The 57671-nt window shown below is 60.6% G+C and carries 44 protein-coding genes (2 of these 44 cut by a window edge); 13 read left to right on the forward strand and 31 right to left on the reverse strand.

What is annotated here, in order from left to right:
• Together BM031_RS01045 and BM031_RS01050 are read right to left on the reverse strand one after the other, a co-directional pair.
• A protein-coding gene (locus tag BM031_RS01045; protein WP_091869914.1) for a PglD-related sugar-binding protein crosses the window boundary here: on the reverse strand, positions 1 to 85 show its 5' end (the start). Its footprint begins 482 nt before the window's first position; only the first 85 of its 567 coding nucleotides appear in the window; its start codon is at positions 83 to 85; the stop codon falls past the left edge of the window.
• Between the two features lie 49 nt (positions 86 to 134).
• A complete protein-coding gene (locus BM031_RS01050) occupies positions 135 to 1040 on the reverse strand; it encodes a glycosyltransferase family 2 protein (RefSeq protein WP_218147546.1) in 906 nt (301 codons plus the stop codon).
• Between the two features lie 317 nt (positions 1041 to 1357).
• Here BM031_RS01050 and BM031_RS01055 point away from each other — a divergent pair, with 317 nt between their 5' ends.
• Positions 1358 to 3454 carry a hypothetical protein gene (locus BM031_RS01055; protein WP_143084486.1) on the forward strand — a complete coding sequence of 699 codons (2097 nt, stop codon included), beginning with the start codon at positions 1358 to 1360 and terminating at the stop codon, positions 3452 to 3454.
• 931 nt (positions 3455 to 4385) lie between these two features.
• Here BM031_RS01055 and BM031_RS01060 read toward each other — a convergent pair.
• From BM031_RS01060 to BM031_RS01080, 5 genes are all read right to left on the reverse strand, one after another.
• Positions 4386 to 6098 carry an ArnT family glycosyltransferase gene (locus BM031_RS01060; RefSeq protein ID WP_091869920.1) on the reverse strand — a complete coding sequence of 571 codons (1713 nt, stop codon included), beginning with the start codon at positions 6096 to 6098 and terminating at the stop codon, positions 4386 to 4388.
• Positions 6099 to 6410: 312 nt separating this feature from the next.
• The gene (locus tag BM031_RS01065; protein WP_091869922.1) at positions 6411 to 6815 is read right to left on the reverse strand and encodes a GtrA family protein; all 405 of its coding nucleotides are present in this window, start codon (positions 6813 to 6815) and stop codon (positions 6411 to 6413) included.
• Between the two features lie 27 nt (positions 6816 to 6842).
• Positions 6843 to 7694, reverse strand: a complete 852-nt coding sequence (locus tag BM031_RS01070; protein ID WP_091869925.1) for a glycosyltransferase family 2 protein — start codon at positions 7692 to 7694, stop codon at positions 6843 to 6845.
• Positions 7691 to 8641, reverse strand: a complete 951-nt coding sequence (locus BM031_RS01075; RefSeq protein ID WP_091869928.1) for an NAD-dependent epimerase/dehydratase family protein — start codon at positions 8639 to 8641, stop codon at positions 7691 to 7693. Before BM031_RS01075 ends, BM031_RS01070 begins: the two co-directional genes overlap by 4 nt.
• On the reverse strand, positions 8638 to 9642 hold the full coding sequence (locus BM031_RS01080) for a glycosyltransferase (protein WP_218147547.1): 1005 nt from the start codon (positions 9640 to 9642) through the stop codon (positions 8638 to 8640). The genes BM031_RS01075 and BM031_RS01080 overlap by 4 nt, the downstream gene beginning before the upstream one ends.
• 664 nt (positions 9643 to 10306) lie before the next feature.
• Between BM031_RS01080 and BM031_RS01085 the strand changes: the two genes are divergently transcribed.
• The 6 genes from BM031_RS01085 to BM031_RS01110 all read left to right on the forward strand — a co-directional run bounded on the left by BM031_RS01085 (position 10307) and on the right by BM031_RS01110 (position 18863).
• A complete protein-coding gene (locus BM031_RS01085; protein WP_091869931.1) occupies positions 10307 to 11596 on the forward strand; it encodes a nucleotide sugar dehydrogenase in 1290 nt (429 codons plus the stop codon).
• Positions 11597 to 11672: 76 nt separating this feature from the next.
• The gene (locus BM031_RS01090; protein ID WP_091869934.1) at positions 11673 to 12701 is read left to right on the forward strand and encodes an SDR family oxidoreductase; all 1029 of its coding nucleotides are present in this window, start codon (positions 11673 to 11675) and stop codon (positions 12699 to 12701) included.
• A 51-nt stretch (positions 12702 to 12752) separates the two neighbouring features.
• A complete protein-coding gene (locus tag BM031_RS01095) occupies positions 12753 to 14156 on the forward strand; it encodes a TIGR03013 family XrtA/PEP-CTERM system glycosyltransferase (protein WP_091869937.1) in 1404 nt (467 codons plus the stop codon).
• Positions 14157 to 14208: 52 nt separating this feature from the next.
• A complete protein-coding gene (gene prsK / locus BM031_RS01100; protein ID WP_091869940.1) occupies positions 14209 to 16314 on the forward strand; it encodes an XrtA/PEP-CTERM system histidine kinase PrsK in 2106 nt (701 codons plus the stop codon).
• Positions 16301 to 17662 carry a PEP-CTERM-box response regulator transcription factor gene (gene prsR, locus BM031_RS01105; protein ID WP_091869942.1) on the forward strand — a complete coding sequence of 454 codons (1362 nt, stop codon included), beginning with the start codon at positions 16301 to 16303 and terminating at the stop codon, positions 17660 to 17662. Before prsK ends, prsR begins: the two co-directional genes overlap by 14 nt.
• Positions 17655 to 18863, forward strand: a complete 1209-nt coding sequence (locus BM031_RS01110) for a VanZ family protein (RefSeq protein ID WP_091869945.1) — start codon at positions 17655 to 17657, stop codon at positions 18861 to 18863. The genes prsR and BM031_RS01110 overlap by 8 nt, the downstream gene beginning before the upstream one ends.
• Positions 18864 to 18917: 54 nt before the next feature.
• On the opposite strand, the gene BM031_RS01115 is transcribed toward BM031_RS01110, so the two are convergent.
• The 6 genes from BM031_RS01115 to BM031_RS01140 all read right to left on the reverse strand — a co-directional run bounded on the left by BM031_RS01115 (position 18918) and on the right by BM031_RS01140 (position 24055).
• The gene (locus BM031_RS01115) at positions 18918 to 19586 is read right to left on the reverse strand and encodes a tetratricopeptide repeat protein (RefSeq protein ID WP_177207609.1); all 669 of its coding nucleotides are present in this window, start codon (positions 19584 to 19586) and stop codon (positions 18918 to 18920) included.
• 40 nt (positions 19587 to 19626) lie between these two features.
• A complete protein-coding gene (locus tag BM031_RS01120; RefSeq protein WP_091869950.1) occupies positions 19627 to 20481 on the reverse strand; it encodes a hydrolase 1, exosortase A system-associated in 855 nt (284 codons plus the stop codon).
• On the reverse strand, positions 20478 to 21338 hold the full coding sequence (locus BM031_RS01125; protein ID WP_091869953.1) for a hydrolase 2, exosortase A system-associated: 861 nt from the start codon (positions 21336 to 21338) through the stop codon (positions 20478 to 20480). Before BM031_RS01125 ends, BM031_RS01120 begins: the two co-directional genes overlap by 4 nt.
• Positions 21335 to 21580, reverse strand: coding sequence for an acyl carrier protein (locus tag BM031_RS01130; protein ID WP_218147548.1), 246 nt, complete (start codon positions 21578 to 21580; stop codon positions 21335 to 21337). The genes BM031_RS01125 and BM031_RS01130 overlap by 4 nt, the downstream gene beginning before the upstream one ends.
• Positions 21581 to 21715: 135 nt before the next feature.
• On the reverse strand, positions 21716 to 22723 hold the full coding sequence (locus BM031_RS01135) for a polysaccharide deacetylase family protein (protein WP_229408354.1): 1008 nt from the start codon (positions 22721 to 22723) through the stop codon (positions 21716 to 21718).
• A gap of 18 nt (positions 22724 to 22741) precedes the next feature.
• On the reverse strand, positions 22742 to 24055 hold the full coding sequence (locus BM031_RS01140) for a putative O-glycosylation ligase, exosortase A system-associated (protein ID WP_091869959.1): 1314 nt from the start codon (positions 24053 to 24055) through the stop codon (positions 22742 to 22744).
• A 188-nt stretch (positions 24056 to 24243) separates the two neighbouring features.
• Between BM031_RS01140 and BM031_RS01145 the strand changes: the two genes are divergently transcribed.
• The 6 genes from BM031_RS01145 (at position 24244) to BM031_RS01170 (ending at position 35840) form a co-directional block, all read left to right on the forward strand.
• Positions 24244 to 25836 carry an acyl-CoA ligase (AMP-forming), exosortase A system-associated gene (locus tag BM031_RS01145; RefSeq protein ID WP_091869962.1) on the forward strand — a complete coding sequence of 531 codons (1593 nt, stop codon included), beginning with the start codon at positions 24244 to 24246 and terminating at the stop codon, positions 25834 to 25836.
• Entirely contained in the window at positions 25833 to 27068 is a 1236-nt protein-coding gene (locus BM031_RS01150; protein ID WP_091869964.1) for a pyridoxal-dependent decarboxylase, exosortase A system-associated, read from the forward strand. The genes BM031_RS01145 and BM031_RS01150 overlap by 4 nt, the downstream gene beginning before the upstream one ends.
• A gap of 18 nt (positions 27069 to 27086) precedes the next feature.
• Positions 27087 to 28934: an asparagine synthetase B family protein gene (locus BM031_RS01155; protein ID WP_091869967.1), complete on the forward strand. Its 1848-nt coding sequence runs from the start codon at positions 27087 to 27089 to the stop codon at positions 28932 to 28934.
• Positions 28927 to 30084, forward strand: a complete 1158-nt coding sequence (locus BM031_RS01160) for a DegT/DnrJ/EryC1/StrS family aminotransferase (RefSeq protein WP_091869970.1) — start codon at positions 28927 to 28929, stop codon at positions 30082 to 30084. The genes BM031_RS01155 and BM031_RS01160 overlap by 8 nt, the downstream gene beginning before the upstream one ends.
• Positions 30081 to 32330, forward strand: a complete 2250-nt coding sequence (locus BM031_RS01165; protein ID WP_091869973.1) for a GNAT family N-acetyltransferase — start codon at positions 30081 to 30083, stop codon at positions 32328 to 32330. Before BM031_RS01160 ends, BM031_RS01165 begins: the two co-directional genes overlap by 4 nt.
• Before the next feature lie 297 nt (positions 32331 to 32627).
• The gene (locus BM031_RS01170; RefSeq protein ID WP_143084487.1) at positions 32628 to 35840 is read left to right on the forward strand and encodes a hypothetical protein; all 3213 of its coding nucleotides are present in this window, start codon (positions 32628 to 32630) and stop codon (positions 35838 to 35840) included.
• Between the two features lie 398 nt (positions 35841 to 36238).
• On the opposite strand, the gene BM031_RS01175 is transcribed toward BM031_RS01170, so the two are convergent.
• The 18 genes in view from BM031_RS01175 to BM031_RS01260 are tightly spaced (at most 53 nt apart) and all read right to left on the reverse strand, a layout consistent with a single transcriptional unit that may run on beyond the window.
• On the reverse strand, positions 36239 to 37177 hold the full coding sequence (locus BM031_RS01175; protein ID WP_177207610.1) for a glycosyltransferase family 2 protein: 939 nt from the start codon (positions 37175 to 37177) through the stop codon (positions 36239 to 36241).
• Positions 37174 to 38649 (reverse strand): oligosaccharide flippase family protein, encoded by a 1476-nt coding sequence (locus BM031_RS01180; protein ID WP_091869983.1) that lies wholly within the window; start codon positions 38647 to 38649, stop codon positions 37174 to 37176. Before BM031_RS01180 ends, BM031_RS01175 begins: the two co-directional genes overlap by 4 nt.
• 40 nt (positions 38650 to 38689) lie before the next feature.
• Positions 38690 to 39805, reverse strand: coding sequence for a glycosyltransferase family 4 protein (locus BM031_RS01185; RefSeq protein ID WP_091869986.1), 1116 nt, complete (start codon positions 39803 to 39805; stop codon positions 38690 to 38692).
• A 30-nt stretch (positions 39806 to 39835) separates the two neighbouring features.
• Complete coding sequence (locus BM031_RS01190; protein WP_091869989.1) at positions 39836 to 41281, reverse strand: GMC oxidoreductase; 1446 nt, start codon at positions 41279 to 41281, stop codon at positions 39836 to 39838.
• The gene (locus BM031_RS01195) at positions 41278 to 42312 is read right to left on the reverse strand and encodes an NAD-dependent epimerase/dehydratase family protein (RefSeq protein ID WP_177207611.1); all 1035 of its coding nucleotides are present in this window, start codon (positions 42310 to 42312) and stop codon (positions 41278 to 41280) included. Before BM031_RS01195 ends, BM031_RS01190 begins: the two co-directional genes overlap by 4 nt.
• 43 nt (positions 42313 to 42355) lie before the next feature.
• On the reverse strand, positions 42356 to 43315 hold the full coding sequence (locus tag BM031_RS01200; RefSeq protein WP_091869995.1) for a glycosyltransferase family 2 protein: 960 nt from the start codon (positions 43313 to 43315) through the stop codon (positions 42356 to 42358).
• Positions 43312 to 44262 carry a glycosyltransferase family 2 protein gene (locus BM031_RS01205; protein ID WP_177207612.1) on the reverse strand — a complete coding sequence of 317 codons (951 nt, stop codon included), beginning with the start codon at positions 44260 to 44262 and terminating at the stop codon, positions 43312 to 43314. The genes BM031_RS01200 and BM031_RS01205 overlap by 4 nt, the downstream gene beginning before the upstream one ends.
• Before the next feature lie 5 nt (positions 44263 to 44267).
• Positions 44268 to 45437 (reverse strand): glycosyltransferase family 4 protein, encoded by a 1170-nt coding sequence (locus BM031_RS01210; RefSeq protein ID WP_091870003.1) that lies wholly within the window; start codon positions 45435 to 45437, stop codon positions 44268 to 44270.
• Entirely contained in the window at positions 45434 to 46633 is a 1200-nt protein-coding gene (locus tag BM031_RS01215) for a TIGR04063 family PEP-CTERM/XrtA system glycosyltransferase (RefSeq protein WP_091870369.1), read from the reverse strand. Before BM031_RS01215 ends, BM031_RS01210 begins: the two co-directional genes overlap by 4 nt.
• A 53-nt stretch (positions 46634 to 46686) precedes the next feature.
• The gene (locus tag BM031_RS01220) at positions 46687 to 48591 is read right to left on the reverse strand and encodes an XrtA/PEP-CTERM system amidotransferase (protein WP_091870006.1); all 1905 of its coding nucleotides are present in this window, start codon (positions 48589 to 48591) and stop codon (positions 46687 to 46689) included.
• A complete protein-coding gene (locus BM031_RS01225) occupies positions 48579 to 49760 on the reverse strand; it encodes a TIGR03088 family PEP-CTERM/XrtA system glycosyltransferase (protein ID WP_091870009.1) in 1182 nt (393 codons plus the stop codon). The genes BM031_RS01220 and BM031_RS01225 overlap by 13 nt, the downstream gene beginning before the upstream one ends.
• On the reverse strand, positions 49760 to 51304 hold the full coding sequence (xrtA, locus tag BM031_RS01230; protein WP_229408356.1) for an exosortase A: 1545 nt from the start codon (positions 51302 to 51304) through the stop codon (positions 49760 to 49762). Before xrtA ends, BM031_RS01225 begins: the two co-directional genes overlap by 1 nt.
• Complete coding sequence (locus BM031_RS01235) at positions 51295 to 52488, reverse strand: TIGR03087 family PEP-CTERM/XrtA system glycosyltransferase (protein ID WP_091870012.1); 1194 nt, start codon at positions 52486 to 52488, stop codon at positions 51295 to 51297. The genes xrtA and BM031_RS01235 overlap by 10 nt, the downstream gene beginning before the upstream one ends.
• Position 52489: 1 nt before the next feature.
• Complete coding sequence (locus BM031_RS01240; RefSeq protein ID WP_091870015.1) at positions 52490 to 53587, reverse strand: FemAB family XrtA/PEP-CTERM system-associated protein; 1098 nt, start codon at positions 53585 to 53587, stop codon at positions 52490 to 52492.
• A complete protein-coding gene (locus BM031_RS01245) occupies positions 53584 to 54468 on the reverse strand; it encodes an XrtA system polysaccharide deacetylase (protein ID WP_091870020.1) in 885 nt (294 codons plus the stop codon). Before BM031_RS01245 ends, BM031_RS01240 begins: the two co-directional genes overlap by 4 nt.
• Positions 54465 to 55520 (reverse strand): XrtA/PEP-CTERM system-associated ATPase, encoded by a 1056-nt coding sequence (locus BM031_RS01250; RefSeq protein ID WP_091870023.1) that lies wholly within the window; start codon positions 55518 to 55520, stop codon positions 54465 to 54467. The genes BM031_RS01245 and BM031_RS01250 overlap by 4 nt, the downstream gene beginning before the upstream one ends.
• A 12-nt stretch (positions 55521 to 55532) precedes the next feature.
• The gene (locus tag BM031_RS01255) at positions 55533 to 57092 is read right to left on the reverse strand and encodes a TIGR03016 family PEP-CTERM system-associated outer membrane protein (protein WP_177207613.1); all 1560 of its coding nucleotides are present in this window, start codon (positions 57090 to 57092) and stop codon (positions 55533 to 55535) included.
• Positions 57073 to 57671: the 3' portion of an XrtA-associated tyrosine autokinase gene (locus BM031_RS01260; protein WP_229408358.1), read on the reverse strand. 304 nt of this gene lie beyond the right edge of the window; 599 of the gene's 903 nt are visible here — the last part of the coding sequence; its start codon lies off the right edge, out of view; its stop codon occupies positions 57073 to 57075. The genes BM031_RS01255 and BM031_RS01260 overlap by 20 nt, the downstream gene beginning before the upstream one ends.

Consider the following 57671-nt stretch of genomic DNA (forward strand, 5'->3'; position numbering starts at 1 on the left):
ATCCGACGACATCGTGGCCACAGTCAGTGACGAGTTCCGCGACCGTATGGGAAAATTCCCGTGAACCGTATATAAGAACCTGCATATTCCTTCCTGCTCAGGTAACCTGCCGGACGCCGGAGCACCGATGCGCATTAGCGATAAATGTCCTTGATTATGTAAGTGGGACGGTTTTGTACTTGAGTAAAAACTTTCCCTAAGTAGATTCCTATAATTCCTAGGCCAGTTGTCAAGATGCCGAGACTCAGCGTCATCACTGCCATCATTGAGGTAAATCCGATAACAGCGTCATCAAAAACAAGTTTGCGGAAAAGTAGATAAAATAAATATAGAAAGCTCACTGAAGTAATCATCATCCCGATATTGAACATCCAGACTAGCGGCATTGCAGAAAATGAGCTCACCGCATTTATCATGAGGTGTATCCGTCGCAACAGTGTGTAGCTGCTTTTACCCTCTCTTTGTTTTTTCTTGAGGGAAAGTCCAACCTGATCGAAGCCTGTCCAACTCATCATTCCGCCCATAAATAGATTATAGTCGCCTAGTTGGAGCAACGCTTCGACGTAGCGTCGAGTCATCAAGCGTTCGGTTGCTATATTCTCGGGAATTTGGATATCACTGAGCAAATTGAACGTCTTGTAGAAAAATCCTCCACTAGCTCGTTCAAACAAGCCGCCTTTTCGCAGTTCTTGGAAACCATAAACCATGTCACAATCTGTCGCTTGCAGCTTCGCTTTGAATTCACCTAAGACAAGCGGCGACACCTCCAAATCGCAATCGATCAACATAATGAGGTCGCCCCTGGCATGACGCAGGCCTGCCTGCATGGCGTAGTGATGGCCGAAGTTGCGCGATAAATCGACAATGACCAACTCAGGAATATCCTGCCGCCGACTGATCGCATAGCCTACAGAATCATCTGGCGATCCGTCGTTCACGAGAACGATTTCAAAACTCTCGCAGCCGCTTTCCTTGGCCGCTTGTACAGACTCTGCCAGGAACTGGTCAAGAAAGCGCCGCGATCGGTACATCGTCGACACGATGCTCAACGTTGGGTGAACTGTTGCAGGAATATTTACCATCATTTGAAAGGAAGACTTTGTATAGTAGGAGGTCGTCGAGCGCGACCGTACATACTTGCGCAAATTTTAGCATATCTGCAACCATTTTTTGATGTCATTAACAAAATACAACGGTCATGCACTGTCCCCATCTTCTGCGGTACCATCTTGCCACTGATGAGTGTCGTCCTACGATTTCATGACTTGTTGCGAGTCCAAAATTTTGGTCGCAAACGAGATATCGCAAGCACTCATGCATCTCTCAGTCAGTAGCGCCAACCGTTCATCGACCGCCCATGCCAATTCTGAAATTTCCGTCCTTCCTCGCAGCTGCGCAAGAGAGGCAAACTCGAATCGCTCTAGCCGCACCATTTTTAACGGTATTGTTCTTGAGCTTCTGGCATTGGCGCATCGCTGAAAACTTTTCGTTGCGTGCGTTGGCGTCCTATCTATTTCTGATTGGACTGTTTGCTGGGTACGGGAAAATTTTCCTGACTCTTATACGCGATCGCTTCACGCAGGTTGCCGGCTTTCCGCTGCAGCTTTTATCAGGGTTTTTCGTATTTAACACCGCGTTCTTCATTTTGACGCTGGTGTCAACGCTTGGCATGAGAGTCAACCTCCTCATCATGGCGCTGGTATGTCTTGCTGGATTATGGGTATTGCGTAAGCGCGTTATTGCGAACCCGAATGTTTACGATCCTATCCCGGCGCTGCTTGCAGTCGTAGTTTCAGGTATCGCTGCGACTATCTGGGTAACCGATTCCCAAGCGCCGACGATAGCTAAAAATGGCGTGATGATTTATCAGACATGGCAGGATACCTTCATCCATGTGCGAGAAATCAGCGAGTTCGCACAGGCACGTGGCGTAGCCACCATACATGACCTTCGCCTTGCCGGGGTTGCTGCACCAATTTATCATTTCGCCAGTTATGTCACGGCGGCCGCCGTGACCCTTGTCACACCCTTGTCTGCTTTGGAAGCATACTCAGGCTTTCAACTTCCATTCGGAATTTTTCTGACCGGCCTTGGCGCATTTTCTCTGATTTCCACGCTATTAGGACGATGGCCGGCAGTCGTAGGCGTGGTCGCAGTCGTTTTGCTTCCCGACGCTTATCACCAAGGTTTTGGGAATAGATATCTGAGTTACAGCTTCCTCGCTCAAGTCAATCTCGGCATGCTGTATGGCATTGCTTGCGCTGCAATATCATGGATGTTCATACTAGAGGCATGCCGCCGTCAGAAGTATAGCTTTATTTTGGTGGCCTATATATTTCTAACAATGAGTTTGTTTTACAAAGCGCATGTGTTTGTTGCAAACGCGTTCTTGATAATGATTTACCCATGCATATTTTTCGAGACAATCAAGCTTCGTCTTCGCGTATTTCTCGGAATTTTGGGAATCGCACTATTTATTGCGGTGATAGCATTGTCACAAAGCACAGGTAAGGTTCCGTTATTGACGCTTGATTTTAGTGGCATACCGAAGTACTCGGCTGATCTGTTGGATGATTTCGATCAAGGTGGCCTTAAAGATTTTTTCACTCGTATATTTCTCGTAGAGCGCCCCTCAAAGCCATTACAGGGATTATATGCCGTTACAATGATTCTGGTTTCGACATTTGGCTTCTGGCTACCCGCCTTGGCTGCCGTTTTGATTGGGGCGCGCAAACATTTGCCATTGGTCGTTCTGATATTTCCAGTTATTGTTCTTATTAATTATGTCGTTATGGCCACGGGCCTTGCATACGATACTCGAGGAATCGGTTCCCCCGATGAGATGATGAACCGGCCTCTGGTTTGGGCTTATTACGTCATAGCCGCGTGGACCGGCGGCACTGCATATTTTCTTATCTTCGGTGATAAGTTACCGGCCACTTCCACTTCCAAATTCAGTCTGGGTGTTGCGGGAGTAGTTGCGCTGCTTGCACCGCTACCGTTTTATGAGCGGCTTCAAACCTTTCCTGCTTGGAAAATGGGAAGGTATGCCGATTTTAACGCTACTCCTGAATGTCTGGTCAGGGCGGCCGAATTCATCCGGGACAAAAGCGAAGTCCCCGAAATTATTCAAGACTCGGCGAACGATCCGAAATTCATATTCACTGCGCTGGCTGAACGGCAGAGCTACGTGAGCGCTGGTCCATTCGGGCCAAAGTTTGCGCCGGTGCAAGATCGTGCTACGGCGCTAGTAGATTTTATGGAGCTGAACAACGAAAACGATGTTCTAAATTTTGTCTCAAAGCGAAATATCTCCTGGTTCTTGCTGCGCCCTGACAACAAAGTTGCTTGGCCAAGTTCGGTGTTCACAAGAGTGAAGTTCAAATGTGGTGGTTACAAACTTTTCAAGTTTTCTCATGATCACGTTGAGCTAACGGAAGCGAACCGGTTGTAAGTCGTATCGCGAACCGTCGTCGTCTGTGCCACCGTCTGTGTCCCCTGCTGACGTCTGCAACCGCCCAGGATTGGCCGAACGGTTGGCGCTGGCAATGAGTGACTTGTAGCGCCGAGTTGTACTCGACGTGCTCGACAGTGCGTGTGGTGACAGCGCGTCGGAGTCAATTCACGGCAGTCGCTAGCGCCAAGCATTTCCAACTGCAACGCCTTACCGCTGTGTAGTTTGGTTGGAAGTGCTGGCCGTCATATCTAATGAAGTCTTAAATGGGACTTCAGCAAATGAGACGTGCGTCGATATTGCGCGCAGGCCGGGACGGCGGAATGCAACTTTGGTCAATGGCCTCGATCCCTTCAGTCGGAGCGCTCCCAAATTTGATATTTGGCATGCGTCGACATGGACAATCAGTATTCCGAGGCGCAGTCAGTACGATGAAATAATACTCCGCCCCGGCATGATCAGATTAGCTGAGTGATGGGCGCCTCCATTAAAACGAGTTTACGACAGGCATGTATGGGTTGTTTATCGAAACGCTAAGAGCTTTCACAGTTGCCTCGAACTTCACTCACCCTACACAAAATTCCGCATGATGTATCTTGACCAGTTGAACACGCAATCGAAAGAAACAAAAAAGTATACGCCACAAATTTTATAAATTTTCTAGCTCGCGGCATATCACATACGACTTTTGAGTATAGTGAATATGGATTTCGGCCGTGACGGACCGCCTCGCTGCCTTTTTCCATTTCCGATAAATGGGGTGAGCAAGCAAGAGCGGATCGCCTTGGTTAATTGCGGCAGCAGGGGTGCAAGTGGTACGTAGCGATTTCCAAGATCGCTGCGTACCCTTAGGTAATCTGTCCCGGAATCAAATAAAATTCCACGATTGGAATACAAAAAAATATGCTGCGGTCTTGTATGTTCGAACTATCTATTTAATTACTTTTTTTAATACGACGACGCTTGATGTATTCCCTAAAAACCAGCGCTCGAAATTATAACGCGTTATTTCATCGTATCCAGGAAGCGGTCCGGACGCGATCATATAGGTGTCATCAGTGACCCACCACCAACTCTTGTCTTCTCTGTATACGTAGTTCGCGTCGTAGGCTAACAATCCGTTAAATTCATAACCGCCGTCAATTTGATTTGGTCCAATCTGGCCCTGCGACATTAAATTGGTTGTCGCGACCCATCGCAATCGATTCCATTCGAGATAATCGTGCGTAGCCGTTACTGAAAAATAGCCAAAGGTCGAAATCAAAAGTGCTGACAAACCGATATTAAACCTGAATCGGGCAATGTCTTCGGGGATCCCGCGCGCAAAAAGCACTAGCAGGAGAGGTAGAAACGGCAGCAAATACCGATCCATCATTGGTAAGCTTCCAGTAATGAGCATTAGTACTCCAAAATAGGCCGCAGCGGGTACCAATAGCAGCCATGTTGGCCACGATTCTGCACGTTGCTTCGGATCCCTAAGGTTGTGTACTGCATTTCTGCTGATCAATACGAGACAAAAAATGACGCAGCTGGCAGAAACAATCGAAAGAAAGCCGATGATTGCCCATCCAGTTGATATCGATGACGGAACAATGGGCACGTTCAAGCCAAATTTGTAAGTATCGCGCAGCGTAATCGGACCGATGCCCCACTCATGGACGATATTCGGCAGAAGTGGAGGGAGCAAGCCTTTCCACCACGTGACTAACGTAACCAGTACGACCCCGATCATTATGAAATAGTCACCACGAACTAAGGGTCGGGAAGTATATCGCCTAATCGCTGCGTGCACGGCTAACGTGATTAACGGTAGAAGAAACATTCCGAGATAAACAATCGTGGTGAGCCCGACTTGACGTATATACCAACCGCGACCACTGAAAGAAATCAGTTGATTTACGTTCGAGTGACCACTGAGAACAGGGATCCTGCCGGAGCTGACCAACCAGTATTGATAGCCGATATGGATAAGAACACCTACTATTGCCGGAAGTGCAGCTTTAATTATGTTGCGTGCGGTGATGCCAAATCTAACTGGGTATGCAATGGCTAGTCCCAGTAAACTGATCACAGCGATTTGACGGATCAGCACGGCTACGAGAGAAAATGCAACTCCAAGCAGGATATCGCGGTGGTTTCTACATTGGAGGCCTCGTGCCATAAAGAATATTGATATGATCTGCATGCTGACGAATGGGACGTCAGTCATGAAGCTATTCGCTAAAGAAAAATAGAATGGGTTCACAGCCAGCGACATTGCTCCTATCGTGGCGATGATCGAGGATTTATTGAACCGTTTGATCAGGAAATAGAGAGCTACTACGCCGCCCAGCCCTGCAACGAGTGAAGAGATTCGTAGTGCAGTGAATGAAAACCCGAAAGGCAGACAAAAAAAGGCGCCCCAATAAATTTGTGGGCCAACGTTCGCGCTCGAGGTACTAGGGAAATGATAGTATCCATTCTCAAGTACTGACTTGACTGCCTGCGCATACACCCAATCGTCGTTAAGCGGAAAATTTCCGATCGGATTTGCAATAAATACCATACAAACCCACAGAATGGAAATGACGCTGATAATAACTAGATCCGGATGTGCGGTTCGGCTCCCTGCTTTGGGCGTTGCCATTAATTTCGTGTTTGTCATGTTGATTTTTTAAATTAAGAAGGGCAATGGTGTTCGCGATTCTAATCAATGGCCTGCCACGCTTGTGTCGGAGGATGACAGTATATTCGGCTTGGTTAGCCAACGACGATTGTAAATGCATCTCGTTATCGAGCCATGACTTATGCACGCATGCATTTTCATATCAAAAACGATCTTAGGCACGCGGGGCACGGCGTTCCAGCTTTCACTCCGATTATCGTAGTCCGACCTGTTCAAGAGAATCGAGGTGCTTAGGTAAGTAAAGATGACGCCTCTTGATCGGACACGGAGAACGGCTTTCAACGCCTTCTGTCATTCGATCCTTGATTTTCCAAACACGAAATAGCGTTGAAATATGTACCCTGTGGCAACGTTAAAAGGCAAGGCCAAAGCGCCGCCCACGAACTCATCGACTCCAATTTCTAGAAACAATCCTATCAAACCGATATTGATGAGATAGGCGATTATCCAAGAAAACACAAAGCGGCCGAATAAGCCCTTATCATTGTTTCGAAAAACAAACTTTCCCTGGGTTTTGAAGCTTAGGATTATTCCCGCGACGAGTGAAATCATGCTGGCTACGGGATAGCTCGCGCCAAGATAGAGAGCGGCGGCATAGACAGCGTAAGCAAAGGCGGTGTTCGCGACACCAACGATTAGGTAGCGCGCAAATGCTACGTCCCAGGCGGCGTGGATCCACTTGCGAGTGCTATTCATCAGGATAGAATCTTTACAAAATGATGTTTAAAGAACGAAGCGATACACCAGCATGCGCAGGTAAGTGTTCACGCGGGCACGCAGGAGGCCCAGTGAACGGTCGCCGCGCTTGAGGCCAAGCTCGGGGACGTGGAGGAACTTGTCGATGAAGCCTGCGAAGTCGCCATGTTGGCGCTGCCCGATCGCGACGCTCCAGGAGCCGCGCACCACCCGGAACGAAGAACTGACCGTGCCGGTGTAGTAGGCGTCGCCGAACTGCAGCGCACGGAACCAGAAATCGAGGTCGACCATATAGGGGTACTTGGCGTCGTAGTGACCGATCTTGCGGGCCAGTGACATGCGGACCAAGCCGTTTCCTGGCTCGCCCAGCAAATTCGAGCCCGCGCGCACGCAGCGCCGCGCCGCATGCTCCGCCTTGATCCGCAGCGCTCCTTTCTTGCTGAACCCCCGGACCATCAGCTCCTTGCCCCCAGGTCCGATGATCCGGCGCGAACCGAACACCAGCGCAATGTCCTCAGTCGTGTCGGCCTCGAGGACGTCGATCTGTTCGCGCAGGCTGCCCGGTTCGAGCAAGTCGTCATGCGGCAGCAACTTGTAATACTTGCCGTTGGCAAGCTCGAGGCAGCGGTCCCAGTTGCCCTGCGGGCCAAGGTTGCGCTCATTGCGGACATAATGCACGCGCGGGTCATCGATCGACTTCACTACATTGACCGTATTGTCGGGCGACTGGTCGTCGATGACCCAGACTTCCAGGTTCGGGTAATCCTGCTTGAGGACCGAATCCAGCGTAGCCCGGATCGTATCGGCGCCGCGATAGGTTGGAATACATACGGACACAAGGGGCAGGTGGTCGCGTGCGAGCTCAGGTGTGTTGTTCATATCTGTTTTGCCTTGTTTTCACGTTCTGCTTCGAGGACTTGATGGATTCCGATCAGGAGGGTGCGACCGGGCGGATGGGGTTCGCCAGCCAGTTCTTCGGAGCGATACTGGGCGCAGCGCATATAGCGCGACGACAGGCTGTTAGCCGAGGTGACGATACGCGGCATGCGGCCGGAGATACGGCGGAATACGCCGATGAGTTCGGCGATGCTGGTGGCCCGTTCCGCAGCGATGATTTTGAGCGTGACGCGGCCAGGATAACGGCACGCGTCGACTAGGGTAGACAGCGACCGCTGCGCCGCATCGTCGACATGCAGGTAGTCGCGGATCGTATCGAGGGGGACGAAGATATTTGCCGGTTCGTTGGCCACGATCTTGCGGGCGATCTGGGTAATCAGGCCCTGCGGTTTGCCGCGCGCCTGGCCGATGCCGTACAGGGTCGAATAACGAAGTATTAGACCGCTGACTTGTGGTCTCTGGGCGATAAACGTATGGATTAGCTGTTCCTGGGCGAGCTTATGCGCGCCGTAGGCCGTGGCAGGACAGACGTCGCTGCTTTCGGTATAGCATGCGGCGCGCGCTCCGTCATACAGTGCGCCGGCCGAGCTGGCAAAAACAATGGTGCCGGGGACACGTGCCAGCGTAGGGTTGCCGCGAAGGGCGTCGAGCAGGACTTGCAGGAGTGCTTGCTCGGCGACGAGTTCCTCCGGCTGGCTCGCCATCGATCCGACCCCGGCAGACCAGAACACAGTCCAGCGCCCGCATAGCACCGCGCGTTCGGAAAAGTCCCGCGCTGCTGCTTGCAGCTGGTCCCTGACAAGGGCGACCTGGCGCCAATCGAAGCGCGCGGCCGGTTGGAATAGGCTGGCACGGTCCTGGCGCAGCGCCCTGACCAGGGCGCTCCCGAGCAGGCCCGAGGCTCCCAGGACCCATGCCAGGTGGCTCATGCAGGCGGACCCCTGCGAGACGGCTTGCTGCTAATGACGTACAGAGGACGCCCCATGGCGATGCCCATGGTTACCGCCAGGTATTCGGCGATCACCCCGAGCGACATCAGGATCGCTCCGCTGAAGAACGACACCACAATGACCAGCGAGGCCCAGCCCTGCACCGGGATATCGCCATATAGCTTGCTGATTAACACCCAAGCCGCAACCCCGAACGCCATCAGGATCGATAACAGGCCGGTAATGGTGATCATGCGCAGCGGACGCGTGCCGGTGGTGAGGACAAGGCCCCAGAAGTGGGCGATCAGCTTGACCAGGGAATAGCCGGATGGCCGTCCGAGTTCCTCCCTGACTTGCACCGGACAGTGCCCCACGCGGCTCGCTACCCACGACAGGCCAACGTCCAGGTAGACGCCGTGGCCGCAGTATGCCGCCAGGGCCCGCCCGACTTCGCCGTCCACCATGCGGAAACTGTTGAACCGCCCTAAGCTTTCCAGTCCCAGGACGTTGACACTGATGGTCTTGACCAGGCGGCTGGCGGTGTTGCGCCAGAAGCCGTGCGGCGGTGGGTTGGTGGGTTGAGCATAGACCAGTTGCAGGCTCTTATTGATCGCCATATCGAGCATTCGCGCGATATCACGCGGATCCTGCTGACCGTCTTCGTCGAGCGTCACGATCCAATCGCCGGCGGCGCTGGCCATGCCGGCCAGGGTCGCCGCGTGCTGGCCGAAATTCCTCGATAACCAGAGCGGGCGCACAACGCTGTATTTGGCAGCAAGTTGCTCTAGACAAAGGTCGGAACGATCAGGACCGCAATCATGCACCAGAATGATTTCGGAAATCCTGTATGCCAAGCCGCCCGGTGTCGTGCCACTGGTACAAAAAGGAGACAACTCCTCGACGAGCTGAGGTAGTGTGTCTGCGCCACGGTAAGTGGGAATGACAACCGAGACCCTGACCTCGTCCTGTGGAATTGCTGGGTTATTCATCGTCAGGCTCACGGTCGAGGCATGGCTAGCGCCATGTTGTATTTGGGCATCGTATTGCATTTGGGAACGATAGCTGGGAATGTGTGGCTTAAAGGGAGAAAAGCGGCGTTCGCCCCATAGAGGTCGAGGTTAGGGTATCGGGAGATACTAAATATGGTCAAGCAATAAATAACTTGGGAGCGTTAAGGACGCCTATAACGGAATGGTGCCTCAAGTCCGCTATACTTTGCCTCGTACAGATGAGCAATTTTCGGCTTTAGCTGCAATTAAAGCAATATATTTTTTTAAAGATATATTGATTTATGGAAACAAAAGCATTGTTATTGGTTTGCTTTGCGCCACGCGCACGTTACGAACAGCAAGTTACTTGTTTTAAGAAAATGTTAAAATTGCACGTTGTAGTGTGATGTTCTTCGGCAACGTCGAGGAACGACGTATGTAACTTTCTACCAGGCAGGTTGACTTCTCACTGCCGACTTCCACGCGCGGGTAGCGGACCGGACTGGGCGGAGCGCGGCGCGCTATGCGGGGGGGTATTGCAAATAATACAACCTAGTTTGTAAACTGTAGTTGCATTCAGACACACGTATAGACTGTTGTTGAGTGCGCCCGTGTTTCCATGGTATATTTAAAGTTAGCATAATAGCAAAACTTAATTTTAGGACGGTATTCGATAATGAAAGCAGATGAGATTGTCGCAGTTGTAGGGCTGGGCTACGTGGGCATGCCGCTGGCAGTCGAGTTCGGCAAGAAATCGAAAACCGTCGGCTTCGACCTGTCGCAGGCCAAGATCGACAATTACAAGAACTTCATCGATCCGACCGGCGAACTGTCGTCGGAGCAGTTGAGGCAAGCGCGCCACCTGGACGTCACCACCGATCCGTCGGTGCTGGCCCAGGCTGACTACATCGTGGTTGCCGTGCCGACCCCTGTCGACAATGCCCACAATCCGGACTTCACCCCGTTGGCCGGCGCCAGCAAGACGGTGGGCACCCACATGAAGCGCGGTGCAATCGTCATCTTCGAGTCCACCGTGTATCCGGGCGCGACCGAAGAAGTCTGCATCCCGATCCTGGAAAAGCATTCGGGCCTGAAGTGGAAGCAAGATTTCCACGTCGGCTTCTCGCCGGAGCGCATCAATCCGGGCGACAAGGAACACACGCTGACCACCATCCTGAAAGTGGTGTCGGGGGACGACGCCGAAACCCTGGAACGCGTGGCCGCACTGTACGAGTCGGTGATCACCGCCGGCGTCCACCGGGCCTCGAGCATCAAGGTCGCCGAGGCGGCGAAGGTCATCGAGAACACTCAGCGCGACCTGAACATCGCCCTGATGAACGAACTGGCCATCATCTTCGACAAGATCGGCATCGATACCCTCGAGGTGCTGAAAGCGGCCGGCACCAAGTGGAACTTCCTGCCATTCCGCCCGGGCCTAGTCGGCGGCCACTGCATCGGCGTGGACCCGTACTACCTGACCCACAAGGCCGAGATGGTCGGCTACCACCCGCAGGTGATTCTGGCCGGGCGCCGCATCAACGACGGCATGGCCAAGTTCGTGGCCGAGAAAACCGTCAAGTCGATGATCTCGTCCGGCTTTCACGTCAAGGGTTCCAAGGTCAACGTCATCGGCCTGACCTTCAAGGAAAACTGCCCGGACCTGCGCAACTCGAAAGTCGCCGACATCGTGCATGAACTCGAAAGCTACGGCTGCGAAGTGCACGTGTTCGACCCGCAGGCCGACGCTGCAGAAGCCCAGCACGAGTACGGCATCTCGCTGGAAAGCTGGACCTCGCTGCCGCAGGCCGACGCCGTCGTGGTGGCGGTGCCGCACAAGGAAGTGCTGGCGCTGTCGCTGGCCGACTTCCAGGCCAAGCTCAATCCGAACGGCTGCTTCATCGACGTCAAGTCGCAATTCGACGCGGCTGCGCTGCAGGAAGCCGGGTATTGCGTCTGGCGTCTGTAAGCGCCCATCCTACCGCCGCGCAGCTGCGTAGCGGACGACGCCGGCCTTGCCGGCGTGACCGTGAAAGTGTCTGAGAGTGAACAAGTTTCAAGATATCCAGCAACACTTGCTGCAGCATCGCTATCACTGGCTGGTGACGGGCGCGGCCGGCTTCATCGGTTCGAACCTGGTGGAAGCCTTGCTCAAGCTCGGCCAGCGCGTGACCGGCTTTGATAATTTCGCCACCGGTCACCGCCATAATCTCGAGCAGGTGAAAGAATCTGTCACCGGGGAGGCTTGGATGAAATTTAATTTCATCGAGGCCGACATCCGCGACGCTGATGCCTGTCAGGCTGCCTGCCAGGGCGCCGATTTCGTGTTGCACCAGGCTGCATTGGGTTCGGTGTCGCGCTCGATCGACGATCCGTTGACAACCAATGCAACCAATATCGACGGCTTCCTCAACATGCTGGTCGCCGCGCGCGACAGCAAGGTGAAACGCTTTGTCTACGCTGCATCGAGCTCGACCTATGGCGACCACCCGGACCTGCCCAAGATCGAAGAGCGCATCGGCAATCCCCTATCGCCGTACGCCGTGACCAAGTACGTCAACGAGCTCTACGCCAACGTATTCGGTCGCACCTATGGCATGGAATCGATCGGGCTGCGCTATTTCAATGTGTTCGGCCCACGCCAGGATCCGGACGGCGCCTACGCCGCCGTGATCCCGCAGTGGATCGCCGCGCTGATCCGCAACCAGGACCTGCGCATCAATGGCGACGGCGAGACCAGCCGCGATTTCTGCTACATCGACAACGTGGTGCAGGCCAACCTGCTGGCCGCGCTGGCCGGCAACGAGGCCGCCAATGCGGTGTACAACGTGGCGCTGGGGGAGCGCACCACCCTGAACGAACTGTACGGAATGATGAAGGTAGCGCTGCAGGACCGTTTTCCGCATGTCAAGCAGGCTCAGCCGCAGTATGCCGACTTCCGCCGCGGCGACGTGCGTCATTCACAGGCGGATATTTCCAAGGCAACAGCGGCGCTCGGCTACCAGCCTACCCACCGTATCGGCGAAGGTTTGAAACAGGCGATGGACTGGTACGTCCGCAGCCTGTCGCACTAAAACAAGCATCCATGCATATCCAGAAAAGATACAAGAATCTCGGAGGCTACCGTGTTTAGGATCGCAAACCATTACGTTTCGAAGATTGTCTTCCTGCTGCTGTTCGTGGAAGTGCTGGTGCTGCTGGGAGCGGCGTATGTCGGCGCGGCGCTGCGTTTGCTGGAGTACGGCGACGCGGCGGCGGCGGCCCACCTCGACCACTTCTTCACCTCGGCGGTGGCGTTCACCGTGGCGATTATCTTCAGCATGAGCGCGATGGGCATGTACCAGCTCGACTTCGACGAGGGCCTGCGCCACCCGTTCTTCATGAAGCTGATGCCGTCGTTCCTGATGGCTTTTGCGATCCTGGCCCTGGTGTTCTATATGGCGCCGGAACTGTCGTTCGGGCGGGGCACCATGGCGATCGTCTTCGCGGTGGCCGGGATTGGTATCTTCCTGGCCCGCATGGCTTTCTTCAAATCGTCCGAAGCACGCATCCTGCAGTCGCGCATCATGTTCCTCGGCGGCGGCCCGCTGGCCAAGGAATGCAGCGACCTGGCCGCGCGCCCGTCGAACTACCATCGCTACAACATCGCCGGCTTCATCCCGAGCCCGTCCGAAGAGCTGTGCGTGCCCGATACGGCGCTGCTGAGCGTGCGTGACGGCGATTCCCTGGTCTCGCTGGCGCGCCAGCATAGCGTCTCGGAAATCGTGGTATCGGTGCAGAACCGCCGCGGCGGCTTCCCGATCAAGGAGTTGCTCGACTGCAAGCTGCAAGGTATCCGCGTCACCGACGCCGCGACCTTCTTCGAGCGCGAAACCTGCCAGATCCGGGTCGATTCGCTGCAGCCGTCGTGGCTGGTGTTCGGCGGCGGCTTTGACCAGAGCTTCGCGCGCACCTTCATGAAGCGTACCTTCGACCTGGTGTGCAGCACCCTGATCCTCGCAGTCACCTTCCCGCTGATGCTGCTGGCGGCTCTGCTGATCTACCTGGAAGACCGCGGTCCGGTGTTCTATTCGCAGGAGCGGGTCGGCAAGGATGGCAAGACCTTTTTCGTGCACAAGTTTCGCAGCATGCGTACCGACGCCGAACAGGCAGGCACGCCACAGTGGGCCGCCCGCAACGACCCGCGCGTGACACGCTTCGGCAATGTCATGCGCAAGACCCGCATCGACGAGCTGCCGCAGATCCTGAACGTGTTCAAGGGCGAGATGTCCTTCGTCGGTCCGCGTCCTGAGCGCCCGTATTTCGTCGAACAGCTGATCGAGGTGGTCCCATATTACAATGTTCGCCACAGCATCAAGCCGGGCATCACCGGCTGGGCCCAGGTGCGCTACGGCTACGGCTCGTCGGCCGAGGACGCGTTGCAGAAGCTCCAGTATGACTTGTATTACGTAAAGAACAACAGCCTGTTCCTCGACGTGCTGGTGTTGATCAATACCCTCAAGGTAGTCCTGTTCCGCAGCGGCCGCTAATGCCCGGCCAACCGCACCGGGAACGATGGGGGCACGACATGGATGAAGCACGTTGACCCAGATTGTCACCTTCAGTTACCTGGTTGCCGCCGTCGGCTTCCTGCTGCTGGGAGCGATGTGGCTGACCAGCTGGCGCAGCCATTACCATCGCGGCATCCTGTCGGCAGCCTGCTTGCTGACCGCGGGCTGGGCCGCAACAGTCGGCTACCAGTCGCATGCCGACATCCCGCTGTCGATGGCGGCAGATGTCCTTGAGATCTTGCGCAACGCCACCTGGTCGTTCTTCCTGGTGGTGCTGCTGGGCCGCCATCGCAGCCCGTACAGCCGCTTGCCCCTGGGACTGAGCAACAAGGTCGCAGCCGCCGCGAGCTGCTATGCGCTGTTCCTGGCGGCCACGCTGTATGGTTGGTGGGGCGGCCACTTGTTCGAAGAATTCGGCATCTTGTCCTCGATGACCATACGAGTCGGTGTGGCGGTGTTCGGGATGCTGCTTGTCGAGCAGGTCTACCGCAACAAACCCGAGCAGGAACGGTGGGCGATCAAGTTCGCCTGCCTGGGTATTGGTGGGATGTTTGCTTACGATTTCTACATGTACAGCGATGCGCTGCTGTTCCGCCAGATTAATTCGGACATCTGGGCCGCCCGCGGGGCCGTCAATGCAGTCACCGTTCCCCTGATCGCGATTTCGATGGCCAGGAGCGCGTCGTGGAATACCGAGCTGGCGCTGTCGCGCCGCGTCATGTTCCATTCCGCAGCGCTGTTCGGGTCGGCGCTCTATCTGCTGGCGATGGGCATGGCCGGCTATTTCCTGCGCTTCTTCGGCGGCAGCTGGGGCACCCTGATGCAGGCGGCATTCCTGTTTGCCGCGCTGTTGCTGCTGGTCGGAATCCTGTTCTCGGGCACCTTCCGCTCATGGCTGAAGGTTTTCATCAGCAAGCATTTCTACACTTACAACTACGACTACCGCGAGGAATGGCTGCGCTTTACGCGCACCTTGTCCGAGCCGGGGCCGGGGCTGGGGCCGCGTGCCATCCAGGCCATCGCCAACCTGGTCGAAAGCCCTGGCGGCGCCTTGTGGCTGCGGAGCGACCCGGGGCAGTACGAGCCTGCCGCGCACTGGCACATGCCCGCGCAGGAGTATTGCGAAGATGCCGGTTCGCCGTTTTGCCGCTATCTGGAGCAGTCCCAATGGGTGATCGACCTGCGTGAAGCGGCGCGCGCTCCGGAAAAATATCCCGGCCTGGTGCTGCCCGACTGGCTCGAGCAGCAGGCCAGGGCCTGGCTGGTGGTGCCGATGATGATGCACGGCAGCCTGCTCGGTTTCGTGGTGCTGCAACAGTCGCGTAGTCCGGTGAACTTGAATTGGGAGGTGATCGACTTGCTCAAGATCGCCGGGGTCCAGGGCGCCAGCTACCTGGCGCAGCAGGAGGCAGCCGACGCCCTGATCGTGGCGCGCCAGTTCGAGTCCTTCAACCGCATGTCGACTTTTGTCGTGCATGACCTGAAGAACCTGGTCTCGCAGCTTTCCCTGATGGTGGTCAATGCCGAAAAGCACCGCAACAACCCGGAATTCCAGCGCGACATGTTGGAAACTGTCGAGTTGTCGGTGGAGAAGATGAAGCTGATGCTGCAAAAACTCGGACGCAGCGCGAATGCCGAAAAAGCGGGACCACTTGCCATCGGCGACGTGGTAAAGCAGGCCATCAGCGACAAGCGCGGCTTCGAGCCGCATCCAGTGCTGCGCATCCGCTCTCCGAACCTGATGGTGCTGGCCGATCGCGAACGCCTGGAAAGGGTGTTGGGTCACCTGGTGCAAAACGCCATCGAGGCAACGCCGCGCGACGGCAAGGTCACCATCGAGGTGACGCGGCGCGGGGGCCACGCCCTGGTGTCGATTCAGGATACCGGGGTCGGGATGGACGAGGAATTCATTCGCGAGCGCCTGTTCAAGCCGTTCGAATCGACGAAAGCCGCCGGCATGGGCATCGGCGCGTTCGAAAGCCGCGAATACATCCAAGAACTGGGAGGACGGCTGGAGATCAGCAGTACTCCACAAATCGGTACTACTTTCGACGTAATATTGCCGCTTCACCGCGTACAGGTGGCGCAAGCTGAACCGCGCGCGGTCAGGCTGGAGGATAGTCTTGACTCAGAATAAACCGAAGCTGCTCATCATCGAAGATGACGTGGGCTTGCAGAAGCAGTTGCGCTGGAGCCTGGACGCCTATGACGTCGTGGTGGCAGGCGACCGCGAAAGCGCGCTGGCGCTGCTGCGCCGCCACGAGCCGGCGGTGGTCACCATGGACCTGGGCCTGCCGCCCGATCCGGACGGCGCCACCGAGGGCCTGGCGACGCTGCAGAGCATCCTGGCCCTGGCGCCCGACACCAAGGTGATCGTTCTGACGGGCAACCAGGACCATGCCAATGCCGTCAAGGCAATAGGCATGGGCGCCTATGATTTCCACCAGAAGCCGTGCGACCAGGAAGTGCTGAACCTGGTGGTGCAGCGCGCCTTTTTCCTGCATTCGCTGCAGCACGAGAACCGCCGCATGATGCAGAGCCAGGCCGATTCGCCGATGTCCGGCGTGATCAGCCGCGATCCGGGCATGCTCAAGGTCTGCCGCAGCATCGAGAAAGTGGCGCCGACCTCGGCCTCGGTCATGCTGTTGGGCGAATCGGGCACCGGCAAGGAAGTGCTGGCGCGCGCACTGCACCAGCTCAGCCCCCGTGCGACCAACCGCTTCATGGCCATCAATTGCGCCGCCATCCCCGAGAACCTGCTCGAGAGCGAGCTGTTCGGCTACGAAAAGGGCGCGTTTACCGGCGCCGCCAAGCAGACCAAGGGCAAGGTCGAATTGGCCAGCGGGGGCACTTTTTTCCTGGACGAGGTCGGCGACTTGCCGATGGCCCTGCAGGCCAAGCTGCTGCGCTTCCTGCAGGAGCGTGTGGTCGAGCGCATCGGCGGCCACGATGAAATCCCGGTCGACGTGCGGGTGATCTGCGCGACCCACCGCAACCTCAAGGAGCTGGCCCAGAGCGGACGCTTCCGCGAAGACTTGTACTACCGCCTGTCCGAAATCGTGGTCACGATCCCGCCCTTGCGCGTGCGCGATGGCGACGCGGCGCTGCTGGCGCATCACTTCAAGAACAAGTTCTGTGCCATGGAGTCCCGGCCGACGCTGCATTTCTCGCCCGAGGCCCTCGCCGCGATCGAGGCTTATGCGTGGCCCGGCAACGTGCGGGAGATGGAGAACTACATCAAGCGCGCCGTGATCATGGCTGACGGCTCGGCCATCCAGGCGGAAGACCTGGGCCTGGACGTGGAGGCGGAAGAACAGCCGATCAACTTGCGCCAGATCCGCGACGAGGCCGAGTACAAGGCGCTGGTCAAGGCGCTGGCCCGGTCTGACGGCAATATTGTCAAGGCATCCGAAGCGCTCGGGATCAGCCGTCCGACCATGTACGACCTGATGGCGCGGCACGCGATCAAGGGCACGAATGCCTGAGCAGGTTGTCCGTCCGGCCACGGCCGGGCGGACCGCGATGACGCCACACGGCGTCATGCCCAGCCGCACGCCGGCGCGGGTGCTGCTGGGGGCGATGACCTTGTTCATCGTGTACGGTTCGCTGTTTCCATTCAATTTCACAGCGACGCCTTTGCCCCTGTCGAGGTTCCTGGCCGAGGTCGATTTGCTCGCGAACCGGGCCGATGCGATCGACAACTTCTTTTTGTTCTTTCCCTTGGGTATCGCGTTATATGCAAGTTTTTTCCGTTGGCGCGCACGCACGTTCGGCGCCGTGCTGGCGTTGCTCTCGCTCGCCATCGGCATACAGCTCGCCCAGTTGTACCTGCCCAGCCGTACTGCCTCGCTATCGGACGCGGTGTGGAATACGCTGGGCATCATGTCCGGGATGCTGGTGGCAACTCAGGCGCAGGCTGTACTTGCAGCCCAGGTAGCGGCGCATTCGGACAAACGCGACAACTTCCTCCTGGCCCTGATAGCGCTGTGGCTCTGCTACGAGTCTTTCCCCTTCGTCCCGACGCTCGACCTTGGCATGCTGCGCGCGCATGCGCGCAGCCTTGTGTTCTCGCCGCCATTTGAGCCATCTCGGCTGCTCCAGCATGCCGGGGCTGCAACATTGGCAGCCGTTGCGATGATGCATATGGGCTGGCTTCGGCGGCCGCAACGTGGCTTGATGCTGCTCGGCGCTATGGCGCTTGGGCTTGAGGTATGTGTACCTTATGGGACCCTGCGCCGCGAAACCTTGCTGGGCATCGTGCTCGGCTTGGCCGCTGGCCATTTGTTGGCCTGCGGCGGTCCGACGCGCAACGCCCGGTTAGTAATGCTGCTGGCGCTTTCCATGCTCGTGTTCACCATCTTGACACCCTATCGGGGGCAGGGGCAGGGTTCGGATTTTACGTGGACTCCGTTCCCACACCTTCTGCTGTATGGCAGCGTGGGCAGGCTGCCACCGGCGGCGTTCGAGGCGCTCGCGATCGGTGCCATGTTGTGGGCGGGTCAGCGTCTTGCCCGTGGTTCTGCGCTGGGATGCTGTATGCTGACGCTTCTGGTGGCGTGCTTGTTCGAACTATGGCGAGTATGTGTTGCTGGCTATGACGGCGACACCACCTTGATGGTGCTAGCGCTGGCATTGGCGCCTTGCGCGGTAGCCTGGCGTCCCCGGGCCGATTCCGTCGCGCCCTAAGCCGGGGCGCCTCATCGCTGTGAAAGGACGTTCCCGACTTGAACCCGCACCGCGTCAGCCCGCCGGTGTCTCTTCAACAGGTTTGTTTTCAGCTGGTGTTTCCTCGGCAGGCTTGTCTTTCCACTTGCCGGCCTTGATCAGTTGGTTTTTTAGGCCCGGGAGCGGGTAACGCTGGTCGTAGGCCTTGTGCGCGTGATACAGAGCTTTTTCGTAGTCGTTCTTCTTCAGGTAAGCCAAACCGATGTTGTAATTGAACATAGCGTTATCGGGATCAAAACGGATCGCCTCCTTGTATTGTGCCAACGCCTCGTCGCGTTGGCCCTTGCTCGAGAGGTAGGCCCCGTATAGGTTGTAGACAACCGCGTCATTCGGTGCGAGGCGCTGCGCTCGCAAAAAGTAGCACTCGACTGGCCATTTGGTCTTGGGAATCATTACCACCTTGTCGCGTAATGCAACGCGCGACAGGGTCGCCAAGGCACGGTGGTGGTTGGGAAAGGCTCGCAAGGTGTAATCCAAGTCACCGCCCAGTTCATCAGTAGCTCCGCGAATCCCAGCTTCAACTTCTTCCGTGAAGTGCGCACCGTCGACGATAGGCAGCTTGCCTTTTTCGGTGCGATAGTCGTAAGGTCCGTAGTGGTTTTCGAGCTTGCCGCAGAATTCACGGGCGCTTGCCGTGGAAGGAAGCGCCAGCGCCGCAGCTATTGCTAGTACGATGATCTTCATAAATCCTTGCTCGTCCCTGAGTGTCATCAATGAGTATTGCCTATCCGCGTAACCACTCGGTAGTCCAGGATGTTACCTGGTCACGCCATATCCGGCGCGAAAAGGTATGGTCTGCGTCGTTCAAGTGTCGCCGAGTGATGCGTGGTGCCCCAAGTAGCGTTGGCCAACCATGCGAACTGCCCGCCATATCGAGGAATTCCTTGGCGGTCAAATCCATGCCGCTGAAGATAAACAGCACCGGCCCGACAAATTCTTGAAGGCCGAAACGCATGCGTTCGGGCAGAGGCGCCCTGCCAAGGGTGCCCTGACCGACGTCTGGTCGTGGCCCGCTTCCAAGGACGGTGCCAACCTGCGTTAATAACGAGCGGGCCGCATCGCGAAAGGCGAACTGCCCGCTGAGCAACTTTTTCCATAGCTCGGGTGACAATAAGCGCGCGCCGTAATAATGTTTGAGTGTTGCCTTGGCCAGCCCTTCGGTCGTACGCACCCACGGATTGAGCAGCACCAGGCCCTTGACGCGCGGATCCTGGTGGGCATAAAACAGCGCAGCCGAGGCGCCGTCGCACAGGCCCCAGATCACGACTTCTTCCAGCGCGGGCACCATCGCAAAGAACTGGTCGATGGCTGCGCGCAGGTCGTGGCCCACCTCCTCGAAAGTGCGCAAGGCGCCGCTGCTGTCGCCCATCCCGCGATAGTCGAAGCGCAGGGTAGCATGGCCTTGCGCAGCCAGGCCGCGCGCCAGCAGGGTGAACTGACGGTGGCTGCCGGCCCGGTACTGTGGCCCGCCTACCACCACCAGCACGCCGCGGCGTTGTGGACGTTCAGGCAGGCTGAGGATGCCGAACAAGTCTTCGCCCTGGCACGCGAAGCGTACCGCGACGTCGCGCTGGCTCATGCCGCCTCCCGGCAGTGCACGGGCACGGCGTCCAGCGCGGCGCATGTTGCGTCCGTCAGCGCGTCCGACTCGCTGATTTCCTGGGTGGCCCAGAATGCCGGACCGGTCACCTGCTGCAGGCGCAGGTCGCAGCCTTGGGTGCGCCATTTGTCGGCCAGGCGCGCGAGCGCCGGAGCCAACGGGCGATCCGGGGCCGAGATCATCTCGAACCAGTGCACCCGGCTGGCCGCAGGTGCGAGCCGGGCTGCGTCGAGGCTGTCGATGGCGGCCGCCAGTTGCGGCGCCAGCTCGTAGCCGGCCACTTCCAGCGCCTGGCCGCCCAGCAGGGTGGTGCGCAGCATGCCGGTATTGCTGGCGGCCTTGTTTGGATCCGCTTCCGGCTGGGCAAGCATTTCGTTCACGCTCAGCAGGCGCAGGAATTGCTTCAAGAAAGCGCCGCCCTGCTGGACCGGTTGCCATAGAACGATGTCGGGCACGGCGCGTGCAGAACGCTGCGCGAATTCCAGCGCCAGCAGCCCGCCGAGGCGCAATCCCCACAAGCCGACCGGAACCTCGAGGCGCGCGTGTAGCCAGGCGCTGGCCGCTTCGAGGTCAGCCAGCCAGGTCTCCCAGCGCGCATCGGCGAAGTCGCCGCTGCTGTCGCCGCAACCGTACAGGTCCAGCTGCAACACACCGTAGCCGCGTGCGGCCAGGGCACGCGCCGTCAGCGCCGCCATCCGGCGCGCTTTGTTCATTTCGTCGCCAAATGGATGCACGTACAGCAGCGCGCCGCGGCAAGCGCCTGCAGGCGGATGGAACAGGCAGAAGCGCTGGCCGGGTTCTGCGTCCAGGAAGAACGGCTCGGCGCTGGGATTCATGCCATTTTTTGTTCGACGAAGGCCGTGAGGCTGCCCAGCGTTTCGAAGGTGCTGGCACTGATTTCGTCATCGTCGATCTCGAAGCCGAAATGTTCTTCCAGTGCGCCGATCAGGTTGACCACCGCCATCGAATCGAGCTCGGGAATGCTGCCCAGCAGCGGCGATTGCGCGGTGAGCGAATTGGCGGCATCGCCCAGGCTGAGTACGTCCGCGAGAATGCGCTTTACGTCGTCAATGTACACAATTACTCCATGAATCCGTGAGTGGGTGAATGATCCGGTGCAGTCACCGGAAGGGGAGGCGCCAAGGCTGCAAGTGCATGCACGACGGAATGCCATGGTACACGGTGCCCATCCGTCCAGTCCAGCGCGCGTGGCTCAGGCTGTCTCTCCCGCGCGCCGCATGTTTTGCATCAGCCGCATGGCGAAACGGATCCAGTTGCGATCCCAGGGCGTAAAGCGCGGCAACTGGTAGAAGTTGCTCGATGGGCTGGCAGCGCCCCACGAGGTCGATACCGCGCTGGTGAACCCGGCTGCGCGCACCATGTCAGCATGCTCGGCCAGGTAATCCTGGCCTGGTTTGCCGTTGGGATAGGCGAAGCTGTACACAGGCGCGCCCAGCAGCGCTTCAAGTGCTTCCTTGCCGTCGGAAATTTCGCGCCGTGCCTGTTCCGGCGCGAGCCGGGCAAGGATCGGATGATTGACGGTATGGCCTCCGATTTCCATGCCTGCGGCGTGCAACTGGCGCACCTGGGTGCCGGTCATCATCAAGTCGTCCGGCAGCGCCACGCCGACCAGTTCGCGCAGCAGCTCCACCTGTTCGTGACGCTCGGCCAATGGCAGGTACTTCAGCTTGGCGAGCAGGGTGCCAATCGCATGGCGCCGGCTGTTGAGCGAATCCAGGCGCAGCACACCAAAGCCGGCACGGCCAAGGTCGATCTGGTCGGGCGCACGGCGGACCAGTTCGATGATGGTGTCGTTCCACATGCGTCCACCATCCAGGAAGCCGGTGGACACGTAGAAGGTAGCGGCCACGCCATGGCGGCGCAGGATCGGCAGCGCAACTTCGGCGTTATCGGCGTAGCCGTCGTCGAAGGTGATGCAGGTCGCGCGCGGGGGCAGGGTGCCGGCGCGCAGTTGCACCAAGCCTTGCTCGAGCGTGACCAGATTGAAACAGGCCGTCAACAGACCCAGTAGTTGGTCGAAGCGGGCGGCGTCGACCTCGTTCGGGAACAGGGGATCGGCTTGCGGCAGCACGCGGTGGAAGATCAGGATCGACAGGCGCTGGCGTGGGCTGCCGAGGGCAAGGATCGACTTGAGCAAAGGATACATAGTAATGGAGGCGGCGCCAGTGGCCGTCGGCAGATCGGAATAGAAAAGTGACATGAAAGCTCGCTCGTTAGCTCAGGTGGCGGTGACTGCTTTGGGCCGCAACGATTGGCGAGAATCAGGAAAGCTGTGCTGGGTTCCTGTCTTTTGCTCGGCCAGATGTTTCTCGACGAGCACACCAGTCGCTACCATGGTCATCATCAGGTAATACTGTACATCGTAATAAACGAGACTGAGGAACGCACCTCCGACGGAAAACCCAACCATGCTTACCTGCAGCATCGTCGCAAGGTCTTTTGCCCAATGCAATTCAGGTAGTTTTTCGGTCTTTCGTATGATCCAGGAGCCTTTGCGCCAAGTAAGGAAACCCAAGGTCATGTAAAGCAGGAATCCCACCCAACCATGTTCGCCCAAGGCTTGGAAGTAGATGCTATGGGCCGCGTGTGGATCCTCCGGGTCTGGCGCATATTTGGCGAAAACAGGACCTTTCCAAAGTTCGAAACCACCTCCAACCAGTGGCCGGTCATTAGCCAGATTGACCGCCAGCTTCCACGCATTGATACGCCCCATCGCCGACGCATCAGATTGGTATTCATTGATAGTATCCATGCGCTCTGTCCACTTGTCCGGCATGAATGCAATTGCCACAGGAATCATAAGTACCATTACGATGCCTGGCACCAATTTTTTCGGACTTTTGATCCACAGGAAGAACAGCATGGCTGCGACGCCAAGCAATGCACCGCGCGAGTAGGAACCGATTGCAGCGGCCGCGCACAAAGGCATCGAAACAGCCAACGCGCGCCGTACCCATTTATTCTGTGATACCAGCCGAAGGTAGAACATGATGGGAATGATAGTAATGAAGGCCAAGGCGACTTCATTGTTACCTTCGATGAGGCTCCCAGATGGACCCCATACAATGTTGCCGCCACCAGTCAAGATGGTGAACAGGCCGCCCTTGGTGCCGTAATAACCGATCGAAATCATTAAGGCCCAAGCTAGACATTCAATTTGCCGACGCGTCTTGATCATCATGCCAGTAACCAGAGTCATTAACATAATTTTGTTGACTTGTGACAGTCTTTCCTGTGCGCTTTCCGGATAGAACGCAAACAGTGTTGTCAAGTTCATCCACAAGGTAAACATGATGAGCGTCACTGTAATTGGCGTGACCGGCAGCTTTTTCGGGTCGCGCGTGATGACCACGCCAACCAGGGTCACTCCAGCAATGATGGCGGCAAAGGGAAAATCGTAGGCAAACCCCCAGCTCAGGCGATGCGGATTCATGACACTGATCCATACCCACATGAGCACGCCTATCCATGGCCGCTTCAGGGCGAACGGCAGGGAGCCGAGAACGATCAGGGTGATGACGATGTCGCGCATGGAGCAGTTGACGGGGGAAAGAATCCGGATGGTACCTTATTTCCACCTCGACACGATTCATTGTCAGGCGCCATTGCAACACCCGCACACAGAATGTTATGAAATCGCATCATTTTTTGTTAATGTGCTATTGTTCGACCGGTTCCGCATGACCAGCAAACAGCACCAAGACATCATCAATACTCCCCATGAGCCACCTCGTCCACGAATTCATTTTTGACGCGGCCGACCGCGTCCCGGGCGCCGAGGCGCTCGTCCATGGCAGCCGTCGCCTTGACTACGCCACCCTGGCCACCGAAGTCCGGCAAGTCGCCCAGGCCCTTCTTTCCCTGGGCCTTGCGCGCGGCGAACGGGTCGCCGTCTATCTGGAAAAACGGACTGAAAATGTGACATCGATGTTCGGCGCAGCCGCTGCCGGCGCTGTCTTCGTCCCTGTCAATCCGCTGCTCAAGCCGGACCAGGTGGCCTTCATCGCCGCGGATTGCGACGTGCGCGTGCTGGTCACCTCGCCCGAGCGGCTGCGCCAGCTCGGCCCGAGCCTGGCCGAATGCCCAGCCCTGCACACCGTCGTCGTTACGGAAGGCGCGGCGACCTTGCCGGAGATCGAAGGGATCAGGGTGGTTTCCTGGAGCACGGTCCTGGCCGAGGGCGGCGAACGCGAGCACCGCCCCCATCGCGCGATCGACGGCGACATGGCCGCCATCTTGTATACATCAGGCAGCACCGGCAAGCCCAAAGGGGTGGTGCTGTCGCACCGCAATATCGTGGCCGGCGCCGAAAGCGTGGCAAGCTACCTGGGCAACACCCCGCAGGACCGCATCCTGGCCCTGCTGCCGCTGTCTTTCGACTATGGCATGTCGCAGCTGACCACCGCCTTCCACGTGGGCGCGACCGTGGTGCTGATCAACCACCTGCTGCCGCGCGACGTGCTCAAGGCCGTAGAAGCCGAGCGCATCACCGGCCTGGCGGCGGTGCCGCCGCTATGGATCCAGCTGGCCGCGCTCGACTGGCCGGCCAACTGCACGCTGCGCTACCTGACCAATTCCGGCGGCGCCATGACGCGCGCCACGCTGGGCGCCCTGCGCCGCGTGCTGCCGCAGGCCCAGCCCTACCTGATGTACGGCCTGACCGAGGCCTTCCGCTCCACTTACCTGCCGCCGGCCGAACTCGAGCGCCGCCCGGACTCCATGGGCAAGGCGATCCCGAACGCCGAAGTAATGGTGCTGCGCCCGGACGGCAGCGAATGCGCGCCCGGCGAACCCGGCGAACTGGTGCACCGCGGGGCCCTGGTCTCGCTCGGCTACTGGAACGATCCGGCCAAGACCGCCGAGCGCTTCAAGCCGGTGCAGTCCATCCACAACGGGCTGGTACTCACCGAACTGGCGGTCTGGTCGGGCGACACCGTGCGCCGCGACGAGGACGGCTTCCTGTATTTTATTAGCCGCAAGGACGAAATGATCAAGACTTCCGGCTACCGGGTCAGCCCTACCGAGGTCGAAGAAGTGGTGTATGCGCGCGATAACGTGGCCGAAGCGGCCGCGATCGGCGTCACCCACCCGACCCTGGGCCAGGCGATCGCGTTGATGGTGCATCCGAAGGACGGTACCGGCCTGCTGGCCGACGAACTGCTGGCCGCGCTCAAACCGCAGTTGCCCGCCTATATGCTGCCGGCGAAGATCATCGTGTCGGACGCCCCCCTGCCGCGCAACCCGAATGGCAAGATCGACCGCAAGCTGCTGTCGACCCAGCTCGAAGGTATCTTCGCCGAGGTGGCGCGATGAACGCCCCGCGACCGAAACATGCGCCGCTGACCCAGTTCGAGGTCGTCGACGACAGCCTGGTGGTGGGCGGCATGCCGCTTGCGCGCCTTGCCGCCCGGGTCGGCAGCACCCCCTTTTATGCCTATGATCGCGCGCGCCTGGACGAGCGCGTGGCCTACCTGCGCCAGCACCTGCCGCCTGAAATCCACCTGCACTACGCGATGAAGGCCAACCCGATGTCGGCCGTGGTCCAGCACATGGCGACCCTGGTCGATGGCATCGATGTCGCCTCCGGCGGCGAGCTGCAGGTGGCGCTGGACACCATCATGCCGCCGGAACGCATCAGCTTTGCCGGTCCCGGCAAGAGCGACGCCGACCTGCGTTGCGCGATCGCGGCCGGCATCATACTGAACGTGGAAGGGTTCGGCGAGCTCGACCGCATCGCTCTGGCCGGCCGCGAGCTGGGCATCACCGCCAAGGTGGCGGTGCGCGTGAATCCCGATTTCGAACTGAAGTCGTCCGGCATGAAGATGGGCGGCGGACCCAAGCAGTTCGGCGTGGACGCCGAACGGGTGCCCGAGATGCTGCGCCGGATCGGCGAACTCAAGCTGGCGTTCGAAGGCTTCCATATCTTCAGCGGTTCGCAGAACCTGAAGGTGGCTTCGCTGCAGGAAGCCCACGACAAGACCTTCGAATTGGCGCGTCGCCTGGCCAAGGATGCGCCGGGTCCGGTGTTGACCCTGAACATTGGCGGCGGCATCGGCATTCCCTATTTCCCGGGCGAAGAACGGATCGACCTGGCGGCGGTGGGTACCCATCTGCGCGAGATCCTGCCCGATGCGCGGCGCGACCTGCCGCAAGCCCAGGTGGTAATGGAACTGGGCCGCTACCTCGTGGCCGAGGCGGGCATCTACGTGTGCCGCGTGGTCGAGCGCAAGGAGTCGCGCGGCGAGGTTTTCCTGGTTACCGACGGCGGTCTGCACCACCACCTGGCGGCGTCGGGCAATTTTGGCCAGGTCATTCGCAAGAATTACCCTGTCGTGATCGGCAACCGGGTCGCCGGCGGCGAACGCGAAGTCGCTTCCGTGGTCGGCCCCCTGTGCACGCCGCTCGACCTGCTGGCCAACCAGATGGAACTGGCCAAGTCCGGGCCGGGCGACCTGGTCGTGGTATTCCAGTCGGGCGCCTATGGCCTGACTGCCAGTCCGGGGGGCTTCCTGAGCCACCCGGCCGCACGTGAAGTGCTGGTGTAACAAGAAGGAGATTGTGCAGTGAGCGGATTGTGCGGATGGATGGGCCACGGCGCCGGTGTTGGCGATAACCAAGCCCTGCTGGCGACGATGGCCGCCCCCCTGGGGCGTTTCGATGCGACGCCTGTGCGTCATGTGGCCGGACGGCGCAGCGCGGCTGCCCTCGCGGCCCAGCCTGCGAGCAGCCATGTCTACCAGCAAGACGGGCTGACCGTGGCGCTATGGGGCCAGGTGCAGCTGGCCGGCACCCGGTCCGCAGGCGACGAACTTGCCGCGGAACTCGCGGCAGGCTGGCGCCAGGACCCGGACGCGGTCTGCGCGCGCCTGGGCGGCGCGTTTTCGCTGTGCATCCTCGACGAGGCACGCGGTGAAGCGCTGCTGGCGGTCGACCGCACCGGCACCCGGCCATTGGTCTACCAGCTGGCCGGCGAGACCCTGGTATTCGCCTCTTCGAGCGACGCGCTGGTGCGCCACCCGGCCACTCCGGGGCAGATCGACCCGCAAGGCCTGTACAACTACGTCTATTTCCACATGGTCCCGGGACCCGGCACCGTGTACAAGGGCCAGCAGCGCCTGCTGCCGGGGGAGTACCTGCGCTACCGCCAGGGCGCCATCGAAAAACGCCCCTACTGGCAGATCCGCTTCGACGAACGCCAGGGCCAGTCCTTCGAGGCGCTCAAGGAACAGTTCCTGCAGCACCTGAAGGACAGCGTGCGCCAGGCCAGCGAAGGCCAGAAGGTCGGCGCCTTCCTGTCCGGCGGCACCGACAGCTCGACTATCGCCGGGATCCTGACCCAGGTCGGCGGCAAGCCGGCCGACACCTATTCGATCGGCTTCGAGGCCGAGGGCTATGACGAAATGGAATACGCGCGCCTGGCGTCGCGCCACTTCGGCACCAACCACCACGAATACTATGTGACGCCGGACGATGTGGTCGCCGCGATTCCGAAAATGGGCGCGGTGTTCGACCAGCCTTTCGGCAACGCCTCCGCGGTGCCGGCCTTTTATTGCGCCCAGATGGCCAAGCGCGACGGCGTGACCTGCATGTTCGGTGGCGACGGCGGCGACGAGCTGTTCGGCGGTAACGAGCGCTATGCCAAGCAGACCGTGTTCGCGCTGTACGACAGGCTGCCGGGACTGCTGCGCAAGGCCCTGCTCGAGCCGGCGGTGTTCAACTTCCCGGGTGGCGGCATGATCAAGCCGATCCGCAAGGCACGCAGCTATATCGAGCAGGCCTCGGTCCCGATGCCGGCCCGCCTCGAAACTTATAATCTGCTGGGCCGCTACGGCGCCGCGCAGGTGTTCGATGCCGACTTCCTCGCCAGCGCCGACCTCGACGGGCCACTTGCCAGCCTGCGCGACGCCTATGGCAAGCAGCCGTCGGCCAGCCTGATCAACCAGATGCTGGCGCTCGACCTGAAAGTCACCCTGGCCGACAACGACCTGCCGAAGGTGATCAAGGCCTGCGAGCTGGCCGGGGTCGACGTCGCCTTCCCTTTCCTGAGCGACGCCATGGTCGAGTTCTCGACCCACTTGACGGCCAAGCAAAAGCTCAACGGCACCAAGCTGCGCTGGTTCTTCAAGGAGGCGCTGCGCGGTTTCCTGCCGGACGAGATCATCACCAAGCAGAAGCACGGCTTCGGACTGCCCTTCGGCGTCTGGCTGGAAAAACACCAGCCGCTGCAGGAACTGGCTTACGACAGCCTGTCGAGCCTGCGCGGCCGCGGCATCGTGCGCGCGGAGTTCATCGATGACCTGCTGGGCAAGCACCTGAAGGAGCACCCTGGCTACCACGGCACCATGGTGTGGGTACTGATGATGCTGGAGCAGTGGTTCCGCCAGCGACCGGCTGCAGCCCCGCATGCCTGAGATTTGCCGTTTCGACCCCAGCGGCTGCGGTTTTCCGCCGCCGCGGGTGCCGCTGCTGCCGGCGGCCGGCATGCGGGAGCTGTCCGGCAGTGCCTCCGACCGGGTACCTCCCAGGCTGCTGGATGGCCGCGGAGTGCGCCGCTTCGCGCGTGGCCGCTACGCGCTGCATGCGGCCTTCCAGGCCGCCGGCCTGGGCCCGGACACAGTTGTGCTGGCTCCCTCCTACCATTGCCGCACCATGCTTGACCCGGCCCTGGCGCTGGGCGCCGGCGTGGCCCTGTACGCACTGGATGAGCGGTTGGTCCCAGACCTGGCCAGTATCGAGCGCCTGCTTGGCGCCAGCGGCGCCGGCGCGCGCGCGCTGCTGGTGACCCATTATTTCGGCTTCGAGCAGCCGGCCCAGGTCATGGACGCGCTCGATGCGCTGTGCCGGCGCCACGGCCTGCTGCTGGTGGAAGACTGCGCGCATGCCTGGATGGTCGCGCAGCGCCGCGTGGCTGCCGGCTGCCCTGATGCGCGCCTGGTAGTCGCCAGTCCCTATAAATACTTCCCTTGTCCGGACGGCGGCATGCTATGGGGCGACCCAGCTTCGCTCCCATCCCAGGGCGCGGGCGCAGGCTTCATGGCCGAGCTCAAGGCCTTGCGCCAGATGGGATTGCGTCGCGATGCCGTCCTGCCTGCACCGGCGGTCGCGCCCCCAGGCATGGCCCGTGGCGCCGAACACCGCGCGCACGACGACCAGCCCTCGCACTACTATGACCGCGCACTGGAGCGGCGCGATTCCCTTCAGCTCACACGCTGGCTGGTCGGTCGCGCCCGGCCGGAAGCGATCGCCGCCCAAAGGCGCCGACGCTACCGAGAATGGGTGGACGTCCTGCGGTGTTTGCAGCATGCACGCGCATTCCAGCCTGAGCTGCCCGAGTCCTGTGCTCCTTATATGTTTCCCATGCTTATTTCACGTCCAGACCCCGATTTTTTCCTGCTCAAGCAGGCCGGCATGCCGATCTGGCGCTGGGATGACATGGCGCTGTCCGACTGCGGCGTGGCCAGCCGGTATCGCACCCGCTTGCTGCACCTGCCCTGCCACCAGGGGCTATCCGATGCCCAGATGGACTGGATGACGACGCTCGCGTGCAAGGTGCTGGCATGAGGCGCTGGAACGTTATCCCGCTCCAGGATGGACTTGGACACCACAAGGCAGAATGGGATGCGCTGAACCTTCGCCATTTCGGCAACCATCCTCTGCTGTCCAGTTTATTTGTCGAGGGCCTGCTGCGCGAATTCGGGAACGGGGGGGAATTCCTGGTCGCCCTGGAAGACAGTGGAACCATACGCGCCATGGCCATCCTGCGCCGACGCAATCGCTTCATGTGGCAAAGCTTCTTGCCCGCTCAATGCCAGCTGGGACCGACCCTGGTGCCCGAAGCGGCCATGCTCGATGGCCTGGTCGCCAGCCTGCCGGGCCAGGTCTTGCAGCTCGACTTGCTGTGCAACGATCCTCATTCGAACGACGTACTTGACGCGGCGCCGCGTGCAGCACGGCGGATGGCGCACGCGCTCACCATGAGCGTTTCCCTGGAAGGCAGTTTTTCCGACTACTGGGCCGGGCGTCCACGCAGCTTGGCAGGCAACCTGCGCCGCTACGCGCGGCGTGCCGAGGAGGACAAACTGGAGCCGCGCCTGGTTATGGTGACGGAGCCGGACCAGGTCGGGGCGGCGCTTGATCGCTATGCACGGCTGGAAGGCGCCGGCTGGAAAGGCAGGCGCGGCACGGCGCTGGACTCGACGCGTGAACAGTACCGCTTCTATGAGGACCTGTTGCGCGCCGCTGCGCAGTGTGGGCGTGCGGCGGTCTACGAGATGTGGCTGGGAAACCGCTTGGCGGCATCGCGCTTTGCCTTGTCAGAAAACGGCACGCTGGTGATGCTCAAAACCTCATACGACGAGGACCTTGCGCGCTATGCGCCTGGTCGCCTGCTGTTGCGCGCGGCGATCGAGCACGCCTTCAACCGTTTCCCTGGCGGCAGGATTGAGTTCTGTACCGACGCCAGCGCCGACCAGCTCGAATGGGCGGACGGGTCGCGCTGGATCGAACACCTGAGCCTGTTCCGGAATCGTGCAGTGGAGGTCGTGCATCTCGCTTTCCAGGCCTGGCACGGGCCGCGCCGCCTGCGCGCACGCCGTAGCGAAGATGAGCCGCGTGACCACTCTTGCGACAGTGTTGTCGAGGTGTACGCGAGCCTTGACGCGTTGCCACCCGATGCGTGCGCCTTCCTGCAAACGGCCGAATCGCGCAACATCGGCTTTGGACTCGACTGGTACCGCAACCTCGTGCGTACGGTGTATCGGGATCACGGGGGTTTGCGCTTGTACGTATTGCGGCACTCGAATAAGCCAGTTGCGGTGCTGCCGCTGCGGATCGAGCGTGCGCGCATTGGCTGGACTGCACATTCGCTCAGCAACTACTACACGACACTATATGAACCGGTCCTGGCGCCGAATACGAAAGGTGCGGACCTCGTTCCCCTGCTCGACAAACTGCGCGCGGATTTCTCATGCCTGGGATCGTTGATGCTGGCGCCAATGGCGCATGGGTCGCATGCCTACGTCGTCCTGCTGGAAGCGCTCGCCCTTGGACGCTGGTTTCCGTTCGAGTACTTTGCGTTCGGCAACTGGTACGAGCCGGTACGCGGCAGTTGGCCTGACTATCTTGCAGAGCGCAAGAGCAACCTGCGCAGCACGATCAAAAGGATGGGCAAGAAATTCGCAGGTGAAGGCGGTGTGCTGGAAGTGGTGACCCGTCCCGAAGACATGCCCGAGGCCATCGCTGCCTATGAAAAAGTGTATGCCGCCAGCTGGAAAAATCCTGAACCGTTCAAGGAGTTCATGCCGGGCCTGCTGCAGACCTGCGCTGAGAAGGGAATGCTGCGCCTTGGTCTGGCCAGGCTGAACGGCGAGCCGGTCGCGGCCCAGGCATGGATCGTGGGTCACGGGCGGGCCGAGATCTATAAAGTGGCCTATGACGAAGGATTCAAGGAATTCTCGCCGGGCACCCTGGTGACTGCGATGCTGGTCCAGCATGTGATGGAAATCGACGAGGTAAGCGAAATCGATTACTTGATCGGTGATGACGCATACAAGAAGACCTGGATGAGCGAACGACGCGAACGCTGGGGCATTGTTGCTTATAACCTGCGCTCGCTACCTGGCATCCTGGGCTTCCTGCGTGAAGCATCGGGCCGTGCTTTCAAACATTTGCGTCATACCTTACGGCGCCGGGAACGCTCCGCTGATACGTCGTCCCCGTCGGTCCAGCCTCCAATAACGGCGGCGTTATCCTCCAGAGTTCGACGGTGCACGGCGTTTGGGAAAATGTTTTCGAAAAAACCACAGTAGGTAATATTTTTTCATACAAATATTACATTTCCTGTTGTTTTTCCCTCTAGAAATTGCTTTACTTGTAACCCACTGTTACAAAATTTCGTTGTTCCAACGCATTTTTTCACTGTTTATTGCCTCATGTCTATTTCCTCGTGGATAGATCATGCCTACAATCATTCCTGACTTTGAACGAAAGCACAGGGATCTTCCTCTATCCCTGCAAGAACTTTCGCTTATTCCACGGTAGTGTATGTGTGACAACTGCGTCCGCTGGGCACCTTAAATTCTTCAGTTCTTTTTCTTATGGTAGACATGGTTAACACTAAACGTCGAGATTTTCTGCGTCGCTCGGGCGCAATGGCTGCAGTCGGTGCACTGACCGCATGCGGCGGCAGCACCGATTCGTTCGAAGCTGACGGTGCTACCAGCTTGGGAGAAGGCACGCCGGTCACCACGCTGAGCACAATGTCCTCGAGTGCGGCCGCACTTGCTCCGCTGGCCGACGCAAATTTCACACTAAAAAGCGCGGCTGCTCAAGCACGTGCGCCCTACACCCTGGGCTATGCATTCCAACAAGGTGACGTGCCCAGGGGCAGCAGTGTCACTGCCGATGTCGGCACGCTACAGGTCATTCCAAAGAACGCCTGGCCTGACGGCTCGCTCAAGTTCGCAGTACTGTCCGGCATCATCGACCTTGCCGCGAACACGCCGAAGACTATTAATCTGAGCCGCAGCACGGCGCCTGCGACCGGCACGCCACTGGACACCCTGCGCCTGCGGTTCACCAACATCATCGCCGAAGTGGGCACCGATGCGTTCGGCAGCGCTCGCTGGTCCGGCGCCGATTGGGATACGCCGTTCGCCAGCTGGGTCTCGGGTCCGATCATGTCGTCCTGGATTTACCGTAAGCCGATCGGCGTCGACAAGCACCTCGTCGCCTGGCTCGAGGTCCGTCTCTTCAACAACGGCATGGTCGAAGTTCTCCCATGGATCGAGAATGGCTACCTACAGGTTGCCGCCCCCACCAACAAGCTGACGCGTTACACTTTTACCCTCGGGAAAACCCAGCGTTTCTCCGCCACGATTGACCTGAAGCACCATCAGCGTACTCCGCTGATCAGCGGCGCGGCGCTGTCGTACTGGCTTTCCGGTGACGCGACCGTTGTTCCGACGCATAATAAGGCTTACCTGCAGGCGACCGAATTGGTGCCGAGCTATATGGCGAAGATTGCCGGCACGTCAGCTATCGTGAAAGGCTTGGTCGCTTCCTACCAGCCACTTCAGGCCGGTAACTTCAAGTTTGATCAGGACAACATGGCCTCATCAGGCTATCAGGAGCCAATCGGTCTGCTGCCTCAGCACGATGTTCTCTATCTGACCAGCGATGCGCCAGAAGCCTATGGGGCCGTGGTCCGTAATGGCTTCTCTGCCGGCCGCTGGGGTATCCACTATCGCGACGAGACCACCAACCGGCCTCTGCGCTTTTCTAGTTATCCGACACTAAACATTGGTGATAATCAAGCCTTCAAGGACAATGGCGGTTCGACTGCCGGCCGCTATACCCCTGCGCCAACCGGGGGCAACCCACCCGGTTGGGATGTTGCACATAGCCCGTCCGTCGGCTATCTGGCGTATCTCGTGACCGCGCGATTTTACTTCATGGAGGAAGTGCAGTTCGCCGCTACCGCCAACTATCTCGGCAATGGTGACAACACCTCCCTGCGTACCGGCAGTAAAGGTCTGGTGCAAACTGCCGTGAGCGCGTGGCAGACCCGTTCGGCAGCTTGGGATTGGCGTGCGAAAGTACAGGCGTTGGCGGTCACTCCGGACAACGACACCGCATTGCGTAGCGAGTTCATTGCATCGGTCGAGGCGAATATTGAACATTTCCATGGCCGCTACGTTGCCCAGCCAAACAATCCGTTTGGTTGGATCAAGCCGGGTGAAAGCTATGACAATACCCTGCGTCCAGGTGCCCCATGGCAGCAGGATTTCGTAACCGCCGCGTTCGGTTACTCGGTGTCGCTTGGACTGCCAATTTCGAGTGCTGCAAGCAGCAAATTGGCAGCCTTCTTCCAATGGAAGGCAAAAAGCGCGGTGATGAGGTTAGGTGATAAATCAGGTTTCTGGTACGTCAACGCGGTTCCCTACCAAGTCATGATTTCGCCCGCGGCCCTGCCCGACTACGACCGGGGTACCGGGCCGTGGTATACGACCGACGCTCAGGTGTATGCGGCAACCTACGCGAATCCGCCAGCGTGGCTCGGCAAGTCGGAGGGTGTACTGGCTGCCGAGTACATGCCAGGTGTCGACGCCATGTGGGGCAACTTAATGCCGGCCATCGCCTACGCTGTGCGTCACGGTGTACCGGGTGCCCAGGAAGCCTATGGACGGATGGTTAGCGCCAGCAACTGGGGGACATTGCGCGATGCATTTGGTGGACGCCCAGTGTGGTCGGTGCAGCCCGCTAAGATGTTACCTGTAGAGGTCCCAGTCGCAATGCCTACCCCGAGCGGTACGCCGGCATGGCTGGCTGGCGCGGCTGTCGGCCAGTGGGTCGAGATTGCCAACACTGCCGGTGCCGGCGGTGCTGCAATGGCGTATAGCGGTTTTGCTTACCGTGACGACACCAACGAGATCATGATCGCGGCGGCTGGCGGGCACGGCGATGCGTTCGATAACCGTGTAGTGTCGCTGCGCTTAACTGCGGATGCTCCTGCATGGACCCAGCGCATGGCACCGAGCACGGCGATTGCAATGGACGTTCCTTATTATCCTGACGGTAAACCGACCTCCCGTCACCTGTACAGCTCGGTTCACTTTGTTCCGCAAGTCAATCGTTTGATGGTTTTCGGTATCAAGGGAGCTTACGGCAATGCCCATGATTTTTCCACGGTGGATGCCTTCAACCCCGATACCAATACTTGGGATGCGCCAGGTTCGTGGCAGAACATGCCTTCCGGTCACCTTGGCGCTGTCAAGGTGCGCGCAACAGGCGATATTTGGAGCAGCTTCCTGGCAAAATGGTCGCCGGTGACCAAAACCTGGACCCAGCCGATCACGACTCGTACTGATACAGTGCGCGCACCAATAGCTCACGATTCGTTGCGCAACCAGCTGTTTACCATGAACTGGGGTGACGGCCAGGGCTATGGAACACCGAAGCTGTTCACCAGTATCGTACCGTGTAACGGGTCAGTACAAATCAGCATCAGGCTCAATCCGAGTGCTGCACTCTCGAGCTTGGAGGCAGAGCAGCCTTCCTATGCTGGTATGGACTATGACGTTGCAAATGACCGCTTCTTGTTCTACTGCGGTCAAGGAGCGAGCGCCGGCAGGATATACGTGGTGAAGCCGAACGCCGGTACGAACTGGGACATCAGCATCCTGCCGAGCAGCGGCAAACTGCCCCCGGCCACGCTGGGAGACGGTGTACATACGCGCTTCCGTTTTATTCCGGCTTTGAACGGGTTTGTGCTACTGCCAAATGGTCACTCGAACTTGTTCTTCATCCGTACCGCCTGATGCGGTGAGGTGATAGAGCGGTAGCGTAAGCCTCGCAGTACTGCGTCGTCCCGGCAGGCCCGTAGTGTCGCTTAAACTGCCGTCGGCAACTCCGCGTTATTGGTCTGGGTCGAAGTACAGCCAAAAAGATGCCCCGCGAGAGCGGGGCATCTTTGTTCAGCATGTGTACAAATCTTTTGGATTCATCCGCAGATAGCGCTGGCGCAGTATTTGATTTGTGCGGTAAAAGAACAGCCTAGCCGAGTTCGACATTTGACATATTTCTTTGTTGACCGTCTTCCGCGATTCTGGGTAGTTTTCGCGTGCGCGAGATGCAACGGGGAAAACCAAGCGATGAGCGTGGATGTTTCCGTCGTCAACACCTCATCTCTGACGCAAGAATATTCTGAAGTGCCTGCCTAGATATCCAGGTAATGCGGCCCTTTGTTTCCGCACTGTCTTGCACTCGAGAAAATCTTACGAGTTTGCGCCAAGACACGAACCGTAGCCAGAACATAGGCGCATGCCGAACGCCAATCGTGATCAACAATCAGCCGTCCTAACGGGTGGATGATCCCGGATGATAGAAGGCGTGTAAATTTTCCGAATGTGGAACCTAATGGTAGCTTCATGTCGATCAGCAGGTCCGAGCGTGCCCGCTCCGACAGGTTCCAGATTTGCGTTGCCAAGCCGCTCTTAGGACGGGGTGAGCGTGCGCGCAAATGAACGATCTGGCTGGTCGGCACTAGCGCGAAACGCTGACCCATATGTTCAAAGCGGTTGATTAGGTCATCGTCTTCGCCATACATGAAAAACAGCGGATCGAATCCGCCGACTGTGAAAAAGGTACTAGTGCGGACAAACCACGCTGCGGCGTTGATGCCGCGTATGTCGTAGTGACTTTTGACTAATCCAAGACAGGCGTCTGATAAATAGGAGGGCGCATAACGTTGCAGATAACTCTTCTGAGTATTAGGGTCCAGCGTGTGAAGGTCAGGACTGCAGTGCAACGGAGTTGCAATCATGTAGTCTGGGTTGGCGTCCATAAATGTCGCAAGCTGCGCGATCGCGTTCGGTGTCACGAATGCATCTTGGTTCAACAGGAATATATAATCGGCCTTTTGTGCGATTGCCAAGCTGATCCCCACATTGTTGCCAATGCCAAAACCGGTATTGTCGGCTTGGGTGACCAAGATAGTTTCTGGGAATTCACGGCGAACGATCTCTGCAGTATCATCGAGCGAAGCGTTATCGATGACGACCGACGTGCATGGCATAGTGCTCGCACGCAAGGATGCGAGTGCCTGTCGAATCCATGGAGCCCCATTATAGGTGACGATAACAACGTAGATTTTCACGGGCGGGTCGCTTTCGTTAGCGCTAATGATGGAAATTTGTTACCCACAAGTATGACCAGCTCATCGAACAAGGTATGTTTGAGGAACCACAGCAGTAAAAGCCAGCTTGCGGTGGTCACGGCCACGCAGGCGAAAAACAGCGGATAGGGTAGGAGTCCTTCGGCAGGACGCACCGACCACGAAATTGCGGCAGCGGGCCCTAGGCTGAGTCCCGCCAAGGCGCTGTTCTGCATGACGGCCTTGACAAGCGCGGCGAAGTTGGTCGGCAGGCAGGCCTGCTTGAACGCGTAGAAATACGGTACGGCCAATGCGGCGATTATTGCGAACACAATCGCGTACGATATCAGGTCGCGATAGAAATACACCGCGGCGATGAGCGCTAGCGCCTTGATTGGCTGAATGATAAGGTCGGCCATCGAGACCAGGCGGGAATGGCCTGCAGCCAGCATCAGGGTAGGAATCAGGCTGTTCAAGGCTGAAAACGCGCCTGCTAGGCAGAACCAAGGTACAAGTTGCGCCGCGGCGTCCCATTGTGGACCGAACATCAGGTGCAACACTTCGAGCGAAAATAGCGCTACAAAACCATAAAAGGGCCAAGCAACACCGAGCACAGCCGACAGGCTGCTGGTGTGCTGGTGCTCGAGTGCGTGCCCTTCGCGGTGTAGGCGTGCAAATGCTGGATAGGCCACCGTGCGAATCGTGCCCATGATGTCGCGGTGGAACAGGTTCATGAGGCCTTGGGCACGACTGGCCACCGCCACTTGTGTGAAATTCAACACTTTGCCGACGACCAGGCTGTTGATGTCCATCGATACTGCGGTGACGATATTGGCCATCGTAACCGGGCCGCCGAAGCTGACCACGGCGCGCCAGTTGCGCAGATGGGGTCGCTGCAGGTAGTGTCTGCCCCCGGCCATCAGGGCTCCCGCCAAGATGACCAAGTTGCTGACCACCTCGCCCCATGCCAGGCTCCACGAGCCCATTCCCGCCCATGCCAGGCCAAGGGTGATCGAGGTCGAGCCGACGCCAGCGGCAATATTGATCCGCATTAGCACATTGAATTGCATTTCGCGCCGCATCACCGCGATGATAATCGAGCTGAACGGCATGATCAGGAAGTTGAGGGCGATAATGTGGACGATGTCGGTTAGCGCTTCCTGACGGTAGAACTGACCGACCAGCGGTGCGCCTAGGCCGACCACCAGAAAAAGGCCGCCGCCCAGCAGCAACGACAGGCCAAAGGCGACGGCAATGTCGTCGCGTTCCAACGTCTTGCGCTGGATCAAGTAGCTGACCAGGCCGAAATCCCGTATGACCTGGCAGATGCTGATCAAGGCCATCGACACCGAATACAGGCCGATCTCCTCGGGAGTCAGGAGCCGTGCGAGCAGGGTGAAGGAGAGCAGGTTGAGTGCCAGCAGCAGGTAGCGCTCCAGGAACACGAAGCCCAGGGATTTACGTACAGTCGTCATGGTTCAATGTGCTCGGTACAAACGTTCGTGGTGCATGGGATCACCGCCTTTTCGCAGCTCGCCTAACTGCGTCGTACACGCCGAAATGGCGTTCTACACTCTTTCTCCAAGAAAATTGACGTGCCCATAATACGCCCTCAGCGGCAATCTGCCCGCGCGCGCTCGGAGATAGCGCAAGAATCTCTTTCAATGCCGCCACCCAGGCGCCGAAGTCCTGGGTCTCAACTGGCCAGGTCAGCGGACCGACCAGGTCTACCAAGCTGCTGACCGGACTGAACAGGATCGGCGTACCCGCGGCCTGGGCTTCCACAGCAGGGAAGCCAAAACCTTCATACAGGGTCGGATAGATGGCGGCCAGGGCATTGCGGTACAGAGTGACCAATTCGCTGTCGTCGACGAAGGGCGCGAAGTGGACGCGATGGCGTAGCGTATCTTGTAGCACGGGCTTCGCGCCTCCTGAACCAAAACCGCAGGCGATCAGGTGAATGTCCTCGCGTCCGCAGGCAGCAAGCAAATTCAGGGCCCACGAGAAACGCTTGCGTTCCTGCGGACCGCCCAAGTAGAGCAGGTAGGGTGCGCCGCCGAGGCTGTCTTTCAGCACCTTCGGAAGCGGCACCTTCTTGTCCTCAAAAAAGTCATCTGAAATTCCATGGGGAATGACCGAGATGCGTTTTTCAAGGAAAGGCCAGCGTGCCGCAATATCGCGGCGCGACGATTCACTAATCGTGATGACGGCAGCGCAGTTACGGTAGGCATTGCCTTGTACTGCGTGAAAGTAAAAATGATCCATCTTACTGGGACGCTTTTCTTCCCATAAGACCGTGTCATGAATGGTGACGATGGTCGGTACCGGTTGCCACAGGGGTACGGTGTTCTCGGCGCAATGTACCAGGTCGAGACCAGCGCGCTTCCACCGCGACGGCAGGCCGACCTGCTCCCACAGGTACAGGCGATCGCCTGGATAGTCGAACACGTCGGTGGTGCCGATCAGGGAAGCCGGCACCCGGAAAGGCTTCGACGCGTCTTGAGCATAGGCGGTCCACTCGATCTGGTCTTCGCGTTGCGTGTTGTTCAGCAGTTCCTGAACATACCGTCCTGTACCACGTAGATGGTCTGCATTCAGGGTGCGCGCAACAATCCCAACGTTTAAAGTCATATATGCAGTTCCTGATGTTTGTCGCAGATGTTATAGGGAGTAATTTTCCGCGCGTGCGGACGGCTTCCAAGCACGTTGGCGCAAGTGATCGGCCAGCCGTAGCGCCAGGGCGCCGATCGTTAGCCCGGTGTTTGCGATACCGCTGGCAGGGATCACCGAACCATCGCAGACGTAAAGGTTGTCCAATCCATGCACGCGGCAATCGCTGTCGCAGACCCCGGTATCGGCACTGCCCGACATGCGTGCGGTGCCCGAGTGATGCGCTCCCGTCGCAAGTTCGGACAGCCAATCCGGGAACAGCTGGGCATTCCTAGAGATCGGCGCCAGTTGTTCCAGCACACTGTCGACGGCAGCTTTCAGGTCGTCCTGAAATGCTGGGGTCAGAATCCATCGACGGATGCGCCGCTCCTGTCCCGTCTGCGGATCCGTTTCGCCCCATATCGAGCAGTCCTCGGATGGTGGCATCTGAGCCATCATCAGCAGGGTATAGTTCTTGGTAGGCAAGCGGATCCCCAGCTTGAACGACAGGATATCCAGCACATCATCCCAATGGGAGAGAAGCTTCACATAGTTCAGCGGATTCCATGGATTGTGCCGCAAGCCGTGCAGGACGCTGTCGACACGGCTTCGTCGCTGGCTGCGATGGAAGTTAGCTGCGGGACGCAGCTGGAACGACACCTGGATTCCGTTCATGGTTACCACCAGCGGCAGCCGCAGATTTCCGCCTGTACCTGGGACGCTGTAGTTCCACAATTGGTAAAGCGGCGCGTTCAGCTGCACTTCCCCGACAAAGCCGACAGGGTGGTCCTCGTAATGGCAGCCGGCATGGCGCAATGCGCGCAGGTCCAGACTGCGCGCCAGTTTCTGCAGCAGGACCGGCGAACCCAAGCCGCCGGCAGCGAGCACGAATACGTCGCCGTGCACCTGCTGGACCTGATTGTCTCCTTGCACGCTCAAGCTAGTGATGCCTGACTCACCGTTGCACTGGAACGCAGTGACGTTGCCATGGATGACCTGTACACGCCCGTCGAGCTGATTGTTCTTCCAGACATTCATCGGCCAGCGCGGGTAATACAGTCCAGGCAGCTGACTGCTCGGCAGCCCGAAGGCCGCGTATTTCTTGCGCAGGACCTCGATTGTCTCGAGCACCCGATCGCGCACCACGCCGGACAACTGGAAGAAAGCTTGTCGGTAGTAGTCGGCCAGCTCTGCTTTTTTGATCGGCCAGTGCTGGTCAAAAATCTCCTCATCGATTTCGATCAGGCCATTGTGCCAAAGCTGGGTAGATCCGCCCAAGCCGGATCCAAAATGGGGATCGAGGCGAGCCGGCGCCGCGATATCGACAAGCGGGAAACGGTGGTCGACCACGGAAGCACCGCGTTCGATCACGACGACCTCATGCGTGTTCGCCAACGCGCTTGCCAGCATGCTGCCGCCGAGGCCCGCGCCGATAATGACTATCCTGGGACGCTTCATGCCGGCTTACCCTTTGAGTCAAACCATGCACGCGTCATTGCAGTTCCGGTAGAGAAATCAACTTGCGGCGACCAATCGAGTAATTGTTTCGCCTTGTCGTTGCTGAAGAAAATTGGGAAAGTCTCGCGCTCTACCCTGCCGAGCGGCGGGAACGAGGGTGGGGGAGGTGGCGACGCCAGACTGCGTTTTAGCTTGGCCACAATGCGTCCCAGCACCGTTTTGCTTGGCGCAGGACGTTGCTCGGCCCAGTAGCGGATTGCTTCCAACGAGGAGAGGTTGATCAGTTCTGCATGTGGCGCCCCCAGGCTCGCGAAGGCCTGAATAAACTCTCCCCAAGAAATGCTTTCTTCTCCATTGATGAACATGGCCTCGCCCACTGCTTTTTCGCTTGTCAGCGCTGCGTCGATAGCGCGGCACAAATCGTCGATATAGACGGCGTTACATATCCCGGAGCCATGGTCAAACATGGAGACGACGCCCGTGCGCGCTTCTTCCGCCACCTGCAGCACGAAATGGCTGCCGGGACCGTACACAATCGTCGGACGTAGGATTGTCGCTTCCAGCTCGCCCTTTGCATGGGCTTGCTGCACCATTTCCTCCTGCTCGGCCTTGGAGTCAGAGTAATCGTGGTCGTACCGTCCAATGGTGGCCGTTTCTTCACGCGTGGCTTCCGGACCCGGCCGTGGGCCATGAACCGACATGGTACTGATATGGATGAAGCGCCGCGCGCCACTGTCGCGCGCGCACTGCAGCAGGTTGCGGGTGGCCTGCGGTCCATTGCCGCCATGGGCTAGATGGATGATGGCATCGCAGCCTTCCAGGGCCTGCCTGACATGGCGGGGGTCGAGCAGGTCGCCAACCGCCAGCTGGGGCCAGCGCGCTCGCAGGCTGGTGGCTTGTCTTGCCTGGCGTACAAGCGGCACATACTGCTGTTGTCTCTGCTCGTCAAAATACGCGCACAGGGCGGTGCCGACGAAGCCGGTGGCGCCGGTGACTAGGCATCGATCTGGCCGTATTTGTTTCGAATTCATCCAGTTTTCTGCGCGTTGCGGTGTTATGGGAGTCGTGCCGGCGTTAATAAACATTCTTCTTTTTTTGCGAGTAATGCTCTACCCACTGCGGGTAGCTTTCGGGCCATAGTTTTGCATACCAGCGGCTGGAAATCGTCCCTAGTGCCCGCCAGATGCGCAATTGGCGCGAAAAGGCACGGTTGGCCGGACGCAGCAGCATATCACTTGGCCAAGCTAGGGCATCCATGGCCAACCGGGTGAATATCCAGCGTGGGGCGCCCAGGAACAAGCGCGTATTCGGCGCATCTTCGTCACTCGAGGAAATACCGGCCTTGAACGACCAGCGTCGGAAGTAGCGCCGGGTTAGCATCGCTCGGTCCACCGGTGCGTACACCACCAGGTCTGGAGCGTAGGCCAGCTTGATGCCCTGCTTCGCGCAACGGATCCCGAATTCGTAATCCATGTGCCTGAAATGCCGTTCCGAAAACAGTCCCGCGCTGTCGAACACGCTGCGCCGCGCGACCAGATTGGCGCCTGCCGGCGCATACCCAGGTGGAGGCGGCTGGAGTTTCGACGGGCCCAGGTCGACCGCACCGAGGATGGCATGCATATCTTGGTCGTACCACCGCGGTGGACCGCCTTCCGGCCACTCCAGCAGGGTACGGCCACCGGCCAGCTCGACGTGGGGATCGGTGAAGACCGCCTGGAGTGCATCGATCCAGCCAGCGGGGAACAGGATGTCATCGTCGGTAAAGGCTAGCAGTTCAGCCTGGCATGCACGGATTCCGGCATTGAGCGCGAACTGCTTGCCCTGGCGCCCTTCGAACACGTAGCGCAAGCGTCCAGGGTGCCAGGCGGATGCAAGTTCCTCGACGGTGGCGCGGGTGGCGTCGCTCGAGTTGTTATCGACCACGATCACTTCTACTACGGCGTCATTGGCTGCCTGTTGCCGGAGCGACTGGAGCGTGGCGCGCAGAGAATCGGCGCGGTTCCAGGTGCAGATAATGATGGCAATTGTTTTCATCGGCCCATCCTCGTTCCGGCCAGAGAGCGCGCATAGGACTTGATCAGTACCTTCCACCCGGGCAAGTGGCGCAGATCCGTCCGCAGCGCGGCCCAGCCGGCGCGGCGTGCGGTGGCCAGGCTACCGCGGTCTAGGTGGGCACCAGCGTAATCGCTCCAGCTCTTGGCCAGCAGACGCCTGACTTCACCACGGTCGGCTTCGCAGCCGTCTGGCGAGTACATGCCCCAGTTGGCCAGTGCGCGTCCGATCACGATCGCCCGATAGTTTGCCGTCGGCAGAGAGTGGGTGATGCTGGACGGATGCGTGCGGTACAGCGCGTACGGGCGCGCCACCCGGTGGATTGGCGTGACGCGCGATGCGCGCAGCCACAGGTCATAGTCTTCGCCGACCCGCAGGCCCGGATCGAAACCGCCGATTTCCTGGAACAGGGAACGTTGTGCCACTACGGTCGAAGTCCATACCACGCAGTCCAGCAGGAGTTCGGTGTAGATCCAGCCTGAGGGGCCGCTCCAGCGTGCGGTTTCGCCAGCTTGGGCAAGCAGCTGCTCCACGTAGACGGCCCCGGGTTCAGGGTCCTGACAGGGCCACACCTTCCAGGCGGTGTAACTCATGCGGCAGCCTTCGATTGCGGCCATCTGTTCGAACTGGGCCCGAAGCTTGCCCGGCAGCCAGATGTCATCGGCGTCGATGAAGGCTACCCAAGTACCGCGTGCGAGCGCGATGCCGTGATTGCGAGCCGCTGCGACACCGGCATTGGCCTGCTGGACCAGCCGCACCTGCGGGAACTGCGCACGCACCAGCGCAACCGAGCCGTCGGACGAACCGTCGTCGACGACGATTAATTCCATGCCATCAATGTCCTGTGCAAGCACCGAACGGATGGTCGCCGCGATATACGCTTCAGCGTTGTAGCAGGGGATCACTACGGAAATCAATACATTGTTCACTACGCTCACCTTTGCATGATCCGGCTGAACAAGCGCAGCTGGCCATCGGTCGTGGCCTCCCAGCTGAAGCCTTCGGCGTAGCGTCGCGTCGCGGCGCGGTCGATCCCGCCGGCGCGCAACAGCCGCACGCCATCGGCCACGCCACGCGCGCTGCGTTCCTCCATCAAGATGCCGGCCGCATCGCTTGCCACGACTTCGGGGGTGCCCCACACGCGGCTTGCCACGACCGGCGTGCCGCAGGCCATGGCTTCCAGCAGCACATTGGCCCAGCCTTCGCGGCTCGATGCCAGCACCAGTACATCAGCGGCGTTGTAGTAGTCAGCCAGTTCCGGCTGCGAGACGACGCCCAGGAAGCGTACCCGCTGTTCCACACCAAGCTCGCGCGCCAGCGACTCGAGGCGCGGACGTTCTGGTCCGTCGCCAGCGATCATCAGGGTAGCGTCCGGCAGGAGCGGCAGCGCGCCCACGACCAGGTCGTGGCCCTTGAGAGGCACCAGGTGTCCGACCGAGAGCAAGGTAAAGCCTTCCAGTGCAAGCCGGGCACGGATCGGTTCGCGGTCGGCCGGACGGAAATGCTCCAGGTCGACCCCATTTCGCAGCGGGGTAATGCGCGCAGGGTCGGCGCCCAGCACCCCCAGCTCCGTCTTGAGCGCATCGCACACCGTGATCACATGGGCGGCATTGGCTGCGGCCCATTGGATCAGCCGGCGCGGTACCGGATGCCGTGGGATCAGGCTGATGTCGGAGCCACGCGCCGTGATCACCACGGGCTTGTTGAAGTAGCGGCCAAGCTGCACCGCTGCCACGCCATCAGGATAGAAATAATGCGCGTCGATCAGGTCGAAATCATGGCCTTCGTCAATCAGCCGGGCGAGCGCGCCCCGCGCGCCCTGGGCCAGCATGGCGGGGGCCAGGTTCATCCCGACCTTGGGTACGACCGGGTAGCGCGGGTGCACAACGTCCAGGCCATGGCGGTTTTCGGTCGCCGGCACCCGCGCAAAATCGCCATAGCGTCCGAAGCGCTGGTGTCGGAACGGGAACCATGGCACCGGCGCCACCACACGGCTGCTTACCGCGCCGCTGGCCACCAGGTGGCGCAAACGCGTCTCCACGAAAATACCGTGGCTTGGCCGCACCTGGTTCGGAAACAGGGTAGTAAAGGTAACAATTTTCATGCTGTTGAAAGCTTCGCGTAAACGGCCCGGTAGCGCGCCACGCTGGCGGCCCAGTTGCGTTCACGCTCGACAAAGGCGCGGCTGTCGCGGCGCAGGGCCAGCCAGCGTTCGGGCGCCGCGAGCAGGGCCAGTACCTTGCGCCCAAGGTCGCGCGCGTCGTCGGCGGCGAACAGCACTCCGGTCTTGCCGTCCTCAATCAGTTCGTGGTGCCCGCCGACGTCGGAGGCCGCCAGCACCCGGCCCTGGGCCATCGCCTCCAGCGGCTTGAGCGGGGTGACCAGGTCGGTCAGGCGCATCTTCAGGCGCGGGTAGACCAGCACGTCGACCAGGTTGTAGTAGCGCTGCACCTGGTCGTGCGGCACCCGGCCGGTGAACAGCACCTGGCCCGCTACGCCCAGGCGCTCGGCCTGTTGTTTCAGCGCCTCATCCTGGGGGCCGCCGCCGACCAGCAGCACGCGGATGTCCGGATCGGACGCCAGCATCCCAGGCAGGGCGTCGAGCAGCACGTTCAGGCCTTCGTAGGCATAGAACGAGCCGATGAAGCCCAGCACGCGCTTGCCCTGCAGGCCAAGCTGGTCCGCCAGCCCTTCGTCGCGCGCGCCGTCGACGTTGAAGTCGTCGATGTTGACCGCGTTCGGGATGACCGTGACCTTGGAGGCCGGGATGCCGCGCGCCACGATATCGCTGCGCAGGCCTTCGCAAATCGTGGTGACCGCGTTCACGCGCCGCAGTGCATGGGTCTCGAGCGCGCGCGTGATGCGGTAGCGCAGGCCCCATTCGCGGCTGGTGCCATGGTCGACCGCGGCGTCTTCCCAGAATGCGCGCACTTCGTAGACAACCGGGATGCCGAGCTTGCGGCCAACGCGCAGCGCGGCGATCGCATTGAGCGCCGGCGAGTGTGCGTGCAAGACGTCCGGCTTCACTTCGCGCGCCACCTCGAGCAGGCGCGCGGCCAGCGCATTGATCACGTCGAGCTGGTTGAGGACCGGCAGGCGCGCCAGCGGGCCGGGCGAGCTGCGGTGGAACGTGAGGCCGTCGACGGTCTCGGCGGCGGCGGGGGACGGACCCTGTTTCGGGCCGGTGACATGGAAGGTTTCCCAGCCCAGCGCGCGCTGCTGCTGCAGGATCGCGCGCGTGCGGAAGGTGTAGCCGCTGTGCAGGGGAATCGAGTGGTCGAGCACGTGCAGCACGCGCAGTGCGCGCTTGCTGCCGGCCGCGGCCTGGACGCTCGGGTGGGCGAGCGGCTGGTTCATGCTCCCGCTCCTTCCAGTTCCTTGCGCAGGAAGGCTTCGAACATTAGCACGGTCCAGATCGGGGCGCTGTAGTCGCGCCGGCCGGATTCGTGCTGCTCGACCAGCTCGCGCAGGAAGGCGACGTTGAAGATGCCGGTTTCGGCCAGGTCGCGGCCGAGCAGCGAGTCGCGCACGCGCTGGCGCAGCGGACCGCGGAACCAGGCCGCCAGCGGCACCGCGAAACCCTGTTTCTTGCGGTACAGGATGTCGTGCGGCAGGTGGCGCTCCATGCTCTTCTTGAAGATGTACTTGCCTTCGCCGTCCTTGAGTTTAAGCGACGAGGACAGGCCCGAGATCCACTCGACCAGCTTGTGGTCCAGCAGCGGCACCCGCACTTCGAGCGCGTGGGCCATGCTGGCGCGGTCGACCTTGGTCAGGATGTCGCCTGGCAGGTAGGTCTTCATGTCGAGGTACTGGATCAGCGACAGCGGATCGTCGGTCGGCGCACGGGCGGCGTGGCCGCGCATGACCTCGAGTGCGCTGTAGCCTTGCAGGCGGCCGCGGAAACTATCGGAGAACAGGCGTTCGCGCATGGCGTCGGACATGATCGAGACGCCGTGGAAGTAGCCTTCGACCAGATCGCGCGCCAGCGATTCGAAGGTGGTCTTGGCGCGGAATACGCGCGGCGCCCAATCGGCTTTTGGGTAGTACTTGCCGAGCGGACCGAAGACCGAGCGGCGCAGCGCCGGCGGGATCCGCGAGCGCACCGCGTCTTCCGCCATGGTCAGGCGGTAGCGGCGGTAGCCGGCCAGGTTCTCGTCGCCGCCATCGCCCGACAGCGCCACGGTGACGCGCTTCCTGGCCAGCTGGCACACGCGGTAGGTCGGGATTGCCGAACTGTCGGCATACGGCTCGTCGTACAGGCCGGCGAGGGTGTCGAGCAGGGCGTAGTCGTCGGTGTCGACGGTTTCCACGTGGTGATTGGTGTTGTACTGGCGCGCCACGGTGGCCGCGTATTCGGATTCGTCGAAAGCCTTGTCCTTGAAGGCGATCGAGCAGGTGTTGACCGGTTCGCTGCCCAGCCCTGCCATCATCGCCACCACCGCGCTCGAGTCAACCCCGCCGGAGAGGAAGGCGCCCAGCGGTACATCGGCCTTGAGCTGGCTCTGCACGGCTTCGCGCACCCGCACCGCCAGTTCGCCTGCGGCGTCCTGCTCGGTCATCTTCTCGTGCAGCTTGAAGGGCACGTCCCACCATTGTTTCGGCGCGGGGATCGGCTGGCCGATTCGCACCGTGAGGCAGTAGCCCGGCGCCAGCTTGCGCGCGCCGCCATAGATGGTTTTCGGTTCCGGCACGTAGCCGTAGGCGAAATAATCCTCGACCGCGGTCGGATCGATCTCGCGCGACAGGCCCGGGTGGGCGCGCAGCGACTTGAGTTCGGAGCCGAAGATGAACATCCCGTCGGGCAGCACGGCGTAGAAGAAGGGCTTGACGCCCATGTGGTCGCGCGCCATGAACATGACTTGCTGCTTGCGGTCCCAGACGGCAATCGCGAACATGCCGCGCAGGCGGTGCACGCAGGCTTCGCCCCAGGCTTCCCAGGCGTGCAGCACGGCTTCGGTGTCGCTGTTGGTGCGGAACGCGAAGCCCAGGCCTTCCAGCTCGGCGGTCAGCTCGCGGTAGTTGTAGATCTCGCCGTTGAACACGACGCCGACGTCGCCGGCGGCGTTGAACATCGGCTGCTGTCCGCTGGCCAGGTCGATCACCGACAGGCGGCGGTGGCCGAAGCCCACCCCCGGTTCGGTGTAGATGTCACCCTCGTCGGGGCCGCGGTGATGCTGGGTCTCGTTCATTCGCGACAGCAGGGCGGGGTCGATCGCGCGCTGTCCGCGGGTATCGAAAATGCCGACTATTCCACACATGATGTGATGCTCTTCCTGAAAATGGTTTTACGTTCGCACAGGCTGTCGTAGAGGGCCTGGTAGCCAGCGACCATGGCCGGCATCGAATAATGGGTCTGTACGCGCGCGCGCCCGGCGGCGCCGTGGACGGCGCGCAGGCTAGGGTCCTGCACGTAGCGGGCCAGCGCGGCGGCCATGGCATTGGCGTCGCGCGGCGCCACCAGCAGCCCGGTGACGCCGTCGGCGATGACTTCAGGTACGCCGCCGACGCGGGTGCCGACCGCGGGCAGGGCGGTCGCCATCGCTTCGAGCACACTGCCGGGCGTGCCCTCGGCGATCGACGAGATTGCGTAGACGTCGAAGCTGCGCAGGATGTCGGATACGTCGTTGCGGGCGCCGGGCAGCCATACCAGGCCGTCCAGTGCGAGCGCAGCGACCCGCTCGCGCAGCGCCGGCAGCAGCGGACCGTCGCCGACGATCGCCAGGCGCAGCTGTGCCGCTTGTTGCGGAAGGCGCGCGCGCAGCAGCGCGAAGGCTTCGAGCAGGGTAGCGTGGTCCTTGACGTCCTGGACCCGGCCGACCGTGCCGATCACGATAAGGCCGGGACCGAATCCGAAGTCGGGGCGGACTTCGCCGCTGGCCAGCGGATGGAAACGCTCGGCGTCGATGCCGTTGGAGAGCAGCCGGCTCTTGCGTTCCGGTACCCCGATCACCTGGCGGTTCCAGGCCACCATGTCGGCCGAATTGGCGTAACAGCAGTCGTAGAACGGCAGCATCAGGCGGCGCAGCAGCCGGTGTTTCGGGTTGCGGCCCTCCGGATCGGACGCGTCGCGGCCGTGCAGGCCGTTGATGCGGACCGGGACGCCAGCCAGCAGCGCGGCCGGCGCGTATTCGACCGCGTTCAGGTTATAACTGTGCAGGATCGCCGGACGCAGGCGGCGCAGCAGCTTGAATAATGCGGCATGGGTCGCCAGAGACAGGCCGGGCTGCTTGTCCAGTGCGTACAGCTCGACGCCGGGCTTGCTGATGCGGCGCGCGAAGTCGGTGTGCCCGGTCAGGCAGATCACGGCGTGGCGGTAGGCGCCCGCCGGCATGCGGTTGATGCGCTCGACGAGCAGGTTTTCCAGCCCGCCGAAGTCGAGCCGGTAAATCAGGTGCGCCACCAGCGGTGCGCTGCCGGGACGGGACATCAGTGCCCCTTGGAAACCGCCAGCGCGGTGTCGATTGCGGCATGGTTGGCGTCCAGGAAGGCCCGCAGTGCGGCGCGGGCATCGTCCCTGCCACTTGCCAGTGGAGTGGTCATGATCAGCGCGGCGCCGTCGCCGGCGCGCAGCATCAGGCGCTCGCGCGCCTGCATTGCCTTGCCCACGTAGGCATTGGTTGTTTCGTGCGCCCCGATGCGCAGCCAGTGCCAGGCCAGCAGCTCCCCATCTGGCCCTGCCATCCTCGTCTCGAGCAGGGTAATCGCGCGCCCACCGAAACGCTCCTCGCGACGCTCGGTGCCAACTTCGTGGTAATCATTATGTTCGCCTGCCAGGCGGTTCACTGAACTGATCAGCGGCTTCCCGGTATTGTCATTGCGGTAGTAGAGGATCGACAGTGCGACCGGCGCGCCGCCGGCGGAGACGGTCTTGTCCAGGCGTGCATCTGGCTCGTAGTAGTCTGGCCGCCAGCTCGTGAATGTCCGGGCATCCTGCCAGGCCAGACTGACCGGGGCCAGCTTTGATGGCTGAGGCAAGGCGGTCAGGCGGCCATTCAGTGCAGCCAGTGCCGGCCACAGCGCGACCACGGCGATGAAGGCGATGCTCGCGCGCGCGAAAGCGGCGAGCGGCGCGTGCCGCGGCGCGGCTGCCGGAGTCGCAGCCGCCAGTGGCGTAGCCTCATCCTCCTGCCACAAGCGACCGATCCAGAACATCAGGAACATGACCAAACCGAAGAACACCCAGCCATAAATGATATGGTCGACGCCGGTCGCCAGGCGCATGCTGGAGAGGTGTCCGATCATCACGATCATGTAGGCGCGCAGCCAGTTTGCAACGATCGGCACCACGATGGACAGGCCGATGAAGAGCGCGCGGCGCCACCACTTCTGGTAGCTCAGGTAGGCATACAGGCAGCCCAGGGTGATCGACGAGATCAGGTAGCGCAGGCCGCTGCAGGCCTCGACAACCGACCAGTGGCCGCTGGGGATCTCGAACGTGGTGCCGTTGCGCAGCACCGGAATGCCGGTCAGCTGCAAGGCAGCGACCGTGAAGTCGGCGGTCAGCTCGATCAGCGGGGCGACGAACACTTCGCCGAACGGCACCGCGAACAGCAGGAACAAGAGCGGGAAGGTGAGGGCGCCGGCGAAGCTGCGGCCGCAGACCGCGAGCACGGCCAAGGGAAACATCACCACCAGGGCGTACTGGCGCACCACCTGGACTTCGCCGAGCGTGGCCACCAGCCACCCAAGGCCGGCCAGCGCCGTCAGCACCAGCGCAGGCCACCACGGTTCCAGCGGAAGCGTTCGCAGCACGTCGCGCTTGCGCCATGCCAGCCACAGGCTGATCGGCGCCACCACGTAGCCATGGGCGAAGGTTTCGGAACTGTTCCACAGCGAGACGATCGATGCGGCGGTACCGAAGTAGAAAGCGAGCGGGGCCAGCAGCGCCAGCACGATCACTATGTGGATACGGCGGGTGGCGCTGTGCGCATCGGACGGGATGGCCAGGCCGGGCGGAGGAATTAGTTGCACTCTAAACTCGCTTCGATATTGGCCAGGTTGCTTGGCCAGCTGTAATATTGTTCGACCCGTTCACGCGCTCGGTTGCGCAAGCCAGGGTTGTCTTCTCCCAGCACCTGCAGCACCGCCGCCGCAAACGCTTCGGCGCCGTCGGCCAGCAGCAGGTCGGCGCCAGGTTCCGCCTTGACCCCTTCCAGGGCATCGGAGGTAACCACTACCGGCAGCGCCATGGCCATCGCTTCGAGTACCTTGTTCTGGATGCCGCGCGCGACCCTCAGCGGCGCCACCGATACGGCGGCATGGGCCAGGTAGGGGCGCACGTCCGGCACCGTACCGGTCACCACCACGCCCGGCTGGCGCCCCAGCGCCTGCACCGCCGGCGTCGGACGCGCGCCGACGATATAGAAACGCAGCGCGGGCAGGCGCTCGCGCAGGCGCGGGAAAATATCGCTGGTAAACCACTCGACCGCGTCGACATTGGGCCAGTAGTCCATCGCCCCGGTGAACACGACGACGCGTTCGCCGACTGCGAACGGGCTGGCGCAGGCATGCGCGGGAGAGAAGTAGTCGGTATCGACGCCGTTGTTGAAATGGCCGATCTTGGCGTCGCTTTCGGGCGCCAGCTCGCGGAACAGCTGCGCTTCCGGCTCGGTGGCAAACAGCGCCGAGTCGCAGGCGCGTGCCACTTCACGTTCGTAGTCGAGCAGGGTGCGCGCCTCGCGCCGGTACAGCCAGCTCATCGGCCATGGCTTCTGGTCCGCATACATGCGCCATTTATCGGAATCGACGTCGCAGAAGTCGATCACGCGGCGCGCATGCGCGTAGGGCATGGCGTATTGCGCCATCGGCGACGAGAACACGACCACGCGGTCGATCTTGTGCTCGCTCATGGTGCGCGCAACCCAGTCCTGCATGCCGGCGTCGCGGTAGTAGTCGAAGGACAGCGCGCGCCCGGACAGCAACGCGCCCAGGCTGCGCAGGCGCGCCAGTTTCGGGTCGAGCTTCGCAATATGGCTGCTGGTGCACCAGTCGCGCACTTTTTCCACATACTGCCAGTCGTCCGGGGAATCCACGAAGGTGCCCAGGTGGACCCGGTAGCGCGCCGCCAGGTGGCGCAGCAGGTGGTAGGAGCGGATCTTGTCGCCCTTGTTGGGCGGATACGGGATCCGATGCACCAGAAGCAGCAGGTTTTCCATGCTATCCGAGGTTCTTTACGATGTGCGGTCCGAGTGCGTTTGCCAGCGGCAGCGGCAGCTTCTTCCAGAGCTTGATGAATAGCTGGTATTTCGGGTTCAGCGGATTGTTGTCGGGCAGGCTGGTGGCGCCGTACAGCTTGTACTCGTAGGGCAGCGGCTCCGCGGTGAAGCCCCAGTTCTTCTTGAAGTCGTAGGCGCCGGTGCCCAGCTTGCTGCGGCCGAAATCGAACAGGCGGCAGCCGCGCGCGGCGGCTGCCTGCATCAGGTTCCAGTACATGAAGTCGTTGCCGGCCACTTCGCGCGCCAGGTCGGTGCCGCCGCCGTAGTAGGGCACCACTTCGTCGCGCCAGTAGAACGACAGCACTGCCGCCACCAGGCGGCCGTCGGCGGTCTCGATGACCCGCACTTCGCATTCGTCGCCGAAGGTCTGTTGCAGCAGCGCGAAATACTTCTTCGGGAATACCGGGGTGCCGAGCCGGTGCACGCTGTGGGCGTAGGCCGCGAACATGCGCTCGACATTGTCCTCGACCCGGCCCTGCAGGCCGAGCTTGATCCCCTTGCGCACCATCGCGCGCTGCTTGCGCGGGATGGCGTTCAGGTTCTCCTCGTCGTCGCCGGAGATCGCCTTGCGGAAGGTGACGTACAGTTCCTTGGTATGCCAGGCCGGGTCGTCCGGATGGGCGCGCCGCATGCCACGGTATTCCAGGTGGCCCGCGCCCAGCTCCTGTGCCAGTTCGTGCGCAGCGCTATCGAGCATGGCGCGCGCGGCGGCGTCGATCGCGGCCACGCCGCCATACACGCAGAAGGGCATCGCGCCGAGCGAATGGCCGAACAGCCGGCTCTTGATCTGCGCCAGCGGAAGCACGCCGAGGATCACGCCGTCCTGCTGCACGTAGTAAAACCAGGTCCGGATGCCGAACGACTGCTCGAGGACCTGCTGCCAGCCGGACAGGTGGAAAAAGGTGGCGTCGGGACAGGCGCGCACGAACCCATCCCAGCGCGCGCGCTCGTGCGGCTGCAGCAGGTGCAGGGTGCGCGGAGCGGCGGCGATGACGGGGGCGGCGCGCCTGGCGTGCGCGGCTTCGATGATCGAATTCATGTTTGGGGCAGGAAGACCCGGTCCATGCGGTCCCACGCGAAATCGCGGGCCAGCTGTTCCAGGCGCCGCTCCATGCGGCCGATGTTGACGTAATGACGGAAGCGCGACTTGGCGTCCAGGCCCTCGGGGCGCGGCTGGCCCGGGTCGATTTCCCACGGGTGGAAGTAGAACAGGCCGCTGCGGCCGTCCTGCTGGTTCACGCGCTGCAGCATCCAGCGCGAGAGCGCATACGGCAGCAGGCGGAAGTAGCCGCCGCCGCCGGCCGGCAGGTTGCGCCCGCCCATGCGCACGGTGGTGATCGGGACCTCGAGCAGGCCGTCCGGCCCGTTCGGGTAGAACGGGAAGCGCGGCGCGTCCGGCATGCCGTAATGGTCGTGCGCCACCGGATAGATGCTGGAGCTGTAGCGGTAGCCGGCCTCGCGCAGGGCCTCGAGCGCCCACAGGTTGCCGCGCCCGATCGAGAAGCTGGGCGCGCGGTAGCCGATCACCGGCACTCCGCCGATATCTTCCAGCAGCGCCTTGCTGCTACGGATGTCCTGGTCGAAGGCGGCGCGGTCCTGGTCGGAGGCGCGCAGGTGGCCGTAGCCGTGGCTGGCCAGTTCATGGCCGCCTGCGACGATCGCCCTTACCACCTGCGGGTAGCGCTCGGCGATCCAGCCGAGCGTGAAGAAGGTCGCCTTCACGTCGTGGCGCGCGAACAGGGCCAGGATGCGTTCGATATTCGCTTCGACCCGGCACTCGCGCGTGGGCCAGCTGTCGCGCGCGATATAGGGCGCGAAGGCCGAGACCTGGAAATAATCCTCCACGTCGCAGGTCATGGCGTTGACGGCGCGCGCGCCCGGCGACTGCGGCCGCCCCACTTCCGACAGGTCGATTTTCATCGTTCTTCCCCGGCGGCGTGGGGCGCCGCGCCGTGCTGGTCGCCGACGATTTTCTTCAGGATCGACAATACCGACACCAGCGATTTCTCCAGCCGTACCAGGCGCTCGTCCATCACTTCGGCGCCGGCGCGGCGCTCGCCGCTCCGGGATTCGGCGACGCGCAGTTCGCCGCCGCGCAATACCGCCTCGCGCGCCGCAGCCGGCACCTGGTCGTCTGGCGCACGGTTTGCATCGTCCGGCGCCCGGAACTCGTCGTCGATGTCGCGGATGACGGTGGCAATGTGTTCTTCGTCGAAGGCGTGCAGTTCTTCCAGGTAGCCCATCAGGAGCACGCGGTCCATCAGCGTGTTCACTTTGCGCGGGATGCCGCCACTGTAGTCATGGATCAGCGCAAGCGCCGCATCGGTGAAGGAAGGGTCGCCGTTCCAACCGACCGTGGCCAGGCGGTGCTCGATGTAGGCCCGGGTTTCGCCTGCCTCCATCGGTCCCAGGTGGTAGGTGGCGATCACGCGCTGGCGCAGCTGTTGCATGCCGGCGCTGTGCAGGGTGGTGCGGAACTCCGGCTGGCCCAGCAGGAAAGTCTGCAGCAGCGGCCGGTCGTCGGACTGGAAGTTCGACAGCATGCGCAGCTCTTCGACGGTGCGAGGATGCAGGTTCTGCGCTTCGTCGACTACCAGCAGCGCACGTTTGCCCTGCTGGTCGACGAAGCGCAGGAACTGTTCCAGCCGGTTGAGCAGGTCGGCCTTGCCGCCTTCCAGGGGCAGGCCGAAGCTCGACACCACCATGCGCAGCGTGTCGTCGGCGTCGAGATGGGTGTTCACGATGTGGGCCGCCACGATCTGGTCCTTCGGCAGGCGGCTGAACAGGTTGCGCACCAGTGTGGTCTTGCCGGCGCCGATCTCGCCCGTGATCACGATGAAGCCTTCGCCCTGCGACAGGCCGTACTCAAGGTAGGCCATGGCCCGCTTGTGGCCCTTGCTGGCGAAGAAGAAGTGGGGGTCGGGACGCAGCCGGAACGGCTTGTCGCTAAACTCGTAATAGGATTCGTACATGGCGCGGTTCCGCTAGAGCGTCATCGAAAGGGTCGCCGAGATCGAGTTCTCGGTAAAGGACCGGCCGGCAGCGTCAGCAGAGCCCTGGAGCCGCCGCAGCTCGAGCGTACTGTTCAGCCTGCGCTGGAACTGGCGGTTGACGCCGAGTCGCAGGCTCCGGTTGTCCTGCTCGATACCGGTCGAAAGCGAGGTAGAGTGCGATGCATCCAGTTGCATGAATGCATTGGCCCTTGAGGACAGGCGGTAGCTGAGATTCGCTCCGACGCCGCGCTGGCGTGTATTGTCATTCAGATTGGTCAAATTGCTGCCAAGGAGAGGGCTGTCGACCTGCTGCAACGACAGCGCGTTGCGTCGCGTGTCGTACAGCGACAGCAGCAGCAGCGTGCGAACTCCGGTGATTCCGACCGACGCCGAGAACTGCTGCTGCAACATATAACGATTACTCAGATAATTAATATTGTTGGGCAATGTTGAGGGCAATCCTGCCGTCCGCATATAGGCTTCGACTGCTTTGCGGCGAAGTTCGGGGTCCGGGTAATTCGGCGTGAACAGGTTGTTCAGCATGCTGGCGGTATCGACAGCCGCGGGCAGCAGGAACTGCGAACGGCTAGTGGTAACCGACTCGTCGTAGCTGATGTTCCAAGTGGCCTGCCGGCTGCGGTGCACCGCTGAAAGCGAGCGAGACTTGCCGAAATAGCGATGTCCGTAGCTCATCGAGAGAGAGGTGCGCGCAGAGGGCGCGTAGTGGTAGCCAACATTCCAGCTCTTGCCTCGGGTGCTGCCGCCAATCGAATCGTAGTCAAACTCGTCATATCCGGCGGTGGCGGTCAGTGTCAACGGCGACAGCACCCGCCATGACAAGCCGGCCTGCACATTGCTCGACGACGAGTCGCCACCCACCGCGTCTTTTAGGCCCTGACGTGCGTAGGCGAGATTCCAGCCAATGCGCCGGGCGCCGGCATCGGCCAGGCTGACGTCGACGGATTGCCCTTGCGAATTGCCGAAGCCGTCGCGTCCGGACTTCACCGAATCGCGGGTATACCGTGCCTGCATGCTGGCGAAGGAGCCAAAGCGGTGCGTCAGGTAAGGACTGATGCGCCAGGTCGACACGTCGGTACGATTGTTGGTGGTGTACGGGGCATCGGCCAGTGGTCCGAACGCGGATACGGCCTGCTGGCCCCGGCTCGCAACCGCGTCGAGAAACAACAACTCGTCCACGATATTCGCCTTGAGATTGGCCTGCGCTTCACTGCTGCTGTCGCGCAGGTTGGGCGCGTCTTTGTTGCTGTAAAAGAATTTCTGGAACTGGTAGTTGGCAGCCAGCTGCACGCGCTTGTTGTTTGCCGCGACGGAAAACGCCGGTGCGAGTTCGGTGATGAAGTTGCTGCGCTCGAGGCCGGAAGGCGCGAGGCTGACATTGTCGCTCCAGGTTTCCCTGAGCGAAACGCTGGGCGTGAAAGTGATTTCTGCACGGCTGCCAGGAGCGATCGCAAGGCCAACCAGGACCGGCAGCCATGCGCGGCGAGACAGCCGGCGGCCATGCGGCAGGCGTTCAGCCGTAGTGGTAGTCATACGTCTCTTCACCAATGAACTCCCGCACCTTATTGTAGACAAGGTTGACATTCCGGCAACCATCGAGGCGATGCAGCGCTTCCTTTACCGCATGCTGGGTCGTGGTTTCGGCCTCGACGACCATGACGATTTGTGCCATGTGGCTTGCCAATACACGGGCTTCACTGGTCAGCAACAGCGGCGGCGAGTCAAAAATCACGACCCGGTCCGGGTAGCGGTTGGCGATCTCGTAGACCAGGTTGCGCATCGTCTGGCTGGCCAGCAGCTCAGTTGCGCGCGGGTTGCTGGCGCCGGCGGAAAGGATCGACAGGGTATCGACGTTGGTATGCAACAGGACGTCGCCGACGTCGAGTTTGTCGTCCAGCAAGACGTCCATCAGACCGCGCTGCGCGGGCAGCCCGAGGGTATTCAAGACCGAGGGCCGGGCGACGTCGGCATCGACCAGCAACACGGTGTGGTCGAGCTCCATGGCGATGCTCATGGCGAGGTTAATCGCGCAGAAGGTCTTGCCTTCGCCTTCCAGCGAACTGGTTACCATGATCAGGTTGTTCGGCTTGTCGCTGTCTTTGTGTTCACTGA

This window comes from Massilia yuzhufengensis (assembly GCF_900112225.1).
GTDB lineage: Bacteria > Pseudomonadota > Gammaproteobacteria > Burkholderiales > Burkholderiaceae_D > Telluria > Telluria yuzhufengensis.

Coding starts and splice junctions, on each gene's coding strand:
- BM031_RS01190 (WP_091869989.1), bottom strand. CDS start 41,281: ATGAAGCGTCCCAGGATAGTCATTATCGGCGCGGGCCTCGGCGGCAGC.
- BM031_RS01245 (WP_091870020.1), bottom strand. CDS start 54,468: ATGAAAATCGACCTGTCGGAAGTGGGGCGGCCGCAGTCGCCGGGCGCG.
- BM031_RS01160 (WP_091869970.1), top strand. CDS start 28,927: ATGCCTGAGATTTGCCGTTTCGACCCCAGCGGCTGCGGTTTTCCGCCG.
- BM031_RS01060 (WP_091869920.1), bottom strand. CDS start 6,098: ATGACAAACACGAAATTAATGGCAACGCCCAAAGCAGGGAGCCGAACC.
- BM031_RS01165 (WP_091869973.1), top strand. CDS start 30,081: ATGAGGCGCTGGAACGTTATCCCGCTCCAGGATGGACTTGGACACCAC.
- BM031_RS01250 (WP_091870023.1), bottom strand. CDS start 55,520: ATGTACGAATCCTATTACGAGTTTAGCGACAAGCCGTTCCGGCTGCGT.
- BM031_RS01240 (WP_091870015.1), bottom strand. CDS start 53,587: ATGAATTCGATCATCGAAGCCGCGCACGCCAGGCGCGCCGCCCCCGTC.
- BM031_RS01065 (WP_091869922.1), bottom strand. CDS start 6,815: ATGAATAGCACTCGCAAGTGGATCCACGCCGCCTGGGACGTAGCATTT.
- BM031_RS01120 (WP_091869950.1), bottom strand. CDS start 20,481: ATGAGCCAGCGCGACGTCGCGGTACGCTTCGCGTGCCAGGGCGAAGAC.
- BM031_RS01085 (WP_091869931.1), top strand. CDS start 10,307: ATGAAAGCAGATGAGATTGTCGCAGTTGTAGGGCTGGGCTACGTGGGC.
- BM031_RS01255 (WP_177207613.1), bottom strand. CDS start 57,092: ATGACTACCACTACGGCTGAACGCCTGCCGCATGGCCGCCGGCTGTCT.
- BM031_RS01115 (WP_177207609.1), bottom strand. CDS start 19,586: ATGAAGATCATCGTACTAGCAATAGCTGCGGCGCTGGCGCTTCCTTCC.
- BM031_RS01195 (WP_177207611.1), bottom strand. CDS start 42,312: ATGAATTCGAAACAAATACGGCCAGATCGATGCCTAGTCACCGGCGCC.
- BM031_RS01180 (WP_091869983.1), bottom strand. CDS start 38,649: ATGACGACTGTACGTAAATCCCTGGGCTTCGTGTTCCTGGAGCGCTAC.
- BM031_RS01225 (WP_091870009.1), bottom strand. CDS start 49,760: ATGTCCCGTCCCGGCAGCGCACCGCTGGTGGCGCACCTGATTTACCGG.
- BM031_RS01075 (WP_091869928.1), bottom strand. CDS start 8,641: ATGAGCCACCTGGCATGGGTCCTGGGAGCCTCGGGCCTGCTCGGGAGC.
- BM031_RS01210 (WP_091870003.1), bottom strand. CDS start 45,437: ATGAAAATTGTTACCTTTACTACCCTGTTTCCGAACCAGGTGCGGCCA.
- BM031_RS01170 (WP_143084487.1), top strand. CDS start 32,628: ATGGTTAACACTAAACGTCGAGATTTTCTGCGTCGCTCGGGCGCAATG.
- BM031_RS01185 (WP_091869986.1), bottom strand. CDS start 39,805: ATGACTTTAAACGTTGGGATTGTTGCGCGCACCCTGAATGCAGACCAT.
- BM031_RS01125 (WP_091869953.1), bottom strand. CDS start 21,338: ATGAATCCCAGCGCCGAGCCGTTCTTCCTGGACGCAGAACCCGGCCAG.
- BM031_RS01235 (WP_091870012.1), bottom strand. CDS start 52,488: ATGGAAAACCTGCTGCTTCTGGTGCATCGGATCCCGTATCCGCCCAAC.
- BM031_RS01140 (WP_091869959.1), bottom strand. CDS start 24,055: ATGCGCGACATCGTCATCACCCTGATCGTTCTCGGCTCCCTGCCGTTC.
- BM031_RS01220 (WP_091870006.1), bottom strand. CDS start 48,591: ATGTGTGGAATAGTCGGCATTTTCGATACCCGCGGACAGCGCGCGATC.
- BM031_RS01055 (WP_143084486.1), top strand. CDS start 1,358: ATGCCAATTCTGAAATTTCCGTCCTTCCTCGCAGCTGCGCAAGAGAGG.
- BM031_RS01110 (WP_091869945.1), top strand. CDS start 17,655: ATGCCTGAGCAGGTTGTCCGTCCGGCCACGGCCGGGCGGACCGCGATG.
- BM031_RS01150 (WP_091869964.1), top strand. CDS start 25,833: ATGAACGCCCCGCGACCGAAACATGCGCCGCTGACCCAGTTCGAGGTC.
- BM031_RS01200 (WP_091869995.1), bottom strand. CDS start 43,315: ATGAAAACAATTGCCATCATTATCTGCACCTGGAACCGCGCCGATTCT.
- BM031_RS01135 (WP_229408354.1), bottom strand. CDS start 22,723: ATGTCACTTTTCTATTCCGATCTGCCGACGGCCACTGGCGCCGCCTCC.
- BM031_RS01145 (WP_091869962.1), top strand. CDS start 24,244: ATGAGCCACCTCGTCCACGAATTCATTTTTGACGCGGCCGACCGCGTC.
- BM031_RS01070 (WP_091869925.1), bottom strand. CDS start 7,694: ATGAACAACACACCTGAGCTCGCACGCGACCACCTGCCCCTTGTGTCC.